General features: G+C 40.7%; 56 protein-coding genes, 1 tRNA gene and 2 pseudogenes. 40 read left to right on the top strand and 19 right to left on the bottom strand.

Features of this window, described 5'->3' with window-relative positions:
* Positions 1-667: 667 nt before the first annotated feature.
* The 7 genes from mvk to qoxD all read left to right on the top strand — a co-directional run bounded on the left by mvk (position 668) and on the right by qoxD (position 7,947).
* A complete protein-coding gene (mvk, locus tag CS921_RS03400; protein WP_099221800.1) occupies positions 668-1,594 on the top strand; it encodes a mevalonate kinase in 927 nt (308 codons plus the stop codon).
* Positions 1,591-2,562, top strand: a complete 972-nt coding sequence (gene mvaD, locus CS921_RS03395) for a diphosphomevalonate decarboxylase (protein WP_099221651.1) — start codon at positions 1,591-1,593, stop codon at positions 2,560-2,562. Before mvk ends, mvaD begins: the two co-directional genes overlap by 4 nt.
* A complete protein-coding gene (locus tag CS921_RS03390; RefSeq protein WP_099221650.1) occupies positions 2,555-3,622 on the top strand; it encodes a phosphomevalonate kinase in 1,068 nt (355 codons plus the stop codon). Before mvaD ends, CS921_RS03390 begins: the two co-directional genes overlap by 8 nt.
* A gap of 291 nt (positions 3,623-3,913) precedes the next feature.
* Positions 3,914-5,020, top strand: a complete 1,107-nt coding sequence (gene qoxA, locus CS921_RS03385) for a cytochrome aa3 quinol oxidase subunit II (protein ID WP_099221649.1) — start codon at positions 3,914-3,916, stop codon at positions 5,018-5,020.
* Positions 5,021-5,037: 17 nt separating this feature from the next.
* Entirely contained in the window at positions 5,038-7,017 is a 1,980-nt protein-coding gene (gene qoxB / locus CS921_RS03380; protein ID WP_099221648.1) for a cytochrome aa3 quinol oxidase subunit I, read from the top strand.
* Positions 7,005-7,613, top strand: coding sequence for a cytochrome aa3 quinol oxidase subunit III (qoxC, locus tag CS921_RS03375; protein ID WP_099221647.1), 609 nt, complete (start codon positions 7,005-7,007; stop codon positions 7,611-7,613). The genes qoxB and qoxC overlap by 13 nt, the downstream gene beginning before the upstream one ends.
* Position 7,614: 1 nt before the next feature.
* Positions 7,615-7,947 (top strand): cytochrome aa3 quinol oxidase subunit IV, encoded by a 333-nt coding sequence (gene qoxD / locus CS921_RS03370; RefSeq protein ID WP_099221646.1) that lies wholly within the window; start codon positions 7,615-7,617, stop codon positions 7,945-7,947.
* Between the two features lie 114 nt (positions 7,948-8,061).
* Here the strand turns inward: qoxD and CS921_RS03365 are convergent, their stop codons facing one another.
* The 5 genes from CS921_RS03365 to CS921_RS03345 form a co-directional block, all read right to left on the bottom strand.
* On the bottom strand, positions 8,062-8,745 hold the full coding sequence (locus tag CS921_RS03365; RefSeq protein ID WP_099221645.1) for an ABC transporter ATP-binding protein: 684 nt from the start codon (positions 8,743-8,745) through the stop codon (positions 8,062-8,064).
* Between the two features lie 11 nt (positions 8,746-8,756).
* Positions 8,757-10,151, bottom strand: coding sequence for an ABC transporter permease (locus CS921_RS03360; RefSeq protein WP_099221644.1), 1,395 nt, complete (start codon positions 10,149-10,151; stop codon positions 8,757-8,759).
* An 85-nt stretch (positions 10,152-10,236) separates the two neighbouring features.
* Complete coding sequence (locus tag CS921_RS03355) at positions 10,237-11,628, bottom strand: sensor histidine kinase (protein ID WP_099221799.1); 1,392 nt, start codon at positions 11,626-11,628, stop codon at positions 10,237-10,239.
* On the bottom strand, positions 11,621-12,283 hold the full coding sequence (locus CS921_RS03350; RefSeq protein ID WP_099221643.1) for a response regulator transcription factor: 663 nt from the start codon (positions 12,281-12,283) through the stop codon (positions 11,621-11,623). The genes CS921_RS03355 and CS921_RS03350 overlap by 8 nt, the downstream gene beginning before the upstream one ends.
* Positions 12,284-12,398: 115 nt before the next feature.
* Positions 12,399-12,764: a pyridoxamine 5'-phosphate oxidase family protein gene (locus CS921_RS03345; protein WP_099221642.1), complete on the bottom strand. Its 366-nt coding sequence runs from the start codon at positions 12,762-12,764 to the stop codon at positions 12,399-12,401.
* Between the two features lie 185 nt (positions 12,765-12,949).
* Between CS921_RS03345 and CS921_RS03340 the strand changes: the two genes are divergently transcribed.
* From CS921_RS03340 to CS921_RS15665, 5 genes and pseudogenes are all read left to right on the top strand, one after another.
* Positions 12,950-13,855 (top strand): tyrosine-protein phosphatase, encoded by a 906-nt coding sequence (locus CS921_RS03340; protein WP_099221641.1) that lies wholly within the window; start codon positions 12,950-12,952, stop codon positions 13,853-13,855.
* 381 nt (positions 13,856-14,236) lie between these two features.
* Positions 14,237-15,676, top strand: a complete 1,440-nt coding sequence (locus CS921_RS03335; protein WP_099221640.1) for a 6-phospho-beta-glucosidase — start codon at positions 14,237-14,239, stop codon at positions 15,674-15,676.
* Between the two features lie 365 nt (positions 15,677-16,041).
* The gene (locus CS921_RS03330; protein WP_162921680.1) at positions 16,042-17,592 is read left to right on the top strand and encodes an immunoglobulin-like domain-containing protein; all 1,551 of its coding nucleotides are present in this window, start codon (positions 16,042-16,044) and stop codon (positions 17,590-17,592) included.
* A gap of 126 nt (positions 17,593-17,718) precedes the next feature.
* Positions 17,719-18,126 (top strand): annotated as a pseudogene (locus CS921_RS15670) (RrF2 family transcriptional regulator); the annotation flags it as partial.
* Positions 18,106-18,708: a class I SAM-dependent methyltransferase gene (locus CS921_RS15665; protein ID WP_420843735.1), complete on the top strand. Its 603-nt coding sequence runs from the start codon at positions 18,106-18,108 to the stop codon at positions 18,706-18,708. The pseudogene CS921_RS15670 and the gene CS921_RS15665, both read left to right, overlap by 21 nt.
* A 41-nt stretch (positions 18,709-18,749) precedes the next feature.
* Here the strand turns inward: CS921_RS15665 and CS921_RS03320 are convergent, their stop codons facing one another.
* Positions 18,750-22,103 carry a MucBP domain-containing protein gene (locus tag CS921_RS03320; protein ID WP_162921679.1) on the bottom strand — a complete coding sequence of 1,118 codons (3,354 nt, stop codon included), beginning with the start codon at positions 22,101-22,103 and terminating at the stop codon, positions 18,750-18,752.
* Between the two features lie 138 nt (positions 22,104-22,241).
* Positions 22,242-22,910 carry a Crp/Fnr family transcriptional regulator gene (locus tag CS921_RS03315; RefSeq protein ID WP_099221637.1) on the bottom strand — a complete coding sequence of 223 codons (669 nt, stop codon included), beginning with the start codon at positions 22,908-22,910 and terminating at the stop codon, positions 22,242-22,244.
* A gap of 319 nt (positions 22,911-23,229) precedes the next feature.
* On the opposite strand from CS921_RS03315, the gene CS921_RS03310 reads away from it, so the two are divergent.
* The 7 genes from CS921_RS03310 to CS921_RS03280 all read left to right on the top strand — a co-directional run bounded on the left by CS921_RS03310 (position 23,230) and on the right by CS921_RS03280 (position 29,689).
* Positions 23,230-25,134 (top strand): beta-glucoside-specific PTS transporter subunit IIABC, encoded by a 1,905-nt coding sequence (locus CS921_RS03310; protein WP_099221636.1) that lies wholly within the window; start codon positions 23,230-23,232, stop codon positions 25,132-25,134.
* Between the two features lie 27 nt (positions 25,135-25,161).
* Positions 25,162-25,974: a histidine phosphatase family protein gene (locus CS921_RS03305; RefSeq protein WP_338037315.1), complete on the top strand. Its 813-nt coding sequence runs from the start codon at positions 25,162-25,164 to the stop codon at positions 25,972-25,974.
* A 126-nt stretch (positions 25,975-26,100) separates the two neighbouring features.
* The gene (locus CS921_RS03300; RefSeq protein WP_099221635.1) at positions 26,101-26,895 is read left to right on the top strand and encodes a histidine phosphatase family protein; all 795 of its coding nucleotides are present in this window, start codon (positions 26,101-26,103) and stop codon (positions 26,893-26,895) included.
* Positions 26,896-26,897: 2 nt separating this feature from the next.
* Positions 26,898-27,749 (top strand): LD-carboxypeptidase, encoded by an 852-nt coding sequence (locus CS921_RS03295; protein WP_099221634.1) that lies wholly within the window; start codon positions 26,898-26,900, stop codon positions 27,747-27,749.
* 92 nt (positions 27,750-27,841) lie between these two features.
* Entirely contained in the window at positions 27,842-28,237 is a 396-nt protein-coding gene (locus tag CS921_RS03290; protein WP_162921678.1) for a DUF805 domain-containing protein, read from the top strand.
* Positions 28,238-28,389: 152 nt separating this feature from the next.
* Positions 28,390-28,722, top strand: coding sequence for a DUF4064 domain-containing protein (locus tag CS921_RS03285; RefSeq protein ID WP_099221632.1), 333 nt, complete (start codon positions 28,390-28,392; stop codon positions 28,720-28,722).
* A gap of 295 nt (positions 28,723-29,017) precedes the next feature.
* Complete coding sequence (locus CS921_RS03280; protein WP_099221631.1) at positions 29,018-29,689, top strand: DedA family protein; 672 nt, start codon at positions 29,018-29,020, stop codon at positions 29,687-29,689.
* Positions 29,690-29,887: 198 nt separating this feature from the next.
* Here the strand turns inward: CS921_RS03280 and CS921_RS03275 are convergent, their stop codons facing one another.
* Positions 29,888-30,340, bottom strand: a complete 453-nt coding sequence (locus tag CS921_RS03275) for a GtrA family protein (protein ID WP_099221630.1) — start codon at positions 30,338-30,340, stop codon at positions 29,888-29,890.
* A pseudogene (locus tag CS921_RS03270) lies at positions 30,327-31,288 on the bottom strand (glycosyltransferase family 2 protein). The gene CS921_RS03275 and the pseudogene CS921_RS03270 overlap by 14 nt, the downstream one beginning before the upstream one ends.
* A gap of 169 nt (positions 31,289-31,457) precedes the next feature.
* On the opposite strand from CS921_RS03270, the gene CS921_RS03265 reads away from it, so the two are divergent.
* On the top strand, positions 31,458-32,948 hold the full coding sequence (locus CS921_RS03265) for a DUF6056 family protein (protein WP_099221629.1): 1,491 nt from the start codon (positions 31,458-31,460) through the stop codon (positions 32,946-32,948).
* 98 nt (positions 32,949-33,046) lie between these two features.
* Here CS921_RS03265 and CS921_RS03260 read toward each other — a convergent pair whose 3' ends face one another.
* Positions 33,047-33,580 carry a hypothetical protein gene (locus tag CS921_RS03260; protein ID WP_099221628.1) on the bottom strand — a complete coding sequence of 178 codons (534 nt, stop codon included), beginning with the start codon at positions 33,578-33,580 and terminating at the stop codon, positions 33,047-33,049.
* A gap of 121 nt (positions 33,581-33,701) precedes the next feature.
* On the opposite strand from CS921_RS03260, the gene arcA reads away from it, so the two are divergent.
* The 14 genes from arcA to dnaB all read left to right on the top strand — a co-directional run bounded on the left by arcA (position 33,702) and on the right by dnaB (position 46,973).
* The gene (gene arcA, locus CS921_RS03255; RefSeq protein WP_099221627.1) at positions 33,702-34,928 is read left to right on the top strand and encodes an arginine deiminase; all 1,227 of its coding nucleotides are present in this window, start codon (positions 33,702-33,704) and stop codon (positions 34,926-34,928) included.
* Between the two features lie 302 nt (positions 34,929-35,230).
* Positions 35,231-35,524 carry a 30S ribosomal protein S6 gene (gene rpsF / locus CS921_RS03250; protein WP_099221626.1) on the top strand — a complete coding sequence of 98 codons (294 nt, stop codon included), beginning with the start codon at positions 35,231-35,233 and terminating at the stop codon, positions 35,522-35,524.
* A gap of 57 nt (positions 35,525-35,581) precedes the next feature.
* A complete protein-coding gene (gene ssb / locus CS921_RS03245; protein ID WP_099221625.1) occupies positions 35,582-36,112 on the top strand; it encodes a single-stranded DNA-binding protein in 531 nt (176 codons plus the stop codon).
* A 56-nt stretch (positions 36,113-36,168) separates the two neighbouring features.
* Positions 36,169-36,408 carry a 30S ribosomal protein S18 gene (rpsR, locus tag CS921_RS03240; RefSeq protein ID WP_099221624.1) on the top strand — a complete coding sequence of 80 codons (240 nt, stop codon included), beginning with the start codon at positions 36,169-36,171 and terminating at the stop codon, positions 36,406-36,408.
* A gap of 136 nt (positions 36,409-36,544) precedes the next feature.
* Positions 36,545-38,005, top strand: coding sequence for a sulfatase family protein (locus CS921_RS03235; protein ID WP_099221623.1), 1,461 nt, complete (start codon positions 36,545-36,547; stop codon positions 38,003-38,005).
* Positions 38,002-39,114: a radical SAM/SPASM domain-containing protein gene (locus tag CS921_RS03230; RefSeq protein ID WP_099221622.1), complete on the top strand. Its 1,113-nt coding sequence runs from the start codon at positions 38,002-38,004 to the stop codon at positions 39,112-39,114. Before CS921_RS03235 ends, CS921_RS03230 begins: the two co-directional genes overlap by 4 nt.
* Positions 39,114-39,896 carry a sulfite exporter TauE/SafE family protein gene (locus CS921_RS03225; RefSeq protein WP_099221621.1) on the top strand — a complete coding sequence of 261 codons (783 nt, stop codon included), beginning with the start codon at positions 39,114-39,116 and terminating at the stop codon, positions 39,894-39,896. Before CS921_RS03230 ends, CS921_RS03225 begins: the two co-directional genes overlap by 1 nt.
* A gap of 221 nt (positions 39,897-40,117) precedes the next feature.
* Positions 40,118-40,732 (top strand): accessory gene regulator ArgB-like protein, encoded by a 615-nt coding sequence (locus tag CS921_RS03220; protein ID WP_099221620.1) that lies wholly within the window; start codon positions 40,118-40,120, stop codon positions 40,730-40,732.
* Positions 40,716-40,868: an AgrD family cyclic lactone autoinducer peptide gene (locus tag CS921_RS15780; RefSeq protein ID WP_099221619.1), complete on the top strand. Its 153-nt coding sequence runs from the start codon at positions 40,716-40,718 to the stop codon at positions 40,866-40,868. The genes CS921_RS03220 and CS921_RS15780 overlap by 17 nt, the downstream gene beginning before the upstream one ends.
* 58 nt (positions 40,869-40,926) lie before the next feature.
* The gene (locus CS921_RS03210) at positions 40,927-42,234 is read left to right on the top strand and encodes a sensor histidine kinase (protein ID WP_099221618.1); all 1,308 of its coding nucleotides are present in this window, start codon (positions 40,927-40,929) and stop codon (positions 42,232-42,234) included.
* A 16-nt stretch (positions 42,235-42,250) separates the two neighbouring features.
* Positions 42,251-42,994, top strand: a complete 744-nt coding sequence (locus CS921_RS03205) for a LytR/AlgR family response regulator transcription factor (protein WP_099221617.1) — start codon at positions 42,251-42,253, stop codon at positions 42,992-42,994.
* A 164-nt stretch (positions 42,995-43,158) separates the two neighbouring features.
* A complete protein-coding gene (locus CS921_RS03200) occupies positions 43,159-45,132 on the top strand; it encodes a DHH family phosphoesterase (protein ID WP_099221616.1) in 1,974 nt (657 codons plus the stop codon).
* Position 45,133: 1 nt separating this feature from the next.
* Positions 45,134-45,580: a 50S ribosomal protein L9 gene (rplI, locus tag CS921_RS03195; RefSeq protein WP_099221615.1), complete on the top strand. Its 447-nt coding sequence runs from the start codon at positions 45,134-45,136 to the stop codon at positions 45,578-45,580.
* Between the two features lie 31 nt (positions 45,581-45,611).
* Complete coding sequence (dnaB, locus tag CS921_RS03190; RefSeq protein WP_099221614.1) at positions 45,612-46,973, top strand: replicative DNA helicase; 1,362 nt, start codon at positions 45,612-45,614, stop codon at positions 46,971-46,973.
* 182 nt (positions 46,974-47,155) lie between these two features.
* On the opposite strand, the gene CS921_RS15445 is transcribed toward dnaB, so the two are convergent.
* Entirely contained in the window at positions 47,156-47,263 is a 108-nt protein-coding gene (locus tag CS921_RS15445) for a type I toxin-antitoxin system Fst family toxin (protein ID WP_121497037.1), read from the bottom strand.
* Positions 47,264-47,505: 242 nt separating this feature from the next.
* Between CS921_RS15445 and CS921_RS03185 the strand changes: the two genes are divergently transcribed.
* A complete protein-coding gene (locus CS921_RS03185) occupies positions 47,506-47,958 on the top strand; it encodes a universal stress protein (RefSeq protein ID WP_240422293.1) in 453 nt (150 codons plus the stop codon).
* Between the two features lie 51 nt (positions 47,959-48,009).
* Here the strand turns inward: CS921_RS03185 and CS921_RS03180 are convergent, their stop codons facing one another.
* On the bottom strand, positions 48,010-48,516 hold the full coding sequence (locus CS921_RS03180) for a flavodoxin domain-containing protein (RefSeq protein ID WP_162921677.1): 507 nt from the start codon (positions 48,514-48,516) through the stop codon (positions 48,010-48,012).
* Positions 48,513-49,130 carry a TetR/AcrR family transcriptional regulator gene (locus CS921_RS03175; RefSeq protein WP_099221612.1) on the bottom strand — a complete coding sequence of 206 codons (618 nt, stop codon included), beginning with the start codon at positions 49,128-49,130 and terminating at the stop codon, positions 48,513-48,515. Before CS921_RS03175 ends, CS921_RS03180 begins: the two co-directional genes overlap by 4 nt.
* A gap of 227 nt (positions 49,131-49,357) precedes the next feature.
* Between CS921_RS03175 and CS921_RS03170 the strand changes: the two genes are divergently transcribed.
* The 5 genes from CS921_RS03170 (at position 49,358) to CS921_RS03150 (ending at position 54,739) form a co-directional block, all read left to right on the top strand.
* Complete coding sequence (locus CS921_RS03170; protein WP_099221611.1) at positions 49,358-50,650, top strand: adenylosuccinate synthase; 1,293 nt, start codon at positions 49,358-49,360, stop codon at positions 50,648-50,650.
* A gap of 155 nt (positions 50,651-50,805) precedes the next feature.
* Positions 50,806-51,105 carry a hypothetical protein gene (locus tag CS921_RS03165; protein ID WP_099221610.1) on the top strand — a complete coding sequence of 100 codons (300 nt, stop codon included), beginning with the start codon at positions 50,806-50,808 and terminating at the stop codon, positions 51,103-51,105.
* Positions 51,106-51,224: 119 nt separating this feature from the next.
* Entirely contained in the window at positions 51,225-52,736 is a 1,512-nt protein-coding gene (locus CS921_RS03160) for a hypothetical protein (RefSeq protein WP_099221609.1), read from the top strand.
* A 435-nt stretch (positions 52,737-53,171) separates the two neighbouring features.
* Positions 53,172-54,554, top strand: coding sequence for an amino acid permease (locus CS921_RS03155; protein WP_099221608.1), 1,383 nt, complete (start codon positions 53,172-53,174; stop codon positions 54,552-54,554).
* Positions 54,555-54,666: 112 nt separating this feature from the next.
* Positions 54,667-54,739: transfer RNA gene (locus tag CS921_RS03150), tRNA-Lys, on the top strand.
* A gap of 252 nt (positions 54,740-54,991) precedes the next feature.
* Here CS921_RS03150 and CS921_RS03145 read toward each other — a convergent pair.
* The 6 genes from CS921_RS03145 to CS921_RS03120 form a co-directional block, all read right to left on the bottom strand.
* Positions 54,992-55,309: a hypothetical protein gene (locus CS921_RS03145; RefSeq protein WP_240422292.1), complete on the bottom strand. Its 318-nt coding sequence runs from the start codon at positions 55,307-55,309 to the stop codon at positions 54,992-54,994.
* Positions 55,310-55,461: 152 nt separating this feature from the next.
* Complete coding sequence (locus tag CS921_RS03140; RefSeq protein WP_099221607.1) at positions 55,462-55,791, bottom strand: DUF7957 family protein; 330 nt, start codon at positions 55,789-55,791, stop codon at positions 55,462-55,464.
* Between the two features lie 58 nt (positions 55,792-55,849).
* Positions 55,850-56,302 carry a hypothetical protein gene (locus tag CS921_RS03135; RefSeq protein ID WP_099221606.1) on the bottom strand — a complete coding sequence of 151 codons (453 nt, stop codon included), beginning with the start codon at positions 56,300-56,302 and terminating at the stop codon, positions 55,850-55,852.
* Between the two features lie 54 nt (positions 56,303-56,356).
* Positions 56,357-56,497 carry a hypothetical protein gene (locus CS921_RS03130; protein WP_162921675.1) on the bottom strand — a complete coding sequence of 47 codons (141 nt, stop codon included), beginning with the start codon at positions 56,495-56,497 and terminating at the stop codon, positions 56,357-56,359.
* A 316-nt stretch (positions 56,498-56,813) separates the two neighbouring features.
* Positions 56,814-57,227: a hypothetical protein gene (locus CS921_RS03125; protein ID WP_099221604.1), complete on the bottom strand. Its 414-nt coding sequence runs from the start codon at positions 57,225-57,227 to the stop codon at positions 56,814-56,816.
* 6 nt (positions 57,228-57,233) lie between these two features.
* Positions 57,234-57,671, bottom strand: a 438-nt coding sequence (locus CS921_RS03120; protein WP_205527756.1) for a hypothetical protein, incomplete at its 5' end; no start/stop codon positions are given.

Raw genomic sequence — 57,671 nt, 5'->3', positions numbered from 1 at the left:
CATGCAAAAGAACCTGCTACACATGGTAACAGGTTCTTTTATCAGGCCATTTTCTCAAAAGTAATATTTCGTTCAATCAATGCGTCTTCATAAATATGATGTTGTTTTTTTAACATATAATAAAGGAAGAATGCAACAATACCCACTAGAAAAAATCCTATAACTGCAATGCCTATTCGCCAACTTTTATTGGTATTTTTTTAGGCCTTTACCAGTTTTTGTTCAGGCCATTTACGCCCGCGCCGTCATGATATTTTTAGTGAAAAAATTGCAACTAAAATAAAGAAAATGATAAATGCTGCTAGAATTAATAGCAGAACAGTTAAAGGTGTTATCAGATTGCTGTCCAAATTATGCACTCCCTAGATTGTAACATATTAAATTATTTTTGTTTTTGTTGAATTTCTTAACAATCGATGTAGAGGGAAGATTATTTGGGGCCACATGCAGAGCTGCTTATGTACAGATCGATATGTGAGAAAAAAAGCAGAGCAATTGAAAAAAAGCTGATAAATGAGTATTATTAGCAGTAGTATCAGTCTGCTTTTATGTAAAACGGTAAATTCCTTCCTTTTACTCTGGGCTAGGATTGTTTTTTTATGGTATTATGAAGTATTGAGAATGAATAAAATGGATAACAGATTTAATGTAGGAAGGGATGGCTGCTTTGGCTACAGGAATTGCAACTGCAAAATTGATTTTATGTGGCGAACATGCCGTAGTTTATGGGGAACCAGCGATATCGGTTCCTTTTAGTCAGGCAATTGTAAAAACAGATGTAACAGAAGCCACTGAAACAAGCTTCTCATCTGCATTTTTTGAAGGTTCTTTAGATGAAATGCCAGCTTTTTTAGCAGGAATAAAAGAAATTACTGAGCAAATCTTGCGCAGAATGGGCGATAAAAAAGTTATGATCAATGTAATGAGCGATGTTCCAATCGGTCGTGGACTAGGTTCCAGTGCAGCCGTGGCGGCAAGCATTGTTAGGGGGCTGTATGTCTACTTTAAGCAGCCGCTTACAGAAAAGGAACTCCTTCACTGGGTCAATCAATCTGAAAAAATTGCTCATGGAAAGCCAAGTGGCGTAGATGCTGTAACAGTTGTGACAGGAAAGCCTGTATGGTTTGAAAAAGACAAATCGCTTGAACTAATTCATTTCAATCAGAAAGCGCATTTTGTTGTAGCAGATACAGGAGTGCCAAGTGAAACACGTTCAGCGGTTCTAGATGTAGGGCATTTATTGCAAAATGATCCCCAGCTTTACCAGCCAATGATCATCAAATTAGGTGATATTTCCCGGGAAATAAAAAAATATTTTGAAACGAATTTAGATGTTGCACAAGTAGGGCTGCTAATGACAGAGGCGCAAAAATTGCTTGAAAAACTGACAGTCAGTGATGCTAGTCTGGAAAAATTAATCCGGACAGCTTTGGAAAATGGTGCTGCAGGAGCTAAATTGACTGGTGGCGGTCGAGGCGGTTGTATCATCAGCCTTGTTGAAAATCAGGAATCGGCCAGAAAAGTTGCGGATGCCTTACAGCGCGGCGGTGCGGCAAGAGTTTGGATATTTACGATTGGAGAAGATAACCAGTGAAGAAGACAGCAGTGGCACATACTAACATTGCATTGATTAAATATTGGGGCAAGCGGGATGAGAAATTGATTTTGCCGGCAAATAGCAGCTTGTCTCTTACGCTGGATCAATTTTATACAAAAACGACTGTCGAATGGCGAACAGATTTGGACGCGGATCGTTTTGTTTTAGATGGAGAAGAATTGCAAGATGCAAAAGTGACTCGTTTTATGGAGATTATTCGTAAACAATTTGCAACGCAGCAGTATGCAAGTATCGTTTCGGAAAATCATGTACCCACTGCGGCAGGATTAGCGTCCTCAGCATCTGCTTTTGCGGCCCTATCTGCTGCGGCTACTGCAGCACTGGGTTACGACCTTTCTAACGAAGAATTGTCCAAACTTGCCAGACAAGGTTCGGGTTCGGCCAGCCGCTCGATTTATGGTGATTTTGCCATTTGGGAAAAAGGCGCTCTGGCAGACGGTTCGGATAGTTTTGCTCATCCGCTTCACAGTAATTTGACAAAAGAAATCGCAATGGTTGTAGCTGTTGTTTCGGATAAAAAGAAAAAAGTATCAAGTCGCGTTGGCATGAAGTCAACCGTGGAAACCTCTCCTTTTTTCACAGCCTGGATTGAAAGATCGGCTGTTGATTTAGAGGATATGAAACGGGCGTTAAGTGCGGGCGATTTTGTCAAAGTTGGCGAGATTGCTGAAAGAAATGCCATGAGAATGCACGCTACTACGCTTGGTGCAGAGCCGCCGTTCACTTATTTTCAACCACTTTCGCTTGAAATTATGGATATTGTGCGTGAAATGCGTCATAATGGAATTCCAGCCTACTTTACAATGGATGCTGGTCCAAATGTAAAAGTTATTTGTCTGCGAAAGGATGAACAGCAAATCCAGACGCGTTTGAAAGAAATTATTTCGCAGGTTTATATTTGTCACGCTGGTGAAGGTGTGAAAGTGGTGAACGAAGATGAGTAAATTAAAAATAAAAATTCCTGGAAAATTATATATTGCAGGTGAATATGCGGTAGTAGAATCCGGACATACAGCGATTCTGGCAGCTGTCGACCGCTATATCACGTTGACGCTCGAAGATTCATGGAAAAATCAGTTGACGATTCCTCATTATGAAGATACCGTCACGTGGCCACTTGGCGAGGAGTTGCAGGCTGAAGGTGAGCATTGGACTTTCACGGCAGAAGCCATTAACACGGCAACGGCTTATTTAAAAGCTAGAAAAATTTCACTTTCGCCTATCAAGATGACGATTGAAACAGAGCTGATTGATGAATCGGGCTTTAAATATGGACTAGGTTCCAGTGCAGCTGCGACGACGGCTGTTATTAAGGCGATGATGGCTCGATTTGCGCCGGATACGCCACTTGAAACGCAGTTTAAAATGGCGGCCCTGTCCCATCTGGTCGTGCAAGGTAACGGTTCTTGCGGGGACATTGCTTCATGCATGTACGGCGGCTGGATCGCCTATACGACATTTGATCAGGATTGGGTGACTCGACATTTGCCATATAAATCTTTGGCATGGTTTTTGACCAATCCGTGGCCTAATCTGAAAATTGAGCAGCTCGAAACGCCCACACTTCCATTTGCAGTGGGCTGGACGGGAAATCCGGTGAGCACTGGCAAACTGGTCTCAGAAATTCAGGTTTTTAAACAGGAGCAGCCGGATGATTATCGGCTTTTCCTAGAGAAAACGGGCACCTATGTCGAGCAGATGCTACAGGCATTAAAAGAGAAGAATTTGCCGCTATTATTTTCCAGTATTAAGCAAAACCGATTGGCACTTAAGGCTTTAGGAGAACAAGCACACGTGCCGATTGAAACAGAACTGCTTGGGAAACTTGCTGAAGCGGCTGAACAACATGGCGGAGCAGGAAAACTTTCTGGTTCAGGAGGCGGCGATTGCGGCATTGCTTTTTTAGCAGAGGAATCGGAAAAACTTTTATTAGAGACGGAATGGGAAAAATTAGGAATAAAGTCCCTGCCATTCCATACTGGTAGCACAAAAATTGAAAAATAAGATTAGACTGGCACTATGCGGGTGTTTTATCTGTATGGTGCCAGTTTTTTTATGAGTTTGTGAAAAATATCATATATCAACTTTTTGAACAAAAAAGAAATATCAGCTATAATTAGTCCGAATATGGATATAGTGCCATTTTTTTGAAAGAAATTTCACACACTAAGTTTGTGAAAAAAGGAGAAATCCTGTCAAGAAAGCAGAATATTTCCTGACAGGACATCTCAATGGTATTTTTGCGCAAAAATACACATTGAAACCACACAATTAAAAAGAAAAGAGGGGATTCGGGTGTCAAAGCTACTAAAATCATTGCTACTGACGGCGCTGGTTGTTTTTATGGGTATTCTCAGCGGCTGTGGTGATTTGACAGTTCTAAATCCAAAGGGACCTGTAGCAAAGGATCAAAGTAATTTGATCATCTACTCGATTATTTTCATGATGATTATCGTGCTGACAATTTTCGTCTTGTTTACGATTATGCTCGTGAAATATCGGGAACGGCAAGACACATCAAATTACGAGCCGGATATGCACGGTATGGTAAAACTGGAGATTTTATGGACGTTGATTCCAGTGGCGATTGTCATTGCGCTGGCTATTCCGACTGTAAAAACCATCTATGCGGGAGAAGAAGCGCCAAAAGTGACTTCTCATAAAGATCCGGTCGTTATTTATGCAACAAGTGCAGACTGGAAATGGATTTTCAGTTACCCTGATGAGGGAATTGAAACCGTCAACTATGTACATATTCCAACTGATCGACCAGTTTTATTTAAGCTGACGTCAGCTGATACGATGACAAGCTTCTGGGTGCCGCAACTCGGTGGACAAAAGTATGCAATGTCTGGAATGACCATGAATCTGTATTTGCAGGCAGATGAAGAGGGGACGTTTAAAGGACGCAACGCCAATTTTAACGGTGAAGGGTTTCATGAACAGCGCTTCAATGTCATTGCCCAGTCAGAAAAAGATTTCAAATCATGGGCAGAAAAAGCGAGCACGGAGTCACCAGAATTAACACAGGATATTTATGATCGACTGTTGATTCCTGGTGGTTCAAAAGAAAAGACGTATTCGGGCACCCATCTGGCATTTGTCGACCCGGCCGCTGACCCAGAGTATGTTTTCTATGCATACAAACGTTACGGCTATGAGTTGACCAATCCGCATGATCCCGACGCAAAAGTTGAGATTTCGGATGAACCACTGCTTCCACCGCGGCCGGTAACTGTCACGAATCCGCAATTTGAACGGCATGATATGGAGCCGATGATCATTAAAAACGGTGAGGGCTACCATCAAGATAAACACTATGATAAAGAGATGAAAAAAATGGAGGACGACATCCAAACAAACGAGTTCAACAAAAAAGAATCGGATGACGCGGGCGAATAAAAAAGGGGGATTTAGACATGAAATGGAATGAATTTATCATCACTGGTGATCCTCTGATTTTAGGTGCTCAAGTGTCTATTGCGCTTGTAAGTATCGGGATCGTCGTGCTTTTAACTTGGAAGAAAAAATGGAAGTGGCTGTTTAAAGAATGGATTTCTTCCGTTGATCACAAGAAAATTGGAATCATGTATCTTTTGGCAGCCGTACTGATGCTGTTCCGCGGTGGTGTGGATGCACTGATGATGCGGACACAACTGGCGCTTCCAGGGATGGAATTTTTAGATTCGCAGCACTATAATGAAGTCTTTTCGACACACGGGACAATCATGATTCTATTCATGGCGATGCCGTTTATTATTGGATTGATGAATATTGCCGTGCCGCTTCAAATTGGGGCGCGCGATGTGGCGTTCCCTTTCCTCAACAACTTGAGTTTTTGGACATTTTTCATGGGTGCCATGCTATTCAATATCTCATTTGTTATCGGTGGTTCACCTGATGCCGGCTGGACCAACTATGCACCGCTTGCAGAAGAATTCAGTGCCGGATATGGCATTAATTTTTACTTGCTAGGGGTACAGATTGCAGGTATTGGGACGCTAATGACAGGGATCAACTTCTTTGTGACGATTATGAGAATGCGGACAAAAGGCATGTCGCTGATGAAAATGCCGATGTTTACGTGGACCGTCTTGATCACCAGTCTGATCATTATTTTCGCTTTTCCAGTTTTGACGGTGGCACTTGCGTTGATGTCATTTGACCGACTGTTCGGAACGGCCTTTTTCACACTGGCCAATGGCGGTCTGCCGATGATGTGGGCCAACCTGTTCTGGGTCTGGGGCCATCCGGAGGTTTACATTGTAATTCTGCCGGCATTCGGGATATTCTCTGAAGTTATCTCGACCTTCTCACGCAAAAAATTGTTTGGTTATCCGGCAATGGTTGCGGCAGTTGTCGTAATTTCTATATTGAGTTTCCTCGTGTGGGTCCATCACTTCTTCACGATGGGTTCCGGAGCACTTGTAAACTCGTTCTTCTCGATCACGACAATGATGATTGCCATACCGACCGGGATTAAAATATTTAACTGGCTGTTCACCATGTATAAAGGGCGCATAACCTTCACAACGCCAATGTTGTGGGCGCTTGCCTTCATTCCCAACTTTGTTATTGGCGGGGTAACTGGGGTGATGCTTGCAATGGCGGCGGCTGATTATCAGTATCATAATACGTACTTCCTTGTTTCCCACTTCCACTATGTGCTGATTGCTGGGACCGTGTTCTCCTGCTTTGCCGGTCTGATTTACTGGTATCCGAAAATGGTCGGCTATCGCTTGAATGAAAAAATTGGCAAATGGTTCTTCTGGATTTTTGTGGTTGGCTTCAACGTATGTTTCTTCCCGCAATATTTCTTAGGGCTGGATGGCATGCCGCGTCGTCTTTACACATATGTGCAAGGCGATGGCTGGACAACACTGAATTTCATTTCGACAATCGGTGCCTTCTTAATGGGGATTGCCTTCCTTATTCTCTGCTGGAATATCGTCTATAGTTTTAAACACTCGAAACGTGAGGTGACAGGTGACCCGTGGAATGCACGGACGCTGGAATGGGCAACAAGTTCGGCAGTGCCGCCTAAATATAACTTTGCGGTACTTCCTGAGTGGAACGATCTGGATGATTTCTGGAAATTAAAACAAGAAGGAAAATCCTATTTAGATAATAAAAATTATCAGCCGATTCATATGCCAAGTAACACAATGTTGGGCTTTATAATGGCCATGTTCCTATTTATCGGCGGGTTTGGCCTTGTCTTCTACTGGTACTGGCTCGGTCTCATTGGCGGTCTGGGTATGCTCGGCTGCATGGTGTATCGTTCCTTCCAAAAAGACGACGGCTATCATGTCGAAGTGGCTGAAATTGTTGCCACAGAAGAACATAATGCTCGCGAACTCGAAACGGGCGTAAAGGAGGGTAACCCATGGAATCTGTAAAAAATTCGGACCTTCCGCTAGAATATCAATCTGAACAGGGCAGACTGAATATCTTAGGATTTTGGATCTTCCTTGGGGCTGAAATTGCTTTATTTGCAACACTTTTTGCGACTTATTTTGTGATGAGTAAGGCGGGATCAAATGCAGGCCATCCGCCGTCTGAAATGTTTGAGTTGCCGCTAGTTTTGATTATGACCTTTCTTCTTTTGACAAGTAGCTTCACATGCGGTCTGGCAATTGGTGAAATGCGAAAAGGTAATGTTAAGCGACTTGTTACCTATTCGATCATTACGCTTCTTTTAGGCGCTGGATTTGTCGGTTTTGAAATCTATGAATTCGCCCATTACATCATGGAAGGCGTAACAATGCGAGTTGGTTCCTACTGGTCGGCATTCTTTATTTTGCTGGGAACGCACGGAGCCCACGTAACGATCGGACTCTTCTGGATCACATTTATTCTGATTCAAATCAAAATGCGCGGTTTGACGCCACGTGCAGCATCAAAGGTCTTTATTTCCAGTCTCTACTGGCATTTCCTTGATGTTGTCTGGATTTTCATCTTCACGGGTGTCTACCTGTTAGGGATGGTGAATTAAGATGGCTGAAAATAAAAATACTGCAAATGCGCATGCAGAATCCGGCATACCATGGAAACATATTGTTGGCTTTGCACTCTCGATCATTTTGACATTACTCGCGGTTTGGGTCGCACTCTATTCGACGCTTGATTATAATGTCAAGGTAGTGATTATTTTTATATTCGCCTTTATCCAAGCGGCGTTACAACTATTAATGTTCATGCACATGACAGAAGGCAGAGACGGCCGCATTCAGGTCGGAAATATTCTTTTTGCCGCATTTATTGCGATTGTTGTGGTTATCGGCTCATACTGGGTAATGGAAATCGGACATATGAATCATTTGATGTAAGAAAATAAACAAGCCACCTGAATCAATTACTCAGATGGCTTGTTTTTTTGCACAACCGACTCGCCCTTGCTGTAAAGTAGGAGAGGAGTAGGTACGAAGCAACAATTATGCAAGTTAATATTCTACGAGTTTCTTACCTTTGAGTCGCAGCTTCACGTCGGAAACGTTGGCTATACTCAAATCGTGTGTAACCATAATGATGCATTTGCCTTTTTCATGAGCCAGTTTTTGGAAAAGCTGAATGATTGTTTGGGAAGTCTCATGGTCGAGATTACCAGTCGGCTCATCTGCAAAAATAATAGGTGCGTTGCTGGATAAGGCGCGAGCAATCGTTACACGCTGCTGCTGTCCGCCACTCAATTTGAGGACGGGACTTTTCATTTGATGTTCATCAAGGCCCATTTCATTCAGCAGCTGAATGGCTTTTTCTTTTTTGGAAGGAAAATTGGGATCTTTTGTATGCTGAATGCCCATAGCCGTTATGACGTTTTGTAGCGCCGTCATGTATGGGATCAAATTGTAGGCCTGAAAGACGATGGAACAATATTTTTGCCGATATTTGGAGAGACCGATTGATTTGCTCACGTCTTGTTGGTTGAAGAGAACTTGACCGGAATCTGGAACATCGAGGCCTGCCATGATGGAAAGTAAAGTTGTTTTACCAGCACCTGATGGCCCGATAATCGTATAAAAGGTGTGCTCTTTGAATTGATAATGAACCTGATCCAAGATTTTCTGTGCCTTGTTATTTGCCTGATAGCTGAAGCAAAGTTTGTCTAATGTTAATAAATTCTGCATGTGTTAACCTCCTAATCTTTCTGCGCAAAGAGCATTTTTGGTTTGAGTCTTAAGATAAACAGACTAGGGATCAGTGTCGCTAGCAGAATCGTTAAGCCTCCTAGCAGACTAACTTTTTGCAGGACGGATGTGGAAAGCTCGACATTTATTTTGTCAATTGGTTCATAAGTTTTCTGAGTAGTTTCCTCGCCAAGAGAGAAAGTCATGGAAGAGGATTGATCGCTTTGTTTTTCTTCTTTGGATTTCTCGATTTGATTATCAACCATGTAGTCAGAAACGGCTTGTCCCGCAGGTCCGGCTACAAATACAGAAATAGTAAATGCCAGTACGGCAACAATTAGCATTTCGACTAAAAATTGGCAGATGATTTTTGCTTTGGATTCACCAAGGGACATGAGGACACCCATTTCAAATTTACGCTCACGAATTGAAAGAAGGACAATCAAACCCAGAATCAAGCCACCTGCGATCATTGTGATAGCCACAATTACACTGCTGAAAGAACCAACTTGTTGAATCGGACCGATCAATTGCTCATAGGCATCATCTTTTGCATCGAATTTGTAGTAGCCATCGTCATCGGCTGTCGTTAATTTTTGTGCATCGCTGATAAAGCTGTTGATCATATTGGGATCTTTCAGAGAGTAGGTAGCTGATGTAATGCCGCCACTGCCAAATGCCTCGGCTGCCTTGTAATTGACGATAATTTTATTAGCCGGATTCATGATTTCAAATGCAGCTAGTTGAGAATCGACCGTTTTGCTAGTTTCATAGATACCTTTTACTTTGAATGAAACTTCTTTATTTTTTTCGTTTTTTAATTTAAATGTGTCGCCGACTTTTAGCTTGTTTTTTTCAGCAAAGGCTTTTTCAATCAATGCAGCCGCTTCCGTATCGTTTGCTGTAATCGGTTCACCTTCAATTAATTTGCTATCTTTATTCACAAAATCTGTTTCAAGCTTTGATTCACGAACGCCTTCCACGACAAAACTCGGCATTTCACTTGAGTCAGTTGTTTCAAGCATGGCGCCAGAGTCACTGCTGTTTTTAGAGGATGATTTGATCGGCGTTAAGTCACCTTTCATTGCAGAGCCATCTACAATCATTTGATATTCCTTCACTTGCTTGAGAGTAGCTATTTTTTGAACATCCTCTTCGGAAAGTGGCGATATGGAGTCAATTGATTTACCGTTTTGAGCGTCTTCCATCAGTTTCTTTTGATTAAGGACGAGGCTCACATCGGCTCCTAGCTGTTTACGTGCACTGTCCAAACTTTTTGTTGTAGCATCTTGAATGGCAAAACCAATAAAAATGAACATGAAAATAATAAATATCAATAGCATTAAGAGAAAATGCTTTGCTTTCTTAGCCCAGATACTGATCCAAGCTCTTCTAATAAAATCCATTCTGTAACCTCCAATTTTTAAGCATGCATTAAGCATACAAAAAACAGATGGAGTTAAAATGAAGTCCATCTGTTTTTTTGCTGTTTTATTGCCAAAAAGTGAAAGCTACACCGTTTTGTTCATTTTTGAAACTATATGAAAAGCCCTGTACTTCCAAAAGTCGAGTGGTAATGAAAAGTCCAAGCCCATTTCCACCAGTTACTTTATTTCCTGACTTTTCGAGACGATAAAAGGGTTGGAAAAGATTGCCGATTTCTTTTTCAGGAATAGGGTCCGTTTCATTATAAACTGTAAATTTCCAGCTGGAAGCCGTTTTTTCGACTGAAATCACGATCTTAGCGTCATTAGCAGAATATTGAAAGGCATTTCCGATAATATTTTGCAGCACCTTTTCAATTGATTTTGGATTGGCTTTGATCAGAATATCAGGCTCTATATCGAGTTGCATTTTTTTAAGGTGGTAATCAGGATGGACTTGTTTTTCCAAAAGAACAGATTGCGTTAGTTCGGACAGGTTGACAGTCTCCTTTTGATCGATATAATCTGGCTGGTCAATATGGGATACCTCAATCATCTCCTGGATCAACTTGGCCATTTGCTCTAAAACACGATAAGATTCAGGTAAATATTGTGTGTGGTTATCGTAAGGTGGTATGTTGTACTGCATAGCCTCCACAAGCCCCATGACCGCTGCTAAAGGGGATTTGAGCTCATGGGAAACAGCCATAACAAAATTTTTGCGCAGCTGTTCGATTTCCCGCTCCTTTTCGATTTCATCTTTTAATTTATTATTGGCAGTTTGTAATTCAGTCAGCGCCTTTTCCAGTGAATAGGCCATCTTATTCAGGTTATTTGAGAGCTCACCAATCTCATCTTCAGAATGAACGGCAAGTTTTTCGTGAAAATCCAGCTGCACCATTTGATTGGCAACCTGATTCATTTCCTGTAGTGGACGCACCGTTTTCCTCGAGAAAAAGTAGGAGACGAGCAAACTGAGCACTATCGCAAAAAGTAAGAAATAAGGGGCAAATTGAATTAACACAAACGAAACATCATTAATCTGTTGAATGTTGGAAGCATAGTAAAGCAAGTAATCCTGATTGTTACAGGTAATCGTTTTTATTTCTGCATCTTCATTAATGCCAGTGGGACCTATAATCGCTTCGTTATTAGTGTCCGCTTGAATCGTAATGTAGGGAATATAGATGATTTTTCCATCAGAATCAATGAGAATGGGTGTGGTGTTTGTATTTGTATTAAATTCATCTAATGATTTTTCCAGTGTGTGAAGATTGTTCGTTTTAGCTGCCTGATAGACGTCATCAAGAGAGGTGTTTATTTTATTTACCTGGTAATTATAATAAAACGTCGGAAGAAAGAGAATCAGCATCAAGTAGATTAGAAGGGTGAAAAGCAGCATCATTAGAAACGTTGCCAGTGATAGCTTGTAGCTGAGCTTTTTCTTAAAGTTAGTCAACAATTTTATAGCCAGCACCTCGGATCGTTAAGATTTTATCTGTACCAAGTTTTTGGCGTAGATTTTTCATATGTGTATTAATAATATTTGTGTCGACGATGGCCATATAATCCCACACTTGCTCCAACATGATTTCACGACTGATCACACGGTTTTTGTTACGTAATAACAGCTCTAACAAATCGAATTCCTTCTTTGTTAAAGTTACTTTTTTTCCTTTGCTAAGAACGATAAATCGCTCACGGTCAAGAAAGATATCGCCGCATTCCAGCGTTTTTTCATCTGTATCTTGTGGAGCTGAGCGACGAAGAAGTGCTTCAACGCGCTTTAAAAGAATTTGATAGGAGAAGGGCTTTTGTAAATAATCATCTGCCCCCAGATCAAAGCCTTTTAACTCATCATTTTCTTCTCCAAGGGCGGTGATCATCAGAATAGGCGTATTATGACGAAGGCGGACAAGTTCTGTAAGGGTATAGCCATCCATTTTTGGCATCATCACATCCATGATAACCAGATCGAATTTGCCTGCCTGAAATGTTTCATAACCTTTCAGTCCATCAGAAGCAGTAGTTACAGAATAGCCAGCTTGTTTTAAAAAAGAGGACATTACTTTGAGGATAGTCGAATCATCTTCAACCACTAAAATTGTTTTCATATAGGGAACTCCAATAGTTTTTTATTTAATTATACGAAAAAAAGATGAAGATTGTGTGGATTTTCCTTAAAAGAGGTATAAAAAAACAACTGTGAGCACAGTTGTAGAGGGCATTTTATAGAGAGGAAATATTTTTTATTTTAATTTCAATGAAAATATCATCTTGTGTCAGCATCATATCATTCGAGCTGAAAGCATCAGGGAATTTTTGAAGGTATTGTTGTTTTAATTCGCGATTTTCTGGAGCATTAATTTTTCCAAGAATATAAGCGGTGCCTTCAAAATGAAAGTCTTCACAAACCCCGCTAACATTAGGATCTTTGCGAATGTGTGCCACTTTAGAGGATAGCTCAGAAGTGCGAATCAAAATCGATTGGTTGTATCTGACCGGACTAACTGGGCGAACAATGGCTTTTTGCGCTTTATGCGTGGATAAATAGATAACGCGCGATTTTTCGATCGTTTCTAGAAACTGTTCCATCGTATTTCCTCCTGCGAAACGGACTTTTAATTAATTCTATCGCAAACGGTTAGGATATTCAAGATTATTTGTTAACCTCTTTACAATAAACCTTTTCTTAACAACACTTTACCGGATTTTTACGTTTTCTAAAAATGGTCAGCAAATTCACCTACTATAATGGAAAACAAATAGGAGGGAAAAAAATGAACAAATGGATCAAAACGATCGGAGTTGCCATCATTGGCTCAAGCCTTGTTTTATCAGGCTGCAGTAACTCTTCAGACGAAAAAGCATCAGCAGAATCAACGCAAAAAGCTAAGAAGACGGTCGAACCGGGCAGTCAAATCAAGCTAGAAGGAGCAGTCAATGTTAGGGATTTAGGCGGATATAAAACAACGAGCGGCAAGACAATTAAGCCACATAAACTGATTCGCAGTGCAGAAATGTATAAAATGACAGGAAATGATATTAAAAAACTGACCGATACATATAATTTGAAAAAAGTGGTCGATTTTCGAACAGATTCGGAAGTGAAGGCAAAACCAGATCCGCCGATTGAAGGTGTAGAAAATATCCATGATCCGATTATGAAAGACACAGGCGTTTCAACAAGTACAGAAGACTTTATGGCAAATTTAATGACAATGGACAATCCGGAAGACTATTTAGTCGAAGCCAATAAGAGCTTCATTGACGATGAATTTTCCAGAAACGGCTATAAAGAATTTTTCAAGCAGCTTCTAAACAATGAAGACGGGGCCGTGCTTTGGCATTGTACAGCTGGGAAAGACCGGGCAGGATTTGGGACAGCGCTTGTATTATCAGCTTTAGGTGTTGACCGCGAAACGGTGATGGATGATTACATGCTATCCAATAAATATCGGGCGGATGAAAATCAAAAATCATTAGATGAAGTGGCAAAAGCAACGAATAACAACCAAAAAGCTGTGGATGCCATGGAAGCCATGATGGATGTGCGAGAGGTCTACTTGGATGCGGCATTTGATGAAATGGACGCAAAATATGGCAGCACAGAAGGCTATTTGAAAGATGGCCTGGGACTGACACAAGCGGACATCGAGCAGCTGCAGGAGATGTATTTAGAATAGAGGTATCAGAACTACTCTTTAATAATCGATTAAAGAGTAGTTTGTTTATAAAAATATATTTTATGCTATATGAGCTAGCTATTTAAATGAATAATGAAGTCTTTAAACGACCAATTAATGGAATATGAAAAGCACTTTGGGATGGTTTATTACCTAGATGGCAATGAATTGTCAGTGAGCTTTAGTTTGATTTTTATTGCACTTACAATTATTTTCTTTGTGGGACTATCCATCTTTGTTTTCAAAAAAAGGAATAAATAATAGGCTTTTTCAAGTAAATGATAAAAATCTAATTTAAATTTTTAAACTTTTACTTGCTATGTAATGCATTACATATTTTATAGTAAAGGGGTAGCAACGAAATGAAAGGAGCTTGAAAAAATGACAAAATCAACTTTTAAATTTCCAGATAATTTTCTTTGGGGCGGCGCAGTGGCAGCAAACCAATGTGAGGGCGCGTACCTTGAAGACGGCAAAGGTCTTTCGTTAGTAGACTTGCTTCCATCTGTTGAAGGCGGTCGTTGGGATGCTCTTACTGATCCGAAAAAAGCTATGGCAACAGATTATGGTTACTATCCAAGTCACGAATCCATTGATTTTTATCATCGTTATAAAGAAGATATTAAATTATTTGCAGAAATGGGCTTCAAATGTTTCCGTATGTCCATCAGCTGGCCACGTATTTTCCCAGAAGGTGACGAAACTACTCCAAATGAAAAAGGCTTGGAATTCTACGACAAAGTATTTGCAGAATGCCATAAATATGGAATCGAACCAGTTGTGACAATCAATCACTTCGATACACCAGTGGGTCTGATGAAAAAATACAACGGTTGGTTGAATCGCAAAACCATTGATTTCTACTTGAATTTCTGTGAAACAATTTTCAAACGTTACAAAGATCAAGTGAAATATTGGATGACTTTCAATGAAATCAACATGATTCTTCACATTCCTATGTTTGGTGGCGGCATGGATATCACTGAATCCGCAAATCCGGAACAAGATAAATATCAAGCTATTCACCATCAACTAGTGGCTTCTGCACGCGCAACAAAACTGGCACATGAAATCAATCCTGAAAATATGGTTGGTTGTATGCTGGCTGCCGGAAGCACATATCCATACACTTGCAATCCGAATGATGTTTGGAAAGCAATGGAAGCAGACCGTGAAGGCTACTTCTTTGTGGATGTTCAAGCGCGCGGCTACTACCCAAGCTACAGCGGACGTCTTTTCCGCGAAAAAAATATCAACCTAGTAATGGAAGACGGCGATTTGGAAGTAATGAAAGATCACACAGTTGACTATGTGGCATTCAGCTACTACGCGTCCCGTCTAACAAGTGCGGAACCTGAAAAAATGAAAGAAACAGAAGGTAACGTATTTGCTTCCCTTAAAAACCCATACCTTGAAGCTAGTGAATGGGGCTGGCAAATCGATCCACTTGGTTTGCGCATCACAATGAACGCTATTTACGACCGTTATCAAAAACCACTTTTCATCGTTGAAAATGGCTTAGGTGCAGTTGATAAAGTAGAAGCTGATGGTTCGATCAATGATGATTACCGGATCGACTATTTGCGTGAACACGTTCGTGAAATGGGCGAAGCAATGCAAGACGGAGTTGAGCTTCTAGGCTTTACACCATGGGGCTGTATCGACTTGATCAGTGCTGGAACAGGTGAAATGAAGAAACGTTATGGCTTCATCTATGTTGACCGTGATAATGAAGGAAAAGGAACACTTGAACGTTCTAAGAAAAAATCCTTCAACTGGTACAAAAAAGTCATCGAATCTGCTGGTACTGATTTAGACTAATTTAATACTAGTTGTCATTTTATAAGCCGACTTTCTAAGGTTAGATTGATTATCTGACTTTTAGAAGGTCGGCTTTTTTGCGTAAAACTAGGGGAAAAGGAAGTCCTGATTCGGATTGGAAAAGCATAATGAGAATAATCGATTGATAAAGAAGTTCTTTTCAAATACTTTTACAGGAGGATTTCCCTTAAAAAAGTCATTAAATAGACACAAAATAGCATAAATTACTTGTGATTTACAAATTTTGAAAACGAAAGATATCTTATAATTAAAGTAGATCGAATGTTGTTGTAAATAATAAGAATATTTGATTTTGTGTTACAAATGTATAAAATTAAAAGAAAGCTGGTGTGGGATTGGTGAAAATGAATATGTTGAAATTTGCTGGATTAGCAATAACGAGCGGGGGAATCTTACTTTTTGCAGGGCAAGATGGGGGATCGCATATTGTAAGAGCTGAAGAAACCACTCCGATAAAAATTGTATCTGCAGAAAATGGGAGTTTTGAAGACCCGATGTTAGAGCAAGCTTCCTTTGCTTATGGAGTTCATCCGGACTTGCTTAAATGGCATACAACGGATCAGTCGGGCAGAGTAGAAGTGATGAACAACTATGAAGGGCAAACAGCGGCTGATGGAAATCAGTGGGTGGAACTAGCGGGCACAGAGGCTTCGTCCATTTACCAGGATATTGAGACGACTCCGGGGACAAGAATTCGCTGGAGTGTTCAACATAGAGGGAGAACGGGTGTGGATACTGCGGAAGTACAATTTGGAGCGCCAAATGGACAGATGCAAACACAGAAAACAATGAGTGATGGCCCAACATGGACTAAATATTACGGCAGCTATATGGTTCCCGAAGGTCAAACGGTTACTCGATTTGCTTTTAAAGCGATAAGTTCGTCAGATGGCGGCCTAGATTACGGAAATTGGCTGGATGATGTGGTGTTTGCCACACAATCTAAATTAAATGTGACGGGCAGTTTCTCAAATGCTGCTCTTGCCAAGAATCAAGAGACAACATACGATTTGGAAGTTGTGAATGAAGGCGGTCTAGATACTGGCAACAATATTGTGACGATCAATTTGCCACAGGAGGTAAGTTACATAGCAGATACTTTACGGACGAATGGCGCTACAGTAGCCAATGAAAGCTCTAGTGAACATCAGATTAGTTTTTACCTAGGCGGTCTGGCTGTGGGCGAAAAGGCTACCGTTTCAGTTGATGTGAGAGGCGACCAGTTTGCGACAGACGTGGAAGCATCTGCAACGATTTCTTATAATGATAAGGGGTATAGCAATGAAAACTATCAGACCTCATCGAATAAAAGTTTGATGACGATTGGTGAAGGAGAGGCACCAGCCATTACCGCAGATGCTAGCTATGAATTGGCACAATTTGCCGCGGTTCCAGATGCTGCAACTTTCAAAGAAGCGGTCCATACAAGTGCTTCTGACAAAGAAGACGGCGCCATCCAAATGGAGGACATAGAAGTGACCGGCTTGGAGCAAATCGATACAGACGCACCGGGGAACTATCAGGTGACACTCAAAGTTACGGATAGCTCGGGCAATACTTCAGAATATCAAGTTGAAGTCATGGTCAAAGAGGTTGCGGCAGAAGCAGGCGACAATATGGAAGACGAGGAAGGCTTGGTAGTGGATCATCAAATAAATGAAGAAAATCTTGCTTCAAACGATCTGAATGTAACATCTCTAGATTCAAATAGCGACAAAGGGCTCTTAGTAACCGGACAAGAAGCAAAACTTAACAAACAGGCAACAGTTGAGACTTCTTTACCTAAAACAGGCGATAGTCCTTCTGGCTTTGCAGGTAGACTATTGGGGACAATTTTAGTATTAGGATCACTTTTCTGGTTCAAAAAAGACAAAACGTCAAAAAATAATCGTTAAAAAACCGATCTGCCCTCTAAATGACTAATATTTAGGGGGCAGATTTGTGATGTAAGGTGATAAGATTGCTTTTTCGTTTTATTAGAGATATTATAGAGTCATTAAGTCTTTAATAGGAGTGTAACAATGAAATATTCAAAAGCAACGAACTATGCTTTACATACGATTGCCTTTTTAGCAGCCAGACCTGAAACGGCGACAGTTGGCGTTCGGGAGCTGGCAGAAGCGCAGAAAGTTTCGCCAACCTATCTTTCCAAAGTGCTGACAATGCTTGTGAAAGCGGGATTTATCGAATCGGCTACTGGCGTGAAGGGCGGGTATAGAGCGTCGCGAGATCTGAAAAACCTGACATTTCTTGAGGTAGTTCAAGCTGTAGAGGGGACGGCACCGCTTTTTTCATGCGAAATGCCACACGATGAAAATCAGCCCCCTAAAAATTGCCAAATTCAAGCGATTCTAAATGAAGCCGAGCATAAAATGAACCAGCATCTGAGTGAGCAGACGATCGGAGCGATTATCAGCCATCACAATCATATCCATACTGCCAGTGATCAGCCAGACAAAACAGCCAAAATCATTGCCGCACTGGAATCACCCGAGCGAAAAGCCGTTCTGGCACCTGAGGCATTTCTGGATATGCTGCCGGTTGATGGGACTAGTGACGTGCTTGACCTAGGCGCGGGCAGTGGCTATCTGACGTTTCCGGCGGCTAAACATACGACTGGCAAAGTTTATGCACTCGACATCAATCCGCTCATGTTGAAAATTTTAAATGAACGGATCCAGGCGGGGCAGGTCGACAATGTGGAGCTTTTGAAGGGCAGCGCTGATCGAATCCCGCTTCCAGATGAAAAAGTTGATGCTGTCATGGCGTCGCTTATATTGCATGAAGTCCCATCTTTGGCGGCTGTTTTGCAGGAAATCTCTCGCGTGTTGAAGCCGGATGGATGCTTTGCCTGTATTGAATTTGAAAAAAATACCGAGGCAGGACCGCCCATGCACATGCGAATCAGTGCGGCGGAAATGGAGCAGGCAGCAGTTGCTAGTGGGTTCAAGCTGCTCCGAAAAGAATATTTAAATGATGAATTATATGTATTGATTTGTAAGAAAAACTAAAAAATAGCAGGGACCAGTGTGAAGCCGATCCCTGCTATTTTTTATTTATACGTGTTTCTCCTAAAAATACCCGCCAATCCAAGAATCAACAGTGCCGCGCCGACCCAAACGTACAGGCCGGAAAACTGATCGCCAGTATGCGGCAGGACGGTGGGATTCTCTTTGACCGCCAGATTTTGTTTCCCAGCGGCATTGGAGCTACCGCCTGATGACTGCCCGGACCCCGAATGGTTATTGTTCGTGTCCGCCGTGCCGCGTTCTTCTTGCTTGGCGTATTCAAAAATGACTGTTTGCGGATGGAATGAAATTTTTCCTGAAACATTCGCAGGCGTTTTGACTAGTTTATAGCCCGAGATATTTTTAGCAGTTGCTTTATAGGCGTCTCCGATTTCACCCGTTAACGTCTCAGAAGCGGCAATTTCTTTTTTCGTATTCTGATCAATGTGTCTCACTGTAACAGGCGAAACCGAATCGTCGAGCAGTACGGCCACGGCGCCCGGTTCCGTTGCTTGAAGACCATTGGCGGCCAGAGCGAAGGAGTTGTAAGCCGCCCGTTCATTTGCTGGTACCGCCTGATCGAGAAGTTCAGTCGCAATGTCCTTGGTAGAAGGCGTCCTTAAGGTGAAGTCGATCGTTATATTACTGCCGCGTGTCCATTCCACACCATCCTTCAATTCAAGGATGAAAGAATGAATGGCTGTCCAATCGGCCACCTGATCCGCCGTTACAAAGTCTGCCTCATCCACATCGACCGGGTCGACAAGCGGTGCCGCCGTGGCCGGGTATTGCGTATATTTGTCCAGAACGCCGGAACGTTTCGGATTTTTGGAGGTGCTGTATTTGACCGTCACCTTGTCTCGCCAGCTGTCCGGCATTTCAAGCGGCCCAGTCAGCAACATGTCGAACCGGCTGTTCCGATCAGAGAGATCCGTGATCCCCTTGTCACCAACTGACGGCAGGACGTCCATCAATACCATATCTGAAATTTTGGCATCCGTTTCATTTTTGAGCTGGAGCTGATAGGCAACTTCCGAATCGGTGGTTGCGTGCCCAGTCGTGCTAAATTTGCTGTCCCGATTGCCCTTTACCAGTTTGGAAATAGCGACTGTTTTATTTTGATTCAACAAGTACTGATTTGCCGTTCTGATCCGCAAATCGTCGAGCTTTCCGTTGCCATTGAGGTCATTGCTGTCCGTTTCGAGAGTGGTGTCAGACAAGGTAGGCTGCCCGGTGATTGCCGGAACACCAAATTCCTCATCGCCAATAAAGCCAAACATTTCGAGCCGCAATGTCGGGACGGCATCCTTGGAAACCACAACCGGAATTGCCGCTGTAACCGCCTCGTCCGGCAGCAGTCGATCATTCTTCCAGCGAACCTTCACCAGAGACTGCCCAGTGCCGTTAAAGTTGTCGCTAACGAGATCCAGCGAGAAATTGTCCGTACCAGTCGCCTCTTTTAACGCCACACCAGTCGGCAACAGAACAAAGCTTTCAAATGGCGCATTCAACCTAGAAATAGAAGCCTTGTTGCTGCCCAGCCTCACATTTACCGTATTGTCACCCGTGTTCACCAGATTGCCGTCCGTATCCGCAAAATTGACAAAGCCTTGTACGAAGCGGTGCGTACCAGTCGGTTTTGGCAGAATTTGAACCGTTCGAGGGGCCATATAATTTGCCCATACATCAGGCCAAACGGACGTCGTGCCATCAAAATAATAGACGCGGCCGTTTTGATCGGCACCAGAAAGTCGAACCTCAGCTTCATTTTTCACCTGCCCAACATAGCCGTCCTGAACAGTCGTATAAAAATTCATGGAAGTCCCGTACATGCCAGCCGGTGCGTGCGTAAAGTGTATCCAGATATCACTGACATGCTTCCCGTCCTCAAGACCCAGCTGCTGCTTCGTAAACATGGTACTAAGCGGAACGTCCTCTTTGACAAGCGTCCACTCTGTGTCATCATCATATTTGACGAGCAGATTATATTGAGGATCTGTTTTTAGTTTTCCAAAATCAAAGCCTGTATTGGGCCGGAAGTAAAAGTTACCACTGTAAAATTGTTCTAAATTTAAATGATCATCCATTTTATAGTAGGCATCGTAATAAAGAAAATCCTGCGTGATAGAATCATTCATCGCCGAATTCAACATTAGAGCGAAGCCGAGTTTGGCACTGTCATAGACCTTGATATCCGGATTTCCAGTCACCGTCGCGATTCCCCAATTTGCATCCACTGGCGCGCGGTGTGCCGGAGCAAAAACGTTCCCAACAGTAGGCGGTATCTCTTCCGGTGAGTTGGTCGAAACAGCCACTGAGGCATTTGAAGTATCCACCTTGCTTGCGGCCAGACCAATAAATTCCGTTGTGACCTCGGCTTTTGTAGAAACGTTCGTAAAGTTTGGCGTATCATCTTTGAAATAGGTTCTTACTTGAAAGCTTTTATTTAGCAAAACATCTGCTGCCGCTTGTTCTGTATAACTTGGCGCAGCGATTTTCCAGATGAGCTCCTGACCATTGATTTCATCCGGCTCAGGCGTTCCATTTGTTACACCACGATATTCCAAATGATCGTCCAACGTATATTTAACAATAATCGTCGAATTTTCTTTGATAAAAAGAGTACCCGTTTGTTTTTTTGGAATATTGAGCGCAAAAGTCCAAATTCCCGTTTCGCCTTGAGCAGGTGTATTCATCGTACTATTTTCAGTTACATCAAAGTTATTAGAAAGGGCGGTCGTTGCCGAAGCCGTGACAGTCGTTTGAGCATTTTCTTCTACTTTTTCAGAAAGGTTATCTGCTGAAAAGACGCCTTTCATATGAAGCTCCGTTCCATTTATTGTATAACCATTATCCGTTTTTAATTTTAAAACGATTTTCTGTGAAAAACCGCTATTGATGGTACCAAGTCGATAAGTCAATTGATGATTGGTGCGGTCGTAGGTGGGTGCCACATTGTTGATTGCGAGTTCGCTTAAATTTTGATCAAAATGGGCGCCGGTCGGAAGGTCAATTTTTATTTGAGCATTCGTATAACTTGTACTAGGCCCAGTAATCTTTAAAAATAAGTTGAAGTTAGCCATTTGACCGGCTTCAATACTCTCTTTTTGTGCATCCAAGCTAAAATCTCCCGAGTAGTTCCCAGTTGGAAAGCTTCTTGAAACAATCGGTTTTTCCTCCGTATTTTGATCAGAAACACTCTCGTTTGTATTTAAATCAGTCTTTTGTACAGATTCTTCATTGGTATTTTGTTCAGGGATGTCACTTCCTGATTGTGCAGTTTCAGTAGACACTTCAGCATTGGAAGGGGTCATTTCAGCGAATACATATCCCGGAAGCTGTGAAAAAGCCAACAGACATACAAGCATGAAATAGCACCACTTTTTTAAATAATTCATGTGCTTCTCTCCTTTTTGCTTTTCTACTGTTAGTTTATCCATTCAGAGAGAGGTAATCTGTTTCGCCGATACCAAAATTAAAAAAGAATTCAATTTAAATGTGAACAATATAACTTATTTATATAAAAATAACTAAAATTAACATTTTTTGGAAGAAATTTGGCGAAGTGCTTCAATATCGCGGATGATGATAGGTCTTGTTTGAGTGATGATTTTTTGCTTGCGCAGGTCGTTTAATGCGATTGTGATGCGTGCACGGCTGGACTGTGTTAAATGCGCTAACATCTGATGGCTGAGAAAATCTGGTAAAACGATAGTCGAGGAGGAGGTATCCAGCTCAAAGATGCGAATAATCTCAAGCAGTGCATTAGCCAATTTAAATGAAGGATTCGCATTGACTGTGGCGTAACGACGCATTAGAATCATATATTCTCCACTGATACGTTCTAAAATAGCGTGGAAAAATTTGGGCTCAACGTACAAGTGATCAAGTAAATAATCCCGGTCGATAAAAATAATCTCACAATCCGTCACGGCGAGAATTTTATAAGATAACTGCAAATGTGTCTCGTTGTCTAAGAGCGCTTCCAGGCCGAAAAAATCATCCTTTTTCAACAGCTGATAGAAGGCGCTTGCTTTAGGTGCAGATTGATTTTCAACCGTAATCACCCCGTCTAAAACAACGCCGAACGCTTGGGCAGGATCGGTGCTTGCCGATTGGAAAATAGTTTCGTTTTTCTTGAAAGCTTTGCGCTGGAAATGGTCTGGAAATAGCTCTAATTGAAGAAAATTTAATAAGTCTCGCATAAAATTCCTCCTTATTCATATGACTTTGTTATTAAGTATAAAGAGTTTATGGGTGGAGTTAAAGCGAAGTGTATTATTTCTTACATATAATAGAAAGACAATCATCACATGATACGTTAGTAAAAATTTTTAAAAAAAGTCTTGCAACCGTTTTCTCTATATGTTATAGTTAACTCATCACGAAGGATTGTTACCAATTCATTGGGCAAAACCTAAGCTGATTTGTAGGACACGTGTATATAATTACGCGGAAGAGTCCTCAAATGAGTTTAGGTTTTTCTTTTTGCCCAAAAAATAAAAAAGGAAAGAAGGTACAAACATGAAATATGAACAGTTAGCCAAGGACATTCTGAAAAATGTTGGTGGCACGGAAAACATCAATAGTGTATTTCATTGCATCACTCGGTTGCGTTTTAAACTGAAAGATGAGAAAATTGCGAACACTGAGGCGCTTGAAAAAATGGACGGCGTTATCTCGGTTATCAAGAGTGGGGGACAATATCAAGTCGTTATCGGCAACCATGTTCCTGACGTTTACAAAGCCGTTTTAGAAGTCGGTGGTATTTCTGCAGAGGGTAATGCAGAAGAAGCTGTTCCTAGCGGAAATATTTTTAACCGTTTCATTGATATGATTTCCGGTATCTTTACACCAATTCTGGGTGTGCTAGCTGCTACAGGTATGATCAAAGGTTTTGCCGCAATGTTTCTTGCGTTTGGCTGGATCTCTGCTGATTCCGGTACTTATAATATCTTATATGCTGCAGGGGACAGCTTATTCTACTTCCTTCCAATCTTCCTAGGCTATACAGCTGCGAAGAAATTTAAAGGGACACCGTTTATTGGGATGGCCATTGGGGCAGCGCTTGTTTATCCGACTCTTTCCGGTTTAACAGCAGCTGATCCGCTTTACACGCTATTTGCTGGAACGATTTTTGAATCGCCAATCCATGTTACTTTCTTAGGTATTCCAGTTATCTTGATGAGTTATTCATCTTCTGTAATTCCAATCATTATTTCCGCTTGGTTTGCTTCTAAAGTTGAAAAATGGTTGCGTGGAATTATTCCAGATGTTGTTAAGACATTCCTTATTCCATTCTTTACATTGCTAATCGTAGTACCACTTACATTCCTTGTCATTGGTCCAATCGCTACTTGGGCAGGTCAACTGCTTGGTGCAGGAACAATGTGGGTTTACAACTTGAGCCCAATGATTGCAGGTTTGCTACTGGGTGCATTCTGGCAAGTATTTGTTATCTTCGGACTTCACTGGGGTCTTATCCCGATTGCAATCAACAACCTGACTACATTAGGTTATGATCCAGTTCTTTCTATGAGCTTTGCTGCATCGTTTGCACAAATTGGTGCGGTACTTGCAGTATTGATCAGAACGAAAAACAAAAAACTCAAATCTCTTAGTGTACCAGCATTCGTTTCCGGTATCTTCGGTGTAACTGAACCGGCAATTTACGGGGTTACATTGCCACTGAAAAAACCATTTATCATGAGCTGTATCGCTGCTGGTATCGGCGGTGGAATCATCGGCTTTGCAGGAACAAAAACTTACATGATGGGCGGCTTGGGTATCTTCGGTATTCCAACATTCATCAATCCAGGTTCCGGTGTTGACTCATCATTCTGGTGGATGCTAATTGCGATTGCAATCGCATTCGTACTAGGCTTTGTTCTAGTAATGATTACAGGTTTCAAAGACAAAGTTGACGCAACTGAAGAAGCAGCTCCACAAGTTCCAGAAACAGAAACTCTTATCGAACGTGAAACTCTTGTTAGCCCAATTACAGGTGAAGTAGTTTCTCTTACAAACGTAAAAGACGAAGCATTCTCTTCCGGCGCACTGGGTCGCGGTCTTGCAATTCTTCCAACAGAAGGCAAACTGTTTGCACCAGCATCCGGTACGGTTACAACTATTTTCCCAACAGGCCATGCAGTTGGTATTACAACAAATGATGGTGCAGAAGTATTGATGCACGTAGGTATGGACACTGTACAGCTTGAAGGTAAATTCTTTACAGCACATGTGAAACAAGGCGACAAAATTGAAGCAGGACAACTGCTAACAGAATTTAATATTGAAGAAATCACAAAAGCAGGCTATGACATTACGACTCCGATTGTTGTAACGAACTCAAGTCAATATCTAGATGTTCTAATCGTAGACGAAAATACTGTCAAAGTTGGCGACCGCTTAATCACTCTTGTCATTTAAAAATAGATAAAAAAATGGGGGAGCAAGATGATCAAAAAGCATATTTGGAAAGTGATGTTTGTAGTACTCAGTTTGATGCTTGTTGCCGGATGTAGTTCAACTTCCGGCAGCAGTTCCAGCGACACCAAAGACAAACAGAAAAGTGATACAGTGACCATTTATGTAACGCGGCACGGCAAGACAATGCTGAATACAACTGATCGCGTTCAGGGCTGGGCGGATACCCCGCTTACTGAGCCTGGCGTAGAGGTTGCGGATGATCTCGGCAAGGGTCTTAAAGCAGAAGGAATCAAGTTTGATGCTGCCTATTCCAGCGACTTAGGGCGTGCAAAAGAAACAGCAGAACATGTACTGGATGCAGCCGGCCAGAAAAAACTCCCGATACAAGAAAGTGAAAAACTCCGTGAAGTTTGTTTCGGCAAATACGAGGGCGATCTAAATGCCAACATGTGGGGAGATATTGCCAAAGGACTTGGCTATTCTTCTCAGGATGACATGATGAAAGACTTTAGTACAGGAAAAGTGACAATTGACCAAGCAGTTGATGAAATTGTCAAACTCGATGACATGGGCATGGCAGAAAGTTATGCCACGGTGAAAGACCGCATGCAAAGTGAGCTTAAAACGATTGCAGAAAAAGCTGCCAAAGCGGGCGATGAAAACGTTCTGGTTGTCAGCCATGGTATGTCGATCGGTGCCATGCTGTCTGATATGACTGACAAGTATAAAGGTCAACAGCTGGAAAATGCGAGCGTCACAAAAATCCTCTACAAAGACGGCAAATTTGATGTCCAAACGATTGGCGATATGAGCTACGTGGAAAAAGGCGAAAAAGAATAACGAAATGATTGCAACCGCAGTTCCGGTTTTAAACAGGGGCTGCGGTTTTTTATAATGTTTCACGTGAAACAATTGCAGGGTGTTACTATAGTGTGTATGATAAAAAGAAAAGCGAGGTTTATATAAATGAAGAGAAAAATTCAATTACTGGGAATTCTTTTTTTGATGCTCATTATATTTCTGGGGTGTAGTGATGCACAGAAATCGGCGGAGAAAAGTTCACCAAAAGATGCAGAAGTAACGATTTATTTAGCGAGGCATGGAAAAACAATGTTAAATACAACTCAGCGTGTTCAGGGGTGGGCAGATTCGCCACTAACTGATGAGGGAATAACAGGAGCTAGAAACCTTGGCAAGGGATTAGAAAAAGCGGGAATTGACTTTGACGCTGTTTATTCTAGTGACTTAGGCCGAGCGAAACAAACCGCTGTGGAAGTTTTAGATGCTAAAAATCAGTCCTTGAAAATTCAAGAACAACAAGGGTTACGGGAGATTTGTTTCGGTAAGTATGAAGGAGAACTGGTCAGCAAAATGTGGGACGACATGGCTCAATCGATGGGCTATCAAAATCAGGAGCAGCTTAATCAAGCAATCAATAAAGGGCAAACGACTACAGCTGCTGCTTATGATGCCATGGCTCAATTAGACGATATGGGCATGGCTGAGGATTATAAGACGGTTCAGACAAGAATGGAAAAAACAATGATAGAAATCGCTGACAAAGCTCTTGAGACTGGTGATGAAAATGTGTTAGTAGTGAGTCATGGCGTGGCGATTGGCGCACTTTTAACAGAACTTACTGATGACTACAACGGCCAAGGCTTGTCCAATGCCAGTATATGCAAATTATCCTATAAGAATGGCAATTTTAAAGTAGAAAGTATTAATGACACAAGTTATGTAAAGAATGGGGCAAACTAAAGATGAAATCGTTGTTTGGCCAAAAAGTCGGTCTAATCGCCTGTTCCAATGGCAGGTCAATAAACCAGCGTTCTGAAATCGAGGCAATGAAAAAAGTCCTTTATGACGCCTATCATATTCAAGCAGTTGAGGCGGCTACCTTATATCAAACAAAGCATCAGATTGAAAGCGGAAGTCCAGAAAAGCGGGCCATGGAGCTTCACCGGCTCTACAAGGATCCTGAAATCAAAGCGATTTTTGATATTTCTGGCGGCGATTTGGCTAATCAATTGCTACCGTATTTGGATTTTGAGTTGATTAGAGCGCATCCTAAGCCTTTTATTGGCTATAGCGACCTAACAAGTCTGCTGAACCCGATTTGCGCGACCACAGGGCAGTCTGGTTACTATTATTTATTGACAAATATTGTCCGATCTGCCAAAAGTCGAGCGGCATTTGAGAAAGCTTTCATCGAGTGTCAGGAGGCAGAACTGGAAGGCAGCTGGTTAGGTAAGCATGATCATATGGAGGGAATGGTGATCGGTGGGAATATCCGCTGCTTATTGAAGCTGGCTGGGACGCCGTATTTTCCGGATACACAGAATAAGATTATACTGTTGGAAGCACTCAGCGGCTTGGAGGCTCGACTGGCGGCTTATATGGCGCAATGCGAACAACTGGGCATTTTTGATAATTGTGCCGGAGTAATTGCAGGACAGTTTACGGAAGCGACAGAGAAAGAGCTGGATGGGTTTGTCAATGAGCTTTTTCTGGATTTAAGTTTTCGATACGACTTGCCTGTATTTCGAACCGGTCAAATTGGGCATGCGAAAGCCTCGATCCCCTTTTTAATAGGAGAAAAAATCTCTATATAAGTGAATTTCGGATAATCGTCATCAGGTTAACATATTCACTTTGGCAGATTTGTAGTATAATCTTTGTAGTCAACACAGAGGAGGAAACAGAAGTGGGTTTTTTAGAAGCATACATTCTTTACTGGAAAAATTATATTAATTTTTATGGTCGATCTGAACGAAAAGAGTTTTGGTATGTGCTTGTTTGGAATGTCTTGATTTGGGGCGTTCTCGGAGGGCTTTGTTCTGTGACAGGCTTACCGGAAATTATAAACAAGGGTGTGACTTTTTCGCAACTGATGTCACAATCAGGCTTGCTCGCCATGACACTAGTGGTTATCTGGGCGTTCAGTTTAGCTAATTTCATTCCGCTAATTAGTCTGGTCGTTCGGCGGTTGCGTGATGCGGGACGAACTGTATGGCTCGTTTTGTTAGGCTTTATTCCAATCATTGGTCATTTGATCATCCTGGTTTTAATGTGCTTTCCAAGTAAAAAAGAAAATTATTAAAAGCGATCTAACGGGTATCTGGCAGTGTTCAGCTATTCGTTAGATTTTTTTATTAAAAACAATTCTTTTATTAAAATTAATGTAAGCGGAATATTGTAAAATACCTTGTATAAATGGTAACATAAAGAAAAAGCAGAAAAGGAGAGTTCAGAATGAAAGTTGAAGGACTACTTGGCTTTTTAGGGGCAGCACTTGGTATCGGTTTTTCGCTGATGGTACTGACGATTCCAGGAATCTCACAAGCGCTCGAAGAAGAGTCGACATTCTTTTATTTATTGACGTTAGGTTCATTGCTACTTTCGGCTACCGGTCTGGTTGGTTCGTTTGTGGTGGCACATAAGCCGCGATTAGGCGGAGCGATGATGGTTGCAGCAGCAATTGGTTGCACCATGTCTGTGTCACTGATGTTTTTAGTGCCAATCGTACTTCTAGCTGTTGGCGGATTGATTGCACTTGTAAATTATGAAGAAGGCTTAACAGAATAGGCACGTAAAAAGAGCCAGACGTCGAAAACCGTAAAATTTCGACGTCCGGCTCTTTTTTGGATCAATAAAGTAAGTGCCGTTACTTTATTTTGAGAAACTAAAGTAATTTTATCATAGCATAGAATCATTTTTTAGTCTGTGCCTATTTTTTGAACAATTTGTGTAGATTTTGAAAAGAGAAACATACGAACGCAATATTAATTTTTTATAAATCCGACTTAAGAAGGATTAAGGTATTTTCGAGGTTATGCTACAATTAAAAGTGATTCGAAAATATATATAAGGAAGTGACCCAGTGGATTTCATTACATGGATAATTGATTTTATTTTGCACATTGACCAACATTTAGTCGAAATAATTAATGCTTTTGGGATTTGGACGTACATCATTTTGTTTTTAATCGTTTTTATCGAGACAGGTTTAGTTGTGTTCCCATTCTTGCCAGGAGACTCGTTGCTGTTTGCAGCTGGGGCTTTGGCAGTGCTGGACGGTTCAATTTTGCATATCGTACCGCTGATTATTGTTTTGTGGCTGGCGGCGGCACTAGGAGATACAGTAAACTATCATATTGGTAAAAAAATTGGCACATCGATACCCGAGGACAGTTGGTTTGGTAAAATCATCAACCGTGAAAAGATGGAAAAAGCTGAGGCATTTTTCAATAAACATGGCGGAAAAACGATTTTCATCGCCCGCTTTATGCCGTTCATCCGGACATTCGCACCATTTGTAGCCGGTGCTAGCCGCATGAACTATCGCTATTTCTTAACATATAACGTACTTGGCGCGACGATTTGGGTACTGCTTTGTACGCTAGCTGGTTACTTCTTCGGGAACATTCCGATTGTGAAGGACAATTTCTCGGTTGTAGTATTGGGAATCATTTTTGTCTCTCTTATCCCGATGATTGTTTCAGTTGTTAAAAGTAAAATGGCTAAAAAAAAAGTGAACTTGAATAATGATTGAATAAAAACGGACTTCAATCGGGAAGTCCGTTTTTTAGTCGTTGTATGAAATGAGAAAGGTTTATGTTTTGTAGGTGTGTTGGTAAGAGCTCTGTTAAAGCTGACGTGCTAAAAACTTAAAATTAGCAACAGTTAGATACAAAAAGCCATCCGCGAAAACGGATGACTATTAGTTGAAAATAATTAGTAGAATTAAAACTCATTCTTGGATATGTTGCTTCTTAGATTTAAAAATAAAAAATTTGCTGAAGACATAGTTTAGCACTAAAATAATAACATTTGTCCATACCTTTGCCCATGTTTCATTCATCAAGAAGAAGCTCACAAGAATAATCATAACGATTGTATCGACAATAAAAGTTAGAAAACGAAAGCCGAAAAAGGAAGTAATTTCTCGGAAACGATCTTTTCGAGTAGGTGTATAACTGTCAAAAACATATTTTTTATTGGATAAGTATGCGAATAAAACAGATGCAATCCAAGCAATTCCATTTGCAATTCGATAATCCCAATTTAAAAATGAAGCAAACAACCAAAATGTTGCTATATTGATAAGGGTAGTAAATCCTCCCATAATTAAATACATGACAATGCTATGGATTTCATCAGTGTACCAAGGGATTTTATCAAGTAAAGCTCTAATTTTCTTCATGTTGGTTACCCTCTTTCTTCTTCCCTTGATATTCATTAATAAAATAAAGCGGACGATTTTTAACTTCATTAAAGATTCGGCCAAGATATTCGCCAATAATTCCAATGCTAATTAATTGTATGCCGCCTAAAAATAGGATAGCAATCATCAAGGAGGGGAACCCGTCTACATCAGGACCAAAAATAATGGTCTTGATTATTAAATAGATGACATAGATAAAAGTGATAAGCGAAATAAAGAACCCAAAAATAGTTGAGATTCTAAGAGGCGCAGTTGTATAAGAAGTAATACCTTCTAAAGCCAAATTTAAAAGCGACTTATAGTTCCACTTTGTTTTGCCAGCGTGTCGAGGAGCTGCATCAAATTCCACTTCTACTTTTTTAAAACCGACCCAGTTATAAAGCCCTTTTGTATATCGGTTAGATTCACGAAGTTGGCGTAAAGCTTCAATACATTTACGATCTAATAGACGATAATCACCTGTGTCTGGCAAAACCGGGATTTTTGAGATAGACTGGAGTAATTTATAGTAATATTTTGAAGTAGCTTTTTTTAGCCATGATTCGCCCTCACGCTGTTTTCTTTTTGCGTAAACATCATCATAACCAATCTCCCATAGTTTTATCATCTCTAATATAAGCGCAGGAGGATGCTGCAAATCGGCATCCATGGTAATAACAGCGTCTCCTTTTGCGTAGTCAAAACCTGCTTCCATGGCAACTTCTTTACCGAAATTCCTTGAAAGATCTACAAATGATACTCGATCATCCTTTAATTGAATCTCTTTAATATATTTAAGAGTTTGATCTTTACTTCCATCGTTAATGAAAAGGAGTTCAAAATTATAATTTCTTTGACCTTATCCATCACTTTTGTAACTTCACTATAAAGATGTAAGATAGATTCCTCTTCATTATACGCAGGGATGGAAATTGTTATTAATTTCATGATTCAATAAACACCCTCATTTTTTTCAATTTTACTTAAATATAACAGATTAAGGCTTATTTTAAAAGGGTGCGGCAAGGTGAATTTTGACCAATTTTATTTAAAATGTGATTTCTAAAAGTAAATGTATAGTATACTAAAAGTATGTTTATTATTAAAGGAGAAATTTATGTTAAAAAAAATGAAAGAAAACAAAAGTGTTCTGTTAGCTATGGGGTTAATATTCTTATTTTATTTATTCATGGCTTATAATGTTCCATTAACAGGTGATGATTGGACGTGGGGATCACAGGTGGGACTTGATCGTTTGGAGAGCTTTTACAAAGATTATAATGGACGTTATTTAAGTAATAGCCTAGAAGTTATTCTAACACGCTTTTTTGGAATAAGGGTAGTGTTTATGGCTGTGGTCAATACAGCATTGATTTTTTTAAGTGCAAAGTTGATCTCAAATAAGAAAAGGACAAGTATTTTATCTATACTAATCGTTTTCTTATGCTTTATGCTTATCCCAACAGATATTTTTAAACAAACATTTGGTTGGGTTGCTGGTTTTGTTAATTATAATTTTTCATTAGTGTTGCTTCTTATTTATCTAGTTATAATAAAAAACATTTTTGGCGAAGAAAAGCCATATTATAAAAAATATTTATCTATATTTATTTTGATTTTAGGTTTTTTCACACAATTGAATGTGGAACACGTTTCATTATTCGCAAACTTTACTGCAGTGTTTGTTATAATAATAGCCTATATACGGTTTAAAAAGATTTATGCAGTGCATATCAGCTATTTAGTAGGAACTATTTTAGGTAGTTTACTGATGTTTACAAATGGTGCGTACTTGAATATTCTTCTACATAGTGATGGTTATCGGAATATTGATCAAAGCCAAAGTTTTATGCAAAAACTTGTTGATATTTATACAAATAGCATGCATTACTTTTTGTTTGAAAATAACCAATGGATTGTTTTATTGTTAGCTATTATTATATCTAGTTTATTAATGTATAAGAATGTAAATTGGATTGTGCGTTATATAGTAAGCCTCGTTTTAATCGGGTACAGTATTTTAATCGTATGTTTTAAGGTTTTCTTTAGTGATTACATGCAAATAAACATTATCAAAGATGCATTTACGTTATTGAGTGTACTTTACTTTATTGCATTGATAATAGGGATTATTTTTATTTTCAAAGGCATGATGAAAGTTAAAGTATTGTATTTTATTAGTGGAATCATTCTAATGAGCGCACCATTTATAGTAATTAGTCCGTATGGTGCTAGATGTGCTTTAGCTCCGTTTTTATGTATGGTGCTAATCATTGGAGAGGGTGTGAACTTGATTGAGGAACTTAGCTCTGCTGATTTTTCAATGTTTATTAAGCTCTTGATAATAGTTAATATTGCATTTGGAGTTTGTTATTCTGGTATCATGTTTGCTAATGGGCATACAAATCGTTCTAGATTAGATTATTTGCATGAACAGGTGAACAAAGGAGCTCAGTCAATTAATATTATGCGACTGCCTTTTCCTCAATTCTGCCATATGCCAGATCCAGAGCCTAATCAATATCAAACTGAAACATTCCGTATAGTTAATAAGGTTCCTGAAGACACACAGTTGAATCTAATTCCATTTGCTTTAAATGATAACTAAAGGTCAGTAATAAAATAAAGAACCAGTATTTTTGCAGAAAGCTCACCATTATATGACTTTGCAAAAATACTGGTTCTTTCAATTTTTGAATAAGAATTTCAGCTCTTTTTCGTTGCTATCTTCCCATCGATGTCTGAAAAGTGAGCTACTGTGATGTCCTGGCCTGCTTGAATGAATGTCAGATCAAATTGTGGGGAAGATTGGGCAATGGAAGCTGCTACTTTCTTGGGATCCAGCTCTTTTTTCAGCGGTAGGTTGAAAACGCAGACGCGCTGGTTATTTGAAAGGGTATAATATTTGTTATCGCTTAAAAGTAATGTCGAATCTTTTAGAGATGAGTATTGTGCGATTTCTTTTGGAACCGCTAGTTTGACGTCAATTTCTTCCATTGCATAGAGTTGCCGCGTCAAAATCGGGCTTAGTGAAAACGGAATGATGATTTCAAGTTGGTCACCTTCTACATGGATGTTTGCTGGTTGAATATCAATGTTTTTTTCTGAAAAGAGGTTCTGGACAGTCTCAGGTGAAATTTGCGTCTTTTCAGTTTCGGGGGCAGGGTTTTTAAAAACAACAAATAACGTTGTAGAAAGGATGCAACCCATTAGTATGATGAAGAGATATTTGGTTTTCAAGTACTGTCCTCCTAAAATAATTTCATTGATATTTTACCATAGTATAAAGCGCTTTTCTTCCCGTTTTTTTCGTATGAAAGAGAAAAAATAGGGTACTAATGTAGAAAGGATGTGAGATGGAATGAAACCAGTATTCAATATTCATTCGGAAATTGACACTTTAAGAAAAGTTATTGTGAAAAGACCAGGGCGGGAATTGGAAAATTTGACGCCAGATTATTTGAAGGAGCTGCTTTTTGATGACATCCCATTTTTGCCAATCATTCAAAAAGAGCATGATTTTTTTGTGAAAACTTTGCAGGACAATGGAGCGGAAGTGTTGTATCTTGAAAAGCTTGTGGCAGAGGCTATCGAGTATTCCGGAAAACGCGAGCAGTTTCTGGATGAGGTGATCCGTGAGGCTAATCAGCACGGCGACGCGGCGCAGCATTTGAAAGAGTATCTGCTTGTTTTAAATAATGAGCAGTTGATTGAAAAGGTCATGACGGGGGTTCGGAAAGATGAATTACCGGCGCAAAAGCGTGTCCATCTTGATGAAATGATGGAGCAGCCCTATCCGTTTTATCTTGATCCACTCCCCAATCTCTACTTCACACGGGATCCGGCGGCCGTTATCGGTCATGGAATTTCCATCAATCCGATGTTCCAACCGGCTAGGCGAAGAGAATCTTATTTTATTTCTTTTATCTTGAAAAATCATCCGTCTTTCACGCAGAATCCTCCACCTGTCTGGCTGGACCGCAACATGCCGCATTCACTTGAAGGTGGGGATGAACTGGTGCTGAATCAGGGAACCCTTTTAATCGGGGTTTCAGAAAGAACGGATGCCCGAGCGATTGAACAGCTGGCGCGCAATTTATTTATTCAAAATGGTGACATCAAGCAGGTAATCGCTTTGGAAATTCCTGAAACGCGGGCTTTTATGCACCTGGATACTGTTTTTACGATGGTCAATGAGGCTCAGTTTACGATTCATCCGAAAATTTTATCAGCAACGGGTGAGTTGAACGCTTATGTTTTACAGTGGGATGAGCAGACGAATGATTTGAATATACATATCCGGCGAGATTTTGAGCAGCTTTTAAAAGAACTTTTGCATGTGCCGGAGATTGACCTGATTCCTTGTGGTGGAGAAGACGCGATTGCTTCGGCGCGAGAACAATGGAATGACGGAGCCAACACACTTGCTATTGCTCCCGGAGAAGTTATCACTTACGATCGGAATCAGGTATCAAATCGGCTGCTGCGCGAACATGGCATCAAGGTTCATGAAGTGATCAGTTCAGAGTTATCAAGAGGAAGAGGCGGTCCAAGATGTATGACGATGCCAATTTATCGAGGGAAATAGGAATTTTAGGCTCATTTTCCGGCAGAAAAATCCAATAAATAGAAGTTTGCTTAACTTTGCGGAAAAGCATTGTGACACCAATATTCCTGTGGTATAGTAAACACATCACAGCTATATCAAAATAATTTCACGAAATGATTGAAGCTCGAAAAAGGCTGTGGTATAATAACTTATTGTGAGTAATTATAAATTATTCCTTGCTCGATTCTAACTGGAAATGGGCGAAAGGCTCCCGGAAGGTTAGGGATATGGCTGGTTTCAGTTGTATCAGAGCCGCTAAGACCACAAGGAGGTGTAAAGAGATGGCAAGAAAGTACGAAATCATGTACATCATCCGCCCGAATATCGAAGAGGACGAAAAGAAAGCGCTAGTTGAGCGTTTTGACGGAATCCTAACTGATAATGGTGCGGAGATCATCGAATCGAAAGAATGGGGTAAACGTCGCTTGGCTTATGAAATCCAAGACTTCCGTGAAGGATTTTACCACATCGTGAAAATCTCTGCTGAAAATGCAGATTCGATCAATGAATTCGACCGTTTAGCAAAAATCACTGACGGCATTATGCGTCATATCGTTGTTAAAGAAGAAGACTAAGAATTTATTCAAGGCGAGAGACCTTGATTTTACAAATTGAGAGGAGGTTGGTTCTGCATGATGAACCGTGTAGTTTTAGTAGGCCGTTTGACAAAAGACCCTGAGCTTCGTTATACGCCAGCTGGTGTGGCGGTAGCAACTTTCACATTAGCAGTTAATCGTACTTTTACGAATCAACAAGGCGAACGGGAAGCCGACTTTATCAATTGTGTCGTCTGGCGTAAACCGGCAGAAAACGTAGCAAATTTCCTTCGTAAGGGAAGTCTTGCGGGTGTTGATGGCCGTGTCCAAACGCGTAATTATGAAGGTCAAGATGGAAAACGTGTCTATGTGACAGAAGTAGTTGCTGAAAGCGTTCAGTTCTTGGAGCCGAAAAACGCAAACAATGGTGGCGGAAATGGCTATCAGGCAAATGCGGGAGGCGGCTATGGCGGTGGTTACAACCAGGGTGCACCTAGTTCTAATGGCGGCTATGGTCAGAACCAGAACCAGCAACAAACTCCATCTCAAGGGTTCCAGCAAAACAATGATCCATTTGCCAGCGATGGTAAGCCGATCGACATTTCTGATGACGATCTGCCATTCTAAGCAGTGGATATTTGCGGAAAACCCGGAACGATTTAATAGTAGAGGAGGAGAAACACATGGCTGGAGGACGTAGAGGCGGACGCCGTCGGAAAAAAGTTTGTTATTTTACAGCAAACGGAATCACTCACATCGACTATAAAGATGTAGAGCTTCTTAAAAAATTCGTTTCCGAACGCGGTAAAATCTTACCTCGTCGTGTAACTGGTACAAGCGCTAAATACCAACGTAAATTAACTGTTGCGATTAAACGCGCTCGTCAAATGGCATTGCTTCCATTTGTTGCAGACGAAAAATAATTGATTATTTCAAGCAGGACTTTTCGAGCTTTCATCGAAGGGTCCTGCTTTTTTCTATATCTTGAATTGCCTACTAAATAGTGCTATTCTTTTTTTGTATAAACGTTTCGAATAATAACGAAAGGTCGGGAAAAGATTGAGACTTCTTATTTTAGACATCGATTCAATGAAAGCTGATCACTTGGGTTGTTATGGGTATGAACGTGACACATCTCCGAATATTGACAGGATTGCAGAAGAAGGCATGCGTTTTGAGAATTATTATACATCAGATGCACCGTGTTTACCGTCTAGGACGGCTTTAATGACTGGACAGTTTGGTATTCATAATGGGGTGGTCGGGCATGGGGGTGTGGCCGCAGATTTACGCTTGGAAGGAGAGGCACGGAATTTTCAAGACCGCCTGGCTACAGGGAGCTTAGCAGGGCTACTTAGAGGAGCTGGTTTGAAGACGGCGTTGATTAGTCCGTTTCCAGAACGTCACTCGTCTTGGGCCTTTAATGCGGGATTTAATGAAATCTACAATACTGGTGATTGTGGTATGGAGGAAGCAGAGCAGGTGACGCCTGTTGTGACGGACTGGCTTGAACGTCATGGTGAGCAAGATGACTGGTGTCTATACGTGAACTATTGGGATCCGCATACGCCTTATCGAACGCCGGAAAAATTTGGAAACCCTTTCAAAGATGTGCCGTTGCCAAGATGGATGACGGAAGATGTGCTCGAAAAGCATCGAGATGTGGTTGGTCCGCATAGTATACATGAAATTGATATGTATTGGAGCAACCCCCTGCCTCAATTTCCACGTTATCCGACAAAGATTGAAACTATGACGGATATGAAAAGGATGTTTGATGGTTATGATTGTGGCATCAGATATGCGGATGAGCAGATTGGTAAAATCTTAAATCTACTGGCGGAGCAAGGGGTTTTGGAAGATACAGCGATAATTATTACTGCAGATCATGGAGAGAACATTGGAGAATTAGGAATTTACGGGGAACATGGAACTGCTGATCAGGGGACTTGCCGGATTCCAATGATCATTCGTTGGCCGGGCAGGCATGGTAGAACAGTTGATCATGCTTTTCATTATAGTTTGGATCTACTGCCTACGTTGGCTGATTTGCTTGGTCAAGAAAAGCGCAGTCATTGGGATGGACAAAGCTATGCAGAAACAATCAAGCATAGCGTAGAAAATGGCCGCGATTACTTGATTGTTTCACAATGTGCGCATGTCTGCCAAAGAAGTGTCAGATTTGAAAATTGGCTTTATATACGAACCTACCATGACGGCTACCATTTGTTTGATAAGGAAATGTTGTTTGACCTAGAAAACGATCCACATGAGCAAAAGAATCTAGCTCAAGCATATCCAGAAGTGTGCAAAGAGGCAGTTTATTACTTAAATGAGTGGCATGATGAACAAATGACCACGATGTCCTTTGATAATGATCCTCTTTGGACGGTAATGAAAGAAGGTGGCCCCTACCATGCAAAAGGTCATTTGCCCATGTATGTCGAACGATTGCGGAAGACAGGGCGGGAACAATTGGCGCAAAAGCTCATAGATAGGCACCCGGAGGAATTCAAATGAAGAGATTATCTGTTTTGATCAAGCCGGCTTCTTCGTTGTGTAATATTCGTTGCAAATATTGTTTTTATGCCGATGTGAGCAGTATGCGAGAGGTTTCTTCATTTGGTCGAATGGATCAAATGACTGCGCGAAAATTGATTGATCAAGTCAGTGAGGATTTAGAAGCTGGCGATGAGATGATTTTTGCTTTTCAGGGAGGAGAACCCACATTAGCAGGGATTTCATTTTTCCGCTTTTTTGTTCAGTATGTTCAAGAAAAACTACTTCAAGTTCGGGTTCAGTATACGATTCAAACCAATGGCTTGTTGCTAGATAAAGAATGGTGTCGCTTTTTTAAAGAAAATCAATTTTTGGTAGGTCTTTCGATTGATGGCGGGGCTCATTTTCATAATTTGAACCGGGTGAATACAAAAGGTATGGGCACTTATGAACAGGTAGCTCGGGCAAAAAGACTTTTAGAAAGGCAGAAGGTAGATTTTAATATTTTGTGTGTACTTACAAAACAGGTGGCTAAAAATCCGCAGCGGGTTTTTAAATTCTTGCTTGAAGAGAAAATCGAATTTATTCAATTTATTCCATGTCTGGCAGAGCTTGATTCGGACCAACCATCTGATTATGCGCTGTTACCAGAACAGTTTGCGTCTTTTTACAAGCAGTTCTTTTCTTTATGGAAGAAGGAGCTTCAGAGAGGACATTTTATCAGTGTGAATCTGTTTGACAATCTTTTCCAGCAAATGTTGACAGGTCGGCCTTCCGCTTGTGGAATGAATGGACAGTGTCAGCCTCATTTTGTGATTGAAGCAAATGGAAATGTGTATCCGTGTGACTTTTTTGTGCTGGATGAATATTGTCTGGGAAATATTTTGGAAGAGAAAATATCCGACATGTTTAGCAAAACGGAGCTTCGTTGCTTTATACAGGCTGAGGAGTTACCGGATTATTGTCAAAAATGTGAGTTTGTGAACTTTTGCCATGGTGGGTGTAAACGAATGCGCTATTCAATGTACCTAAATAAAGACCACTCATATTGCGGTTATCGAGACTTTCTACAGGTGAAAGGGAGCGAGATTTATTCAGAGGCATTGAAACTTGCGGGTGAATATTATTGATGGTGGGTTTAATCTATTTTGTTGTAGTATTCTGTGCAAATGCCGTGGGGGCTATTTCGGGAATGGGTGGCGGCATCCTTATTAAACCAATATTTGATGCACTAGGCTTCCATAGTGTTTTGGAGATTTCTTTCTATTCTAGTGTTGCAGTTTTTACAATGTCACTTGTCTCAACAACTCAGCAATATTTAAACCATGTTCCGATTCGGATGAAACCCGCAGTGTGCTTGTCAATCAGTTCGATCGTTGGTGGGGCGTTAGGCAATGCGTTGTTTGAAAATTTGCTTGCTTTATTTGAAAATGATCAGAATGTACAATTGATCCAAATCGTTCTTATGGTTGTTATGTTGATTGTCATATTGCTGTTTACGAAAGGTAATGTGAGATCACTGGGTATGACAAGCGTTTTTTGGTATTTTTTTGCGGGGCTTTTTTTAGGCTTCCTTTCATCATTACTAGGAATTGGCGGGGGTCCACTTAACGTTATGTTAATTGTGTGGCTGTTTAGTTTCACTTTTAAAGAAGCTACGATTTATTCGATTATCATTATTTTCTTTTCGCAATTAGCAAAGTTAGTGATGACTGGAATATCGGTAGGATATACTTCATTTGATCTAACAATACTTTTATGGATTATTCCAGCAGCTATTTTGGGTGGCGCAGTAGGCGGGAAACTGAATCATGTTTTTTCCGAGCAACGAGTGCTGGTCATATATCGTGGAGTTATTTTGCTAGTCTTGGGTTTAAATCTTGTGAATGGTTGGCAAATTCTTTTGCAATGAAAGCGGCATTTCAACGTTGCTTTCTAGGTTAAAAAATCTGATTATTTAGTCGGAAAGAACTGGGAAGAATCCGTAATTACCAAGATAAAAATTCTGAAAACAATACTAAAATTCGATAAAAAGATACAATTTTGGTCGTTTATGACAAAAAATGGGCATTTCGTTACATTTTTTGTTTTTGATGTGAAATTCATTGTAAACTAGTAATGGAGGTGGATTCATTGAACAGCGCAAGTGAAAAAGTTGCTTTTTCGGAAAGATTGGCTGACCGAATCATTTCTAAGGAAAGATGGATAGATGATGAAGAAGGCTACTTGAAGGTAAAGTATGGTCTTGAAATTATGATCATCAATGGCTCGAAACTCGCAATCGTCTACGGTGCGTCCCTACTTTTCGGTTTATTTTTTCAAACCCTTTTGACGCATGTGGGCTATTTGGTCTTAAGGCGCTATTCGTTCGGCTTGCATGCGAAGTCTAGCGTTGCCTGCACGATTGTCAGTTTGGCAATGTTTGTTGCTGGACCATTATTATTTCAACATGTTCCTAGCAATAATTTAGTTGTGCTCATTGTTTTCACAATTGTGCTGCTCTGTATGATAGGGTATGCTCCGGCAGATACGGAAAGTCTGCCACTTGTTGGTGAACAAGAACGAAAAAAATTAAAGAGAAAAGCGATTATTAGTACTGTGATTTTAATGGGAGTTACAGTGCTAATACCAGTCGCAGAGATGAAAACATTAATCATGTTAGGGTCTGTTTATCAGGTGCTTACCATCCACCCAGTCACGTATAAAATATTAAAGAGGAGGTATCGGAATTATGAGATTTACGAGTAAAAAATTGACTAATTTTGTTTCGGAAAAAATCGAAAAACAATCTATGAGAATTGCAGATAAGTCGAATAAATCTTCATGTGTATTACTTACATATGAACCGAAAAGTCCTTTTGTGAAAATGAATGATAACAAATAAATAGAAATATGATAGAATAGTTGGTGAACGGATCACTTTGAAATAACGGAGGATCATGATGGGACCATCTATTCTTGGAGTTTTTGCTCAGATTTTCATTCTATTTCTATTGATAGAGATATTGACGGGAAAGTTATTAAACTGGAAAGAGGGATTAACAGCCGTATTCTTTTGTACGATTGTCGTAATCCCTCTGTTTTTCTATATAGGTTATTGGGCTAATTTAGTTGTTATCGGGGTTTATGTGCTGATTTTATTTTTCATCAAGAAGAAAAGCTTGGCATATGCGATGACGATTCCGCTTTTAGGCTATATATTTTTAGTCATCGGCGACTATATTTGTAATGCGATTACTGTTCAATGGCTGAAACTATTTGATATGAGCGGTGTGACGCAGACGTACCATGTCGTGCTCATGTACATGTTTATTGATATGTGTATTTCGGTTGCACTGGCCTATTTGACGAGTAAGCTGGCCAAGAAATTCAGTATTGATGCACTGATCAACCAGAAAAAGTATGGGTTGATTATTACGGCAACCATTTTATTTACATTGGTCATTTTTTATATCAACATCTATTTCGGTTCGCTTAGCGGTTTTGATGTTGAGGTACTGAAATTTAACACCATCTTGTTCACTCTTTATTTCGCCGGACTGGTGGGGATCCTTTTTCTTGTTATTCAAACAGCGATTAAAGAGCTTAAAATGAAAAATCAACGGGAACAGTTGGAGCAGCTGCAGGAATATACGGCAACCCTTGAATCACTCCATAAAGAAATGCGAGTTTTTCGTCATGATTATATCAATATAATCTCTACTCTGGCAGGTTATATTGAAGAAAATGATATGGCGGGGCTTAAAAATTATTTTGATAAAAATATCGTACCGATCAATCAGACGATCGAATCGAATAACTATAAGATCTCACTGCTGCAAAATATCCATATAACGGAACTAAAAGGCTTAATTGCGATCAAACTGATTCGCGCACAGGAACTGAAAATCGATGCCATTTTAGAAGTAGTCGAAGATATTTACAAAATTAATATGCCGAGTGTTGATCTTTGTAAAGTGGTGGGCATCCTGCTTGATAATGCTGTCGAGGCTGCACTTGAAAGTAAAAATAAAACCATTCGGCTGGCTGTGGTGAAAAAACAGGACTCCACGCTGATTGTGTTTGCGAATAGCATTCCAGACAATATGCCGCCAATTTATAAAATATTTGAAGAAGGTTTCTCGACGAAAGGAAGTGATCGTGGTCTGGGACTGGCCAGTCTGCGCGATACGCTTCAAAATCATCCGAATGTGGCACTGGATACGAAAGTGACGGATCGGGAGTTTATTCAGGAATTAGAAATTATGTGAAGGAATGAGGCTAAATATGCTACCGGTTTATGTTTGTGAAGATAATCGAGTTCAGCGGGAGCGGCTCACCAAATATATTCAAGATTTCATCATGGTGGAACGATTTGATATGGAACTCAAACTTGCAACAGCAGACCCGTACGAAATGCTGGAACAACTCAAGAGTAATCATTATGGCAAGGGGCTCTACTTTTTAGATATTGATTTGCAGCAGCCGGACATGAACGGTTTTGAGCTGGCAACGGAAATCAGAAAAGTGGATCCGCGTGGCTTTATTATTTTTATTACGACGCATGCAGAGCTTACGTATCTGACTTTCACGTATAAAGTGGAGGCGCTTGATTATATCATCAAAGACAACATCAGCGAGCTTCAGGAGCGGGTACTCAATTGTATGAAAAGCGTCGATCAGCGGATGATGGACGATAAAGAAACGGAGAAATATTTTACTTTTCAAGTATCCGATAAAAAGATTATTCATGAGAAAATGGACGACATCTTATTTTTTGAAACATCTTCTAAGATTCATAAAATTATTTTACACGGGAAAAATCGACAGACGGAATTTTATGCAAAGATGAAAGAAATTGAGAAGCTGCTTGGTGAACCGTTTTACAGATGCCATCGTTCGTATCTAGTCAATAAAGACAATATTAGTGAGCTTGATTTGGCAAATGGTGTCGTTGTGATGTCGAATGGGGAAGAGTGTATTGCTTCGGCCAAGCTAATGAAGGGATTAAAAGTGAAAATGAAGATTTAATGAGCTGAATGAACGCCTCTCTGGCGGCTTCAGCTTTTTTTAAATTTGAATATAGGCAGATTAACGGGTAAAATAGAAAATGGATTAGACTGACTTCGATTTTATGTTATGATAAAACTACTTCAATTTTCACAAGGATTATAGAAAATGGGGAGCTGAATGGAATGCAGGATTTTTTTCAAAAAAGATTGCTGAAATATCCATTATACGGCTTGATTGTTGCAACGATCATATTGTGCATCATCACGTTTTTTTACGCGTGGTGGCTGGCGCTGGTTATTTTCGTTGCGGGGATTGCACTAATCACGGCGATGTTTTATTTGGAGCATCGGCTACACGCGGATGTGCAGGAATATGTTTCTAATTTAACGTATCGCATCAAGCGAAGTGAAGAGGCTGCGCTTGTTGAGATGCCAATGGGAATCATGCTGTATGATGAAAATTTTAATATTCAATGGTTGAATCCATTTATGGCGAAATACTTCGATCAAAAGGAATTGATTGGTGCTTCACTCGAAGAAGTCGGGCCGGAATTTCTGGCTGTCATCAAGGGGGAAGAAGATAGCGGCATCCAGTCGATCGCTTGGCATGATCATCGATTTGACACGATCGTAAAACGCAAGGAACGGATTCTCTATCTGTATGACCGGACGGAATACTACGAGCTGAACAGTCGATACCTGGCTGAAAAACCGGTATTTGCAATTATTTTTCTGGATAACTATGATGAATGGGTGCAGGGAATGGATGATCGCAGAAGGAGTGCGCTCAACAATCTGGTCACATCTATGCTGACCAACTGGGCTCGCGAGCACCGGATCTATTTGAAGCGGATTTCTGCGGATCGGTTTATGGCGTTTCTTAATGAGGCGCAGCTGGCCAAGCTGGAAGAGGAGAAGTTTTCTTTGCTGGATCGGATTCGTGAACGGACATCCAAGCAAAATATTCCACTGACGCTTAGTATCGGCATTGGTTACAACGAAGAGGATCTCATCGATTTGGCAGATTTGGCGCAATCAGGTCTGGATCTGGCGCTCGGTCGTGGTGGTGATCAGGTGGTCATCAAGCAGCCTGAGGGGCAGGTTCGTTTCTACGGTGGGAAAACCAATCCAATGGAAAAACGGACAAGAGTACGGGCTCGAGTGATTTCTCAGGCGCTGCAAGAATTGATCACGCAGAGTGACCAAGTGTTTGTCATGGGGCATCGCTATCCGGATATGGATGTGATCGGCTCTAGTTTAGGCGTGATGCGGATTGCAGAAATGAACGACCGGGATGCCTATGTGATCGTTGAACCGGGCAGTATGAGTCCGGATGTCCAGCGGCTGATGACAGAAATTGAAGAATACCCGAATGTCATTAAAAATATTATTATGCCACAAACAGCGATTGATAATATTACAGATAAAAGCTTGCTCGTCGTGGTGGATACGCATAAGCCGTCCATGGTGATTAGTGAGAAACTGCTGCAATCTGCGGCACATATCGTTGTAATTGACCATCATCGGCGATCAGAGGAATTCGTGGAGAATCCGGTGCTGGTTTATATCGAACCTTATGCCTCATCTACGGCGGAACTTGTCACGGAGCTGTTTGAATATCAGCCTGATTTGGAACAGGTTGGAAAAATCGAAGCCACAGCGCTACTTTCAGGCATTGTTGTAGATACAAAAAACTTTACACTCCGAACCGGGTCGCGTACATTTGATGCGGCGAGTTATCTAAGATCACTTGGAGCAGACACGGTTTTGGTGCAGCAATTTTTGAAAGAGGATTTGGCCACGTTTACCCAGCGCAGTCGGCTAGTGGAGTCGCTTGAAATTTATCATGACGGCATGGCAATTGCAGTGGGAAATGACGGCGAGGTTTTTGGCACGGTCATCGCGGCTCAAGCGGCTGACACGATGCTTTCGATGGAAGGTGTGCAGGCATCTTTCGTCATTACGGAACGACCGGATAAAATGATTGGTATCAGCGCTCGTTCATTGGGTGAAATCAATGTTCAGGTGATTATGGAAAAACTGGGCGGCGGCGGTCATTTGTCCAATGCGGCGACTCAGCTGAAAAATGTTTCAATTAGTGATGCAGAACAACAATTACGAGGCGCAATAGACGCTTACTGGAAGGGAGAAACATAAAATGAAAGTTATTTTCTTGAAGGACGTAAAAGGCAAAGGCAAAAAAGGTGAAGTGAAAAATGTAGCAGATGGTTACGCACAGAACTTTTTGATTAAAAATAATTATGCGATTGAAGCTACTGCGGCCAACATGAGCGCGCTAAAAGGTCAGCAGAAGAAGGCTGAAAAAGAGGCTGCAGAAGAGCTTCAAGAGGCAAAAGATTTGAAAGATAAGCTGGAAAAAATCACCATTGAATTGAAAGCAAAATCGGGTGAGGGCGGTCGCTTGTTCGGCTCGATCACGTCGAAACAAATTGCACAGGCTTTGCAAAAAGATCATGGTGTAAAAGTAGACAAGCGGAAAATTGAACTACCAGATGCCATCCGGTCACTCGGCCATACCAAGGTGCCAATCAAGCTGCACCATGAAGTCAGTGGCACACTGAATGTACATGTTAGCGAAGAATAAAAAGTAAGCCAGAAGAAGGAGCGCGAGGAACGTGGAGCAATTTCAGGATCGAACCCCACCGCAAAATATAGAAGCAGAGCAAGCTGTGCTCGGGGCAATTTTTCTTGAACCGAACGCGCTGATCACGGCTTCTGAAATTCTAATGCCGGATGATTTTTATCGTCAGGCGCACCAAACAATTTTTGACACGATGCTTAACCTGAATGACCATGGGAAAGCAGTCGATGTTTTAACCGTATATGAAGCCCTCTCAGCAGGCGGTCAAATTGAGGACGTCGGTGGACTGGCTTATTTGACCGAACTGGCGGGTGCGGTTCCAACGGCTGCCAATTTGGAATACTACGCCCATATCATTGAGGACAAGGCCCTTCTGCGGCGTTTAATTCGAACTGCGACCCAAATTGCCACTGATGGCTATTCGCGCGAGGATGAGCTAGATTCGCTGATGGACGAGGCGGAAAAAAGCATTCTGGAAGTATCGCAGCGGAAAAACGTGGGTGCATTTAAAAATATTAAAGATGTGCTGGTCAAAACGTATGACGATATTGAAACCTTGCATAACCGTAAAGGGGACATCACGGGGATACCGACGGGCTTTAATGAGCTCGACAAGATGACAGCCGGTTTTCAGCGTAATGATTTGATCATTGTTGCGGCACGTCCTTCTGTTGGTAAAACTGCTTTTGCGCTGAATATTGCGCAGAATGTGGCCACGAAGACGGATGAAAATGTGGCGATTTTTAGTTTGGAAATGGGTGCTGAGCAGCTCGTCATGCGGATGCTTTGTGCGGAAGGCAATATCAATGCGCAGAATTTACGTACGGGCTCTTTGACGACGGACGACTGGCAGAAGCTCACAATTGCCATGGGGACGCTGTCAAATTCAGGCATCTATATTGATGATACACCGGGTGTGCGGGTCAATGAGATTCGTTCAAAATGCAGACGTTTGAAGCAGGAAGCCGGTCTTGGCATGATTGTGATCGACTATTTGCAATTGATACAAGGAAGTGGTCGTGGCGGCGAGAATAGGCAGCAGGAGGTCTCGGAGATTTCCCGGTCACTCAAGGCGTTGGCTCGTGAATTGGAAGTGCCTGTTATTGCGCTTTCGCAGTTATCACGTAGCGTGGAGCAGCGGCAAGATAAGCGGCCGATGATGTCTGATATTCGTGAATCCGGTTCGATCGAGCAAGATGCGGATATTGTTGCCTTCCTTTATCGGGAAGACTACTATGATCGTGAAGGCGAAAATGACGGCACAATTGAGATTATTATCGCCAAACAGCGGAACGGTCCGGTTGGAGATGTCAAATTGGCCTTTGTGAAAGAATATAATAAATTTGTCAATCTGGAAGTTCGTTTTGATGATGCCATGGCCCCGCCTGGTGCTTAAGTAGAGCTTTTCTAGGTCAAATTTCACAGACAAGCCTTGAAACACACATGGAGATATGCTATAATGCTTGTATAAGCGTGAGAGTCCCACATTTGTGGAACACAAAACCCCTATCTGTCGGTCTACAGATAGGGGTTTTCTTGTTTTATATAACAAGATAGTGGGCTAAAGGTAGATGTTGCCTAGTGTTTTTTGTCGGGATCATGCTTATTTAGCCAATAAGCAAAAAAGGTTGTAACAACACCAACAATGCTTGGTGCTATAATTTGCGTGAGAAGATCTTCCCACATGGGGTACACCTCCAAACTTGTTGCAGATTGGATAGGCAACATCTTTATTATACCTTGAAAACTGTTGGGGCTCAATGCTTTCAAAGACTTTTGGAAACTCAGTTTTGAAGGCCGGAATACGATTTTAAAAGAATTTTATCAGGCTAAAAGGCCTATTTGTGTTCATAATTTCATGAGAATGCTCAAAGTTTTTTTCGGTCCTTTAACGGGTATCGAATAACAAAAAAGGTGAGAGAGTTTTGATGATGGAAGAGGAATATGGACGTATTTTGGTGGCGGTTGACGGGTCGGACAGTGGTGATGCGGCGTTTCAAAAGGCGATCGGGACGGCGCTTCGAAATCAGGCTGAGCTGGGAATCATCCATGTGATTGATACGCTTTATTTTGCCAATTTTACAGCACTTGATGGCGGGCAGACGGTGAATGAATTTTCGGCTACGGCTGAGAAAATGCTGGATGAGTATAAGGAAAAGGCAACGCGGCAGGGTGTGAAAGTGGTTCATACTTTTGTGGAATTTGGCTCACCGAAAGCGACAATTTTAAAAGTGGCGGAGGAAAAATATCCGGCTGATCTGATCGTTCTCGGGGCTGTTGGACATTCTGCGATTACTCGAATGTTGCTGGGGAGCGTTTCTTCCTATGTGGCACTTTATGCACCGTGCGATGTACTGATTGAACGTGAAGCAATGAAATAAAATAGGACAAGGCTCTTCGGGGAAAAATGAATTTCCAAAGAGCCTTGTTTTTTATTTGCCGAGAATAATATTTTTCGTGAAAACTTCCATTTCTTCGTGGCGGAGAGCGCAGATGTCATTACTTTCTGGAGTTTCGACGGTTGGATGGCCTTTTTTTGTGACGGTCTTAACAATCAATTTTTCAAAAAAGTTCATTTTAGTAAAAATAAACTCACCGCCAAAATATGCCTGATGGGTAGCGTGCTCAGAAAGTTTTTTAGGGTAGGCATTTTTGAGTTCTTCATCGGCAGCGGCCTCTTGCATACCACAAATATAGAGATGGAGCCGTTTTGTGAGGAGGGAATCTTGATGATTGTTGAGGAATTCTGTAAATACTTTGCGCGGTTTTCCCATATAGATGGGCGTACCAAGAATGATTTGCTGGTAATCAGATAGATCATAGTTTTTCTTAGGAATAATTTTTTGCATGTCCACATCGTTTTTTATTTGCGCGGCCAGATGCTGGGCACATTTTTCTGTTGTCCCATACTTGGAATCGTATAAAATAAGTGTTCTCACTGGAGGTCCTCCTTTTTTAATCCTTGTATCAATAATGTCAAGTAATGTTCTGACATGGTGTTAATGGTTTGATCGTCTTCGATTTGCTCGGAGACAATGTGGAAAACAAAGCCCATTAAAGCAACGAGAATCATTTCGGCGGTTTCATCTGAGACGGGGCGGAAAATATTTTGCTGAACACCTTCTTCTAAGATTTGCTGCAATAATTCGGTTCCGTGAGGCAGGTGTTGGGTATTTTCAGGTTGATTCAAAATTTGGCGGTGGCCGCTTAACATGACTGCGCGGAATTTTTCTGGATTTTTGACCATTGTTTGAATGAAGGTCGTACAGCCGGCTTCCAATTTTTCTAGAGGATTTAATGTGGGATTTTCTGAAAAATACTGCTGGATCGTAATAATTGTTTCTGAATAGACGCTGATTGCAATGCTTTCAAGGATATCCTCTTTATTTTTAAAATAGTTATAAATCGTGGTGGGGGAATAGCCGATTTTTTGGGCGATTTTCCGGATAGACAGCTTGTGATACCCTTCTTTCACAATGATCTCGACAGCTGCATTCTGTATTTTTTCTTTGAGTAAAGCCTTTTCCTGATCGTTGCGTGATCTGAGTGTCATTTTGCTACCTCCAATTTAAATTAACAATGTTCTTTAAGTTTACAATGTTAATTTTATAAAAGAATCATTCAAAAGTCAAGTGATCTAATAAAGCCCAAAAGCGAACATTGGTAAAAATGTTGCGGAAATTGTTCGTGAAATCATTGACTATTATTGCATCTAACGGTAAAATAAAGGATGGAAAATCATGGTTTTAAAACCAAAGACCAATTAAATGAGGTGTTTACATGTCTTCAGTTGTTGTTGTAGGAACACAATGGGGCGATGAAGGAAAGGGTAAAATTACAGATTTTCTTTCTGAGAATGCAGAGGCAATCGCGCGTTATCAAGGTGGTAACAATGCGGGGCACACAATCAAATTTGACGGTGAAACGTATAAGCTTCACTTGATCCCATCCGGTATTTTTTACAAAGAGAAAATCAGTGTAATCGGAAACGGAATGGTTGTTGATCCTAAAGCGTTAGTGGAAGAATTAAAATACTTACATGATAAAGGTGTCGATACAGGGAATTTGCGTATTTCCAATCGTGCCCATCTGATTTTGCCTTATCACATTCGTATTGATGAAGCAGATGAGGAGCGTAAAGGTGCCAACAAGATTGGTACGACCAAAAAAGGCATTGGCCCGGCATACATGGACAAAGCTGCGCGTGTTGGGATTCGTGTCATCGATCTTTTAGACAAAGAAACTTTCAGAGAAAAACTTGCACACAACCTCAAAGAAAAAAACCGCTTACTAGAAAAATTTTATGAATTAGATGGTTTCCGTTTGGAAGACATCCTAGATGAGTATTATGAGTATGGGCAGCAGTTCAAAGAATATGTCTGCGATACGTCGGTCGTTCTGAATGACGCGCTTGATGAAGGTAAACGAGTGCTGTTTGAAGGGGCGCAAGGGGTTATGCTGGATATTGACCAAGGTACTTATCCATTTGTTACTTCAAGCAATCCAATCGCCGGTGGGGTTACGATCGGAAGCGGTGTAGGTCCATCAAAAATCAATCATGTTGTAGGGGTTGCCAAAGCTTATACGACACGGGTTGGAGATGGTCCATTCCCAACTGAACTGTTTGACGCGATTGGCGATAATATTCGTGAAGTTGGTCATGAGTACGGGACAACGACAGGTCGGCCGCGTCGCGTTGGCTGGTTCGACAGTGTGGTTGTTCGGCATGCGCGTCGTGTCAGTGGCTTAACGGATCTATCTCTGACACTTCTGGATGTGCTGACGGGTATTGAAACTTTGAAAATCTGTGTGGCGTATAAGCTGGATGGCAAAACGATTACAGAATTCCCGGCTAGTTTGAAGGATCTGGCTCGTTGTGAACCGGTTTATGAAGAGCTGCCAGGTTGGACGGAAGACATTACGGGCGTGAAGTCACTCGATGATCTGCCTGCTAATGCACGTCACTATATGGAGCGAATCGCGCAACTGACTGGTGTTCAGGTGTCCATGTTCTCTGTTGGTCCTGACCGGAATCAGACTCATGTGGTGAAAAGTGTGTGGCGTTTAGCTTAATTGATAATAATTGGGAAGACCTTTTCTTTAATTGAGGAAAGGTCTTTTTTCTTACAAAAAAGTAAGCGTACAGAGAGTTTTTGTAAGAAAAAAGCAGGGCTGCACGAATGAATACTCGTTATAATAAAAGAAATACAATTTAAAGGAGTATTCAAATGAAAAAAATAATGATGACTGGTATTTCAGTTGTTTGTATAACTGCCCTCATTTTTGTTGGCTATCGCTGGTATGATAAGGAATATGGCAAGCATGCGGTCGGGCCGGTAGAAGGAACGGTCACAATTTTGCAGGATCAGGGGGAAAAGCTGTCTTTTAGGCTGGACGACTCCGAAACAAATAACGGTTATTTTACGGAAAATAGTCAAATGATCGAAAAGATTCGAGCGCAGAAGGGACAAAATTTGAAGATCAATTACATTAAAGAGACCTATGAAGTGGATGATATTTTGGAATAGTTGAAGAAAGAATCCTGTTGAGCAAGTTTTGGCAGGCTTCTTTTTTTGTACGGTGATTGGTAAGACTCCTGAAAGTAGCTTATAATAAAAGGAAATCTTTATGAAAGCTGGTGGCGAGTATGCAGCCGAGAAGAACGTGGTCGGAAGTGCCGAAAGTGATGATCGAGGGACTGGAATTTGAGGTCGTTCCGCGCGCTTTTATTGATGAGATTCTGAATGAGCTCTCAGATGAAGTGCCGGAAATTGGATTTGGTTATCAAGAAGAGGGGCAATATTTTCTTGTTGCATGTGAAAATGCCCATTTGGAAAAGTTGTATCTGACACCTGATTTGCCAGTGCTGGAAACGATTGGCGGTTCGGATTTATTTGTTGGATTTGTTTTCTTGAAGGATTTACACATTGATGAATATTTGGAAGCCTATGATACCGATTTTTCACCATCGTTAACCGTTTTCGGTGATCTGAAGGTACGGCAGGCTTTTCTTGGCGGCAATAGTTTTTATGTGCATGGTGATTTGACTGCTTTTATTGTGTATGGAGAGTATAATCACGGCATGTTGTATGTGAATGGTATTCTGCATGCCAAGGCGATTATTATGCAGGATATGGCTTGTTTTGCGAGCCGAATTGAGGCAGAAATTCTGTATGATACGGATGAAATTGAGACGATAGACTTGGTGCGAGGGGAAAACGGCGAGCTTCAAAAAGTGAAGAATTTTTACATGAGTACGCACGAATTGAAAGATTTTCTTGCGGATGGAATCGAAACGGTTCGGCTGTGGGGGCAGGATTACCCCGATAGTGTTACGGCGAGTAGATTGCATTTGTTGCTGAATGATGAGCCAACGAATTATCCTGGTTTTGCTGATCATATTGCAGAACGGTTTGATGCGATTTTTGCATTGGATGTGTTGCAAGCTGAAACGGATGGGGAAGTACGACTTGAAATTGAGGATGGTCGTGGGAATGACTGCATCTTTACCAAATATATGTTTGAAGGTGAGCAGTATCGATTAGTTTCTGTTACCTCACGGGTAGAAAAACGAATGATTTATCACGCTGTCGGGAAAGATGTTTATCGTGGCTGTTTGATTTATAAGAATCGTGAAACTGGCGAGGAAACGAGTTCGTTTTCTATTGAAATGACGGATGATACATTGCAGGCTCGGATGGTGAAGCATGCTTTTGGTGTGGCAGAAGCGGGTATTTTTAGATATGCGGATGTTATTACCCGGGAAATAAATGCTGACACGCCTTTTGAATTGCGGCCGGGAAGCGGTGCTGGACAGCTTGAATTTGGCTGGTCATCTGAACAGGTGGAAGAATTGATTGGATTTGCAGAAGAAAAGTGGGAAGAAAGTATGGACAAATTTGAAAAGCGGTCAGGTGTGGCGTTTAAATATCGCTTTGGAGAATTGGACAGCTTGACTTTTGATGTTCGGATGAAAAATGTAACCTATCAAGGAGTAGCTGTTTTTGAAGTTCCGAGGAAACAGGTGGTGGAACTTCTGAAAGAGGCGGATAGTGGACCTCGAATGAAAGATGGGAAGCTTATTTTTAAAAAGTTGGGTATTGAAATAACGGGTGTTGCAGCTGAGAAAATTGAGGGTATTCGGCTATTTTCTCATTAATAAGTTATACAAAGAAGTGCTGTCAGTAAAAGGCAGCATTTTTTATGTGTATTAGTTTTTGCATGAGGATAAATCTACTTTTTCACAAAGTTATTACTCAGTTTGAAAAATAAGCGAATAGACCTAAAAATTTCTTCAATTAGGGTAGAACGGGAATGTTTTTCGCGCAAAACCTGATTTATCAATAAATAAAAATCCGATTTTTATAATTGCAAGCGCTTTTCTTGATGGCTTCGTTTCACTAATGGTACACTTTTCATAATTGACATCGATTACATTGTGAAAAATAAAAAGCTGAAATTAAGAGCCCGTTTTGCAATTGTCAGATTTTATTGTATCATTGAAAGATATAAAAAAATCATTTGTATAGTGTGAAATTAGATTTTTGGCGAATTGGTAAGGTAGAAGGCCCAAAATATTGAGGGGGAAATACATATGTCTGAAGATCAAAATTTAGCGAGAGGATTAAAAAACCGACATGTCCAGCTGATCGCAATTGGTGGAGCGATCGGGACAGGATTATTTTTAGGTGCAGGGAAGTCCATCCATTTGGCGGGACCATCCATTTTGTTTGCCTATATGATTACGGGGATTATTTGTTTCCTGATTATGCGGGCGCTGGGAGAACTGCTGCTTTCAAATTTAAACTACCATTCATTTGTAGATTTTGTGCATGATTATTTAGGAAACGGGGCAGCTTTTGTTACAGGCTGGACGTACTGGTTCTGCTGGGTATCGATTGCGATGGCAGATTTGACGGCGGTCGGGCTTTATATGCAGTTCTGGTTTCCGGATTTGCCACAGTGGATTCCAGGTTTGATTGCGCTCGTCGTTTTACTAGTGATGAATTTGGCGACGGTCAAGCTTTTTGGCGAAATGGAATTTTGGTTTGCTTTAATTAAAGTTGTTGCGATTTTGGCGCTGATTGTGATTGGTCTTTTCATGATTTTTAAAGGATTTTCCACTAGTTCGGGGCCGGCAAGCTTTACGAATCTATGGAGTCACGGCGGCTGGTTTCCGAATGGGGCGCAAGGATTTATTTTATCATTCCAGATGGTTATGTTTGCATTTGCTGGGATTGAGCTTGTGGGTCTTACTGCGGGCGAAACGGAAGATCCCGAGCGTGTTATTCCAAAAGCAATCAATAATATTCCACTGAGAATTATCATTTTTTACATAGGGGCACTTTTGGTCATTATGAGCATTTATCCATGGGATGCGGTTGACCCGAATGAAAGCCCATTTGTTCAGGTGTTTATGGCTGTTGGAATTACGGCGGCAGCGGGAATCGTCAATTTTGTTGTGTTGACTTCGGCAGCTTCTGCGTGTAACAGCGCCATTTTTAGTACAAGTCGGATGGTTTACTCCCTTGCAAAGGAAAAAAACGCGCCTGCTCCGATGACAAAATTGACTTCTCATAAAATACCATCGAATGCATTATTTTTCTCAACAATGGTCATTTTAGTGGCGGTCATCTTGAACTATGTCATTCCAGAAGGGGTTTTCACCTTAGTAACGAGTATTTCGACCGTATGCTTTATTTTTATTTGGGGCATCATGATCATTTGTCACTTGAAATATCGCAAAACTCGGCCGCAACTAGCAGCAAAAAGTAAATTCAAGATGCCGCTTCATCCATTTTCTGATTACTTGGTACTAGCGTTTCTTGCTTTTATCGTTGTCGTGTTGGCGCTTGCGGAAGATACGCGGATAGCCCTCTTTGTTACGCCAGTGTGGTTTGTGCTATTAATTGCGATTTATTTGGTTAAAAAGAGACGAGGCGAACAACAAAACAATCGTGAAACAAATGTCGAATGATAAAGAAAAAGAGGGCCAGCAGCTACCGGCCACACGCCCTCTTTTTTATGGAATTGCTTGCAAATCTGCGCGAAAGTGCTATAATATTCTCTGTTGGTAATTTTTCTATGATGGGTTATTAGCTCAGTTGGTAGAGCAGCTGACTCTTAATCAGCGGGTCGGGGGTTCGAACCCCTCATAACCCATTTGGGTGCCAAACCCACGAGACCGGAGACTTCATGGGCGTTTTAGGACGTTTGGAACATGAGGCTCGCGGTCTTTTTTGTGGTTTGGGGTAGAGATGGGGCAGACGAATGCCTAGTTATGAAAAATAAGCGAGTTGGAACCGTTCTGGGGGAAGGGGGTTCAGCTCGCTTTTTGTTAATATGAATTTACTTAAATATTAAATTTGAAAATCTTGATGGGAGAAACTAACTTACTTTTATTTGCATAGGGGACTATTCTTTTACATAAACAGTAAAGATTGAGCCAAAATGAATTTTTGCCAGCTCTTTTTCATTTTGATATATCTTTAAATAAGAGCCTTCCTTTTTCAGTGTAGTTATATTACTTAAATCCATACAGCATATTTCTTTGTTTTTGTATTTCAAAAAAATATCAATTTGTTGTTCATAAGTATAGATATATAATGCTAAACTAAAATTTGCTAATTCCCTTTTATATAAAAGATTACCATCTTCTGGGTTTCCTGTTATACTTTTCTCTTCTGTAAGAAAGAGTTCCATCAATTCTAATTCATCATATCTTATAAACATAACATACCTTCTTAGCTACTTTATTTTGAAAATTAATGTGATATTCCATGTTTATTGCTTGTCTTTTTAGCATCATTTCTAATCACAATTTCAGGGGGGATATATCACTTATAAACTTTGAATATGCATCTAAATTTACATTTCAAGATTATTTAATGCTCTCTCTTTATAACTATCCCGTTTTTAATATCTATATAGCTTCTGCGACCATAAAAATCAGTTGCAAGAATGGTATCTGATTTTGCAATCATCTGTTCATATGGAAGTGTAGGGTAATTAGCGTTCTCATTTTCGACTATCCAACTAATAGCGCCTTCAAATGAAATGGCTAAAATATTATTTACAGTATTGTCACTATAAGGAATGCTCAATAAAACAATTATTAGACTTTCTCTCACTTCTACTTGGCGAATTTCATGGGAAAAGGTTACTTTCTTTCCATTTTGTAAAAATAATTCTTTTTCAGAAATTTTTATGTCCAATTTGTTAGCCTACTTTCTATTTTTGCTTTACTTCAATATTAGTGCAAATAGTAAAAAATTAATTGTTTTCATAAAGCTCATGATATAAATCAGCAGTAAACTTTTTGGCCGCGGCTAAGGACTCTTCTTCTTCCTGTTGGATAACTTGATCACTAACGTCAGGTTCATTTGTTTTTGTTGTGTTTCCTATACTGACATCCTTTATTTTTACAGATGTGTCGTAATATGTGTGAATGGTGTTTCCATCATCAAGATAAATGGTTATTTGAAATTGTTCACTCATGGGCACGGAAAGAATCATGTAAGCTTGGTTTTTTAATGGAATCCTGATGTTGGACACACGTTGGTTCATTTTTAAGTCAAACTTATCTACAGGGTACCCCAATTTTTCAATGTCGTCAGCATATCTTGTCGTATTCATACAGGCATCAAGTTGTTCGTATAGATTTCCGTCTTCATAGGCACGTTTGAAGGCATTATAGTTGTATTGCTTGGAAAAAACACTGTGCAAGTAAGAATTGCTAAAAATAAGAGTATGCCAGCTAGCCAGAGCCTTTTTCTTTGCTTAATTCGTGCCCACATTTTTCTTTTCGCCCCGTTCTAGGTAATTCAGGAAATCCTGTTTATGTTTTTCTTGCTCAGCTTCTGAATAATCTCCTGCAATATACCAACTGCCGATTGTCCAGTCATTTAGAATACGTTCCATTTCTTTTTTACCAGTTGCTGAATCATTTGCGCCATAATGATCGTAGAAATCTTTCACACGATTTGTTTTATTATCTTGGATGTCCTTATTATATTTGCTTGCTGCGTTGAAAATATCTTATGGCGAGCTCTCATTCGTTCTATCATACATGTTGAGCGTATCTAAATCAGAGTTGAAATCTGAATCGTCATATCGGCCAGAATCTACATTACTTTTATTCGAGTTATACAAAATAAACCATGAAGTTGCGTAGGTTCGTTTTCTTCATGGTCTCCTTTATAGGGCTCAGGAAAATAGTTCTTTATAAAATGAAAGGCTAAAATTGATAATTATTTTTAATGTGTTCATATAGGGCAGGGATATCTGCAATGGCATTGTCACATAGGAATTTAAATTCTTCTTCGGAAAAATATTCTTTTTCACCCATGCTTGTCTCTTTTTCAAAGAGATCAGCTACCATTTCGTAAACTCTTTCCGGCGTAATTATATAGTTTCTAACCCTACGTCCATAAAAGCTTTGAAACATTGTCCATTTTAAGTTTCCGTTAAAGCTTTCGATACATGCTTTTAGTTGGTCGTACTTTTCGGTCGGTGTGTTATCCACAAATCTAAAAACTAATTTCGGTATCTTATAATAAATATCCTCTTCATCATACATATCCCCGTGTAACTGTTTATGAGGAAATGCCTCGCGAAAATAGTCAGGTACTAAACTCGAATTTGATTGCATTTTGATTTACTCCTCTCTAATTGTTATACCATTCGGGTTTTCTTTTTGAATAATATTAAAGTACTCTTCTTCTAAAATAGGAATTTCATTGTATCTAGGATCATAAATGTATTTTCCGTCTGAATAGACCGTATGATAGTCAAAACTTTTGACTTTACCATACTCTTCAACAAATAGACGATAGGTTTTAGGTTTAATTTCATAAATAACCCCCTTTTTCCCAGCTGCCGCATATAAGTCATCCGCAATTTCCGAGCAATCATAGTAATCAACTTCATCTTTATAGTACTTTTTCTTTGCTTGAATGGTATTCATAACAGATGGATTGGCATCTTTTGGTATAGGTGGATTGATTGTTTTCGCTTTTTTCTTTGCTTTTGTTATATCTTTTTTAGGCAGAGTAATTTTTTGCCTGTGTATTTCTCTGCACCATAATAAAAGATG

This window comes from Listeria costaricensis (assembly GCF_900183385.1).
GTDB lineage: Bacteria > Bacillota > Bacilli > Lactobacillales > Listeriaceae > Listeria > Listeria costaricensis.
The sequence above is the reverse complement of the archived record's forward strand: the minus strand, read 5'-3'. Positions and strand labels throughout refer to the sequence as shown.

Bases quoted from the DNA above. Each gene is read 5' to 3' on its own strand.
- CS921_RS03390 (WP_099221650.1), top strand. From the start codon at position 2,555: ATGAGTAAATTAAAAATAAAAATTCCTGGAAAATTATATATTGCAGGT.
- qoxB (WP_099221648.1), top strand. From the start codon at position 5,038: ATGAAATGGAATGAATTTATCATCACTGGTGATCCTCTGATTTTAGGT.
- qoxC (WP_099221647.1), top strand. From the start codon at position 7,005: ATGGAATCTGTAAAAAATTCGGACCTTCCGCTAGAATATCAATCTGAA.
- qoxD (WP_099221646.1), top strand. From the start codon at position 7,615: ATGGCTGAAAATAAAAATACTGCAAATGCGCATGCAGAATCCGGCATA.
- CS921_RS03365 (WP_099221645.1), bottom strand. From the start codon at position 8,745: ATGCAGAATTTATTAACATTAGACAAACTTTGCTTCAGCTATCAGGCA.
- CS921_RS03360 (WP_099221644.1), bottom strand. From the start codon at position 10,151: ATGGATTTTATTAGAAGAGCTTGGATCAGTATCTGGGCTAAGAAAGCA.
- CS921_RS03350 (WP_099221643.1), bottom strand. From the start codon at position 12,283: ATGAAAACAATTTTAGTGGTTGAAGATGATTCGACTATCCTCAAAGTA.
- CS921_RS03345 (WP_099221642.1), bottom strand. From the start codon at position 12,764: ATGGAACAGTTTCTAGAAACGATCGAAAAATCGCGCGTTATCTATTTA.
- CS921_RS03340 (WP_099221641.1), top strand. From the start codon at position 12,950: ATGAACAAATGGATCAAAACGATCGGAGTTGCCATCATTGGCTCAAGC.
- CS921_RS03335 (WP_099221640.1), top strand. From the start codon at position 14,237: ATGACAAAATCAACTTTTAAATTTCCAGATAATTTTCTTTGGGGCGGC.
- CS921_RS03330 (WP_162921680.1), top strand. From the start codon at position 16,042: ATGAATATGTTGAAATTTGCTGGATTAGCAATAACGAGCGGGGGAATC.
- CS921_RS03320 (WP_162921679.1), bottom strand. From the start codon at position 22,103: ATGAATTATTTAAAAAAGTGGTGCTATTTCATGCTTGTATGTCTGTTG.
- CS921_RS03315 (WP_099221637.1), bottom strand. From the start codon at position 22,910: ATGCGAGACTTATTAAATTTTCTTCAATTAGAGCTATTTCCAGACCAT.
- CS921_RS03310 (WP_099221636.1), top strand. From the start codon at position 23,230: ATGAAATATGAACAGTTAGCCAAGGACATTCTGAAAAATGTTGGTGGC.
- CS921_RS03305 (WP_338037315.1), top strand. From the start codon at position 25,162: ATGATCAAAAAGCATATTTGGAAAGTGATGTTTGTAGTACTCAGTTTG.
- CS921_RS03300 (WP_099221635.1), top strand. From the start codon at position 26,101: ATGAAGAGAAAAATTCAATTACTGGGAATTCTTTTTTTGATGCTCATT.
- CS921_RS03295 (WP_099221634.1), top strand. From the start codon at position 26,898: ATGAAATCGTTGTTTGGCCAAAAAGTCGGTCTAATCGCCTGTTCCAAT.
- CS921_RS03285 (WP_099221632.1), top strand. From the start codon at position 28,390: ATGAAAGTTGAAGGACTACTTGGCTTTTTAGGGGCAGCACTTGGTATC.
- CS921_RS03275 (WP_099221630.1), bottom strand. From the start codon at position 30,340: ATGAAGAAAATTAGAGCTTTACTTGATAAAATCCCTTGGTACACTGAT.
- CS921_RS03265 (WP_099221629.1), top strand. From the start codon at position 31,458: ATGTTAAAAAAAATGAAAGAAAACAAAAGTGTTCTGTTAGCTATGGGG.
- arcA (WP_099221627.1), top strand. From the start codon at position 33,702: ATGAAACCAGTATTCAATATTCATTCGGAAATTGACACTTTAAGAAAA.
- rpsF (WP_099221626.1), top strand. From the start codon at position 35,231: ATGGCAAGAAAGTACGAAATCATGTACATCATCCGCCCGAATATCGAA.
- ssb (WP_099221625.1), top strand. From the start codon at position 35,582: ATGATGAACCGTGTAGTTTTAGTAGGCCGTTTGACAAAAGACCCTGAG.
- rpsR (WP_099221624.1), top strand. From the start codon at position 36,169: ATGGCTGGAGGACGTAGAGGCGGACGCCGTCGGAAAAAAGTTTGTTAT.
- CS921_RS03230 (WP_099221622.1), top strand. From the start codon at position 38,002: ATGAAGAGATTATCTGTTTTGATCAAGCCGGCTTCTTCGTTGTGTAAT.
- CS921_RS03225 (WP_099221621.1), top strand. From the start codon at position 39,114: ATGGTGGGTTTAATCTATTTTGTTGTAGTATTCTGTGCAAATGCCGTG.
- CS921_RS15780 (WP_099221619.1), top strand. From the start codon at position 40,716: ATGAGATTTACGAGTAAAAAATTGACTAATTTTGTTTCGGAAAAAATC.
- CS921_RS03210 (WP_099221618.1), top strand. From the start codon at position 40,927: ATGGGACCATCTATTCTTGGAGTTTTTGCTCAGATTTTCATTCTATTT.
- CS921_RS03205 (WP_099221617.1), top strand. From the start codon at position 42,251: ATGCTACCGGTTTATGTTTGTGAAGATAATCGAGTTCAGCGGGAGCGG.
- CS921_RS03200 (WP_099221616.1), top strand. From the start codon at position 43,159: ATGCAGGATTTTTTTCAAAAAAGATTGCTGAAATATCCATTATACGGC.
- rplI (WP_099221615.1), top strand. From the start codon at position 45,134: ATGAAAGTTATTTTCTTGAAGGACGTAAAAGGCAAAGGCAAAAAAGGT.
- CS921_RS15445 (WP_121497037.1), bottom strand. From the start codon at position 47,263: ATGTGGGAAGATCTTCTCACGCAAATTATAGCACCAAGCATTGTTGGT.
- CS921_RS03185 (WP_240422293.1), top strand. From the start codon at position 47,506: ATGATGGAAGAGGAATATGGACGTATTTTGGTGGCGGTTGACGGGTCG.
- CS921_RS03175 (WP_099221612.1), bottom strand. From the start codon at position 49,130: ATGACACTCAGATCACGCAACGATCAGGAAAAGGCTTTACTCAAAGAA.
- CS921_RS03170 (WP_099221611.1), top strand. From the start codon at position 49,358: ATGTCTTCAGTTGTTGTTGTAGGAACACAATGGGGCGATGAAGGAAAG.
- CS921_RS03165 (WP_099221610.1), top strand. From the start codon at position 50,806: ATGAAAAAAATAATGATGACTGGTATTTCAGTTGTTTGTATAACTGCC.
- CS921_RS03160 (WP_099221609.1), top strand. From the start codon at position 51,225: ATGCAGCCGAGAAGAACGTGGTCGGAAGTGCCGAAAGTGATGATCGAG.
- CS921_RS03155 (WP_099221608.1), top strand. From the start codon at position 53,172: ATGTCTGAAGATCAAAATTTAGCGAGAGGATTAAAAAACCGACATGTC.
- CS921_RS03145 (WP_240422292.1), bottom strand. From the start codon at position 55,309: ATGTTTATAAGATATGATGAATTAGAATTGATGGAACTCTTTCTTACA.
- CS921_RS03130 (WP_162921675.1), bottom strand. From the start codon at position 56,497: ATGGAACGTATTCTAAATGACTGGACAATCGGCAGTTGGTATATTGCA.
- CS921_RS03125 (WP_099221604.1), bottom strand. From the start codon at position 57,227: ATGCAATCAAATTCGAGTTTAGTACCTGACTATTTTCGCGAGGCATTT.